This window comes from Bifidobacterium saguini DSM 23967 (assembly GCF_000741715.1).
GTDB lineage: Bacteria > Actinomycetota > Actinomycetes > Actinomycetales > Bifidobacteriaceae > Bifidobacterium > Bifidobacterium saguini.
In genome coordinates this window covers 286,886-340,610 of the sequence record NZ_JGZN01000008.1, presented here as the reverse complement: position 1 = coordinate 340,610, position 53,725 = coordinate 286,886, and the positions used below count along the sequence as shown (strand labels likewise).

The following is a 53,725-nucleotide window of genomic DNA, read 5'->3' as shown; positions in this document are numbered from 1 at the left end:
TGAAGCGTGCTATGGCTTCCACCGGTTATGTTGACGTGAAGAACTTCCAGCGCTGTGGCATGGTAGTTAACCCATACGCTGCTCGCTGATAGCGAAGCATAAACGCGACACTCGCCCGTAAAACAGACAGACATGATAATTCTGTTTGTTTTTACGGGCGTTTTTATACGTTGGGCAAAGCCGTTTTGACTCGGTATGCGTTTAGTGGTGTCGTTGTTCTCAGGTTCAGCCAACGGGGGTTGAATCGAGAAAGAAGGGGATCGAGGGGGATTGCCGATGGAATACTATGCCTTTTTCCACCATCATCGTGAGCCGCTGCCTAGCTTTGATGGGTTCATTACGGTGGAGCTATCAGACAGGCCCATCAGATACCATATGCAACCGCTGTTTCCTTGCAATATGGATGCTCAGGAATGCCACACTATGGCAATGGCGGCATGCAGGATCGCCTGCAACTGTGCGGATGCGATTCGAGGCAAGTTAAGCGTGGACAGACTCCAGCGTGCGCTAACTGCACCTTGCTTGGAACGATTGCAGACCATGCATCAGCTGTTGGATCTCCATATGCTCACCCATCCTGATATCAAAGCGAAATTCTGCTACCTTCCCACGGTCCCCAATCTGATCGATGGCATGATCACCAGTGACAGGACTATGGAATTGGCGGTATTCATGACTATCGGCAAGGAAAATCTTCGAGTCAATATGAAATTCCGTTTCATTGGATCGCGATGGATGTGCGTCTTTGCCGATTTAGGCTGATTTCTGCATGAACGGTTTGTGGCGGTGAGCGTAGTCATAGCACGTTTCGCCTATAGTGGAGCGTATGCGTGAACATGTTGAAGAACCTAGGTACGTCACCACAGACGAAGACACAGTCTTCTCGTTGCTGGCCAAGCGTGCGGCCCGCACCCCGGATGACACCATCGCCGAATGGCAGGATGAAAACACTCACCAATGGCACAGCGTAACCTCCAGCGAGATGCTTGCTAGGGTGCGCGAAGTAGCCAAAGGTCTGATGGGACTCGGGGTGAAGGCCGGCACGATGGTGCTGATTTATTCACCTACCTGCTACGAGTGGGGCGTCACTGATTTCGCTTGTGCGGCAATTGGCGCCGTAGTCGTTCCCGTGTATGAGACCGACTCCGCCAAGCAGACGGCCGGTATCATCGAAGAGGTGGATCCCGCCATCGCTTTTGCCGGAGATTTCCAACGTGCACAGACGCTTGAGCAGATTCGCACGAACCACCCGAGCATGAAATATGTGTTCAATTTCAAGGCTGACGGGCTGGATGCCGTGGCCGACTTCGGGCACGGCATCAGTGATGAGGAGCTTGATGCGGCTATTGCTCGTATCAAAGCGGACGATTTGCTTACCGTGGTCTACACTTCCGGCTCTACAGGCAAGCCAAAGGGCGCTATGCTCTCCAACCGCAATTACACGCATATCGTGCTTAACGGATATGAGATTTTGAATGGCATGCTCTACCGGGACAACCGACTGCTGCTGTTCCTGCCTTTGGCACACTGCTTCGCCCGATATATTCAATACGTTTGCATCGGCGGCTGCGGCGTAGTCGGTTACATTCCTAATGCCAAGCATCTGCTCGCTGATATTCGCAGCTTCAAGCCCACGTATCTGCTGGGTGTGCCTCGTGTGTTCGAGAAGGTGTACAATGCGGCCTCCCAGAAGGCTGGTGCCGGCATCCAGGGCCGCATCTTCGCACAGTCGGTAAAGCATTTTGTCAAGTGGAGCAAAGACGAGCAGGCTGGTCGTGGCCACTCCCTGCTTGAGCGCATGCGCCACTCCTTCTACATGGCCACTGTCGGCAAGTCGATTCGCTCCGCACTTGGCCCGAACCTGAGATGGCTGGCCTGTGGTGGCGCTCCGCTGAATGTTGATCTGGCCCACTTCTTCAACGGCATGGACGATATCACCTTCATTCAGGGATATGGCATGACCGAAACCGCAGCTCCGATGCTCGTCAACTGGGAGGACGATAACGAAGTCGGCTCGGTCGGCAAGCCCGGCCCCGGTATGGGTGTTCGACTTGGTGAGGATGATGAAATCGAACTCACTGGTCCGAACGTGTTCCTTGGCTACTACAAGCAGCCCGAACTCACCGCCGAAGCCATGACCGCGGATGGTTGGATTAGAACCGGCGATTTGGGCCGTATCGATGACAGGGGCTTCACGTTCATCACCGGCCGCAAGAAAGACATCATCATCACTGCCGGCGGCAAGAACATCAGTCCGGCCCCGATGGAAGACATCATCGATACCTGCCCGATAGTGGCGCATGCTGTGGTAGTGGGCGATGGCAAGCCCTTCGTCTCTGCGCTGATTGAGCTCGACCCTGACATGTTGCACTCGTGGCTGGAAGGCCAAGGGCTCAACGCCGAGATGACTCTCGATGAAGCCAAGGATAATGACGCGGTGCGCGCCTTTATCCAGCAATACGTCGATCAGGCCAACGCCAACGTGTCCCGTGCGGAATCCGTGCGCAAGTTCGTGATTCTCAACGAAGAATTCAGTCAGGATCGAGGCACGCTCACGGCAAGCATGAAGGTCGTGCGTCCAAAGGTGCTTCAGCGCTATGCCGACATTATCGAAAATGACCTCTATGCACCTAAGCCTTCAAACAAGCCGCTGCCTGCCACTGCGAAAATCATCGATAGCACTTCGGAAACAGTGAAGAAGGCTTCCGAGCAGGTCAAGCAGGCTTCCGAACAGATGAAGCAGGCTTCCGAACAGATGAAGAGCAGTGTGTCTGATTCGCTTGCTAGCGTGCAGGAGAAAATCAAGAAGTCCAAGGCTGAAGCCGAGGGCGCCGACGATGCCGAAGAGTCTCAAGCAGACGCAGGCGATAACAAGACTGAGGAGTAGAACCAGTGGCTATTCGCGAGATTCGTGTTGTACCGGATCCTGTACTGCGTACGAAATGCGATGAGATTAAGGAAATCACGCCGGCTGTGCGGCGTCTGGTGGATGATTTGCTCGAGACGGTGAACGATCCCGGACGTGCGGGGCTTTCCGCCAACCAGATCGGTGTCAGCCTGCGAGCATTCTCCTACAATATCGACGGCAAGATCGGTTACATCCTCAACCCGGTTATTGAAGAGACCTCCGGTGAGCAGTATGGTGACGAAGGTTGCCTTTCGGTGCCGGGACTTTGGTACAAGACTCGCAGGGCCGATTACGCCCGTGTGCGTGGTATTGATCTAGACGGCAAAGAGGTAGTGCTGGAAGGACATGGTCTTATGGGTCGTATGCTTCAGCATGAATGTGACCATTTGGATGGACACGTCTATCTGGATCGTTTGGAAAAGGAAGAACGACGCGAGGCATTGCGTTATATGCGCAATCGCTCAGCCAAGTAACCTCTGGCCAACTACCTCCAGCCGGTAGTCCATTACACCAAAAGCTCTTCTGCACACAAGCAGAAGAGCTTTTGGTTTAGGTGCTGTGTTATCGTTGAAACTTGTGTGCCACCCCGGCAATGAACGCAGTCGCAGGCGTTCGGCGCCACCCAATATTGTCAACCGGTACGCAACAAATTCGCGTCATGCTCGCGACGGCCTGTGTCGGTCGGCTGCAAACCCGTAATAACGGGGGAGCTGCTGCACGCAGGTGCGCATGACCAGGCAAGAACCGACAAGAAAGGTAGTAATACCAATGGCTCAGATTACTATGAGCGAAATGCTGAAGGCTGGTCTGCACTTCGGCCACCAGACCCGTCGTTGGAACCCGAAGATGAAGCAGTTCATCCTCACCCAGCGCAACGGCATTCACATCATCAACCTGTTCAAGTCGCTCGACATGATCGACAAGGCATACGACTTCATCAAGACCACTGTTGCCCACAATGGCACCGTGCTCTTCGTCGGCACCAAGAAGCAGGCTCAGGAAGCTATTGCCGCTCAGGCCACCCGCGTGAACATGCCGTACGTTTCCGAGCGTTGGCTCGGCGGTATGCTGACCAACTTCCAGACCGTTTCCAAGCGCGTGAACCGCCTCAAGGAACTTGAGGAGATGGACTTCACTGACGTCCACGGCTCCGGTCTGACCAAGAAGGAACTGCTGCTGCTCGAGCGCGAGAAGGACAAGCTGAACAAGCAGCTTGGCGGTATCCGCAACATGAACCGCACCCCGTCCGCTATGTTCGTGGTCGACATCACCAAGGAATCCCTGGCTGTTGAAGAAGCTCACAAGCTCGGCATTCCGGTTGTGGCCATCGTCGACACCAATGCTGATCCGGACATCGTCGACTACCCGATCCCGGCCAACGACGACGCTATCCGCGGCATCGAGCTGCTCACCAGCCTGATGGCTGATGCTGTGGCTGAGGGCCTGCTGGAGCGTTCCGGCCAGGCCACCAAGACCGCCGACTCCGAGCAGCCGATGGCTGCTTGGGAGAAGGAGCTCCTGACCAACGAGGCTCCTGCTGAGGCAGCTGCTCCGGCCGCCGCCGAAGGCGAAACCGCCGAGGCCCCGAAGGCTGAGTGATGCTCTACGATGGGAAGTGCCTGAACAAGCGCTTCCCATCCGTTTTGGGTAAGCAACATCTTCTTAAAGGAGAATAATCAATGGCAGCAATTACCGCCGCACTGATCAAGCAGGTTCGCGAGGACACCGGCGCCGGCATGCTCGACGTCAAGAAGGCCCTGACCGAAGCCGAAGGCGACGTGGCCCGCGCTAAGGAAATCATCCGCGCCAAGGGTATCGCCGCAGCTGGCAAGCGTGAAGGCCGTAAGGCTCAGGAAGGCACCATCGCCTCCAAGGTCGTCGAAGGTGCAGAAGGCGAGACCGGTTACGCCGTCGAGCTGAACTCCGAGACCGACTTCGTGGCCAAGACCCCGAAGTTCGTCGAATTCGCTGACGAGGTGCTCGGCTACGCCGTCGCCGCTGAGGCCAACAACGCTGAAGAGCTGGAAGCCGCCAAGGCTGGCGACTCCACCGTGAAGGTCGCCATCGAAGAAGCCGCCGCTCTGTTCGGTGAGCACGTTAAGGTCGGCCAGTTCGCCAAGATCTCCGGCGAGCACGTCGAGATCTACGCTCACAAGAAGTCCGCTGAGATGCCGCCGAGCATCGTCGCCATGATTGCCACCGACAAGGCTGGCGCTGCCGTGGCTCACGAAGCTGCTCTGCAGATCTCCGCTATGGGTGCCAAGTGGCTGACCCGCGAGGACGTTCCGGCCGATGTGGTCGAGTCCGAGCGTCGCGTGGCCACCGAGAAGTCCCAGGCTGAGGGCAAGCCGGAGAAGATCATCCCGAAGATCGTCGAAGGCCGTCTCAACGCATTCTTCAAGGAAGTCGTGCTGCTCGAGCAGCCGTTCGTCAAGGATCCGTCCAAGACCGTCGGCAAGCTGTTCGAGGAAGTGGGCGGCAAGGCTACTGCCTTCGCCCGCATCGAGGTCGGCAAGGGCGAAGAGGAGTGAGCTTAGCGCTCATCCGATGCGCCTGACGCATTGATATGAAAATGCCATCCAAGACAAGTTCCTTGGATGGCATTTTCATTGTGAGGGTGTCGTTGCACAGGGGTGTCGCTGTAAACCGATACCCTTATCTACGGATATTTTTAGGCACTTTTCGTGGTCAAGGAAAGGCAACATAAATGACTGAAAGCGATAAGCCGCGTAGGGTTCTGCTGAAGCTGTCCGGTGAGGCGTTCGGCGGTGGCAAGGTTGGCATCGATACTCATGTGGTTCGACGCATTGCCGAGGAAATCGTTCCGGCCGTCCAGCAGGGTGTGCAGGTCGCCATTGTGGTTGGCGGCGGCAACTTCTTCCGTGGCGCTGAACTTCAGCAGGCTGGCATCGATCGTTCCCGTGGCGATTACATGGGCATGCTCGGTACCGTGATGAACTGCCTCGCCTTGCAGGACTTCCTGGAGCAGGAAGGCCAGTCCACTCGTGTGCAGACCGCCATTACTATGGGCCAGGTCGCTGAGCCGTATATTCCGCTCAAGGCCATCCGCCATCTGGAAAAGGGCCGTGTGGTTATTTTCGGTGCTGGTGCCGGTATGCCATACTTCTCCACTGATACCGTGTCCATCCAGCGCTCTTTGGAAATTCATTGCGATGAAGTGTTGATGGGCAAGAACGGTGTCGATGGCGTGTACACTGCCGATCCGCGCAAGGATCCAGAAGCTAAGCGTTTCGCCACTTTGAGCTACAAGCGAGCTTTGGTCGACAATCTGGCCGTCATGGATGCAGCTGCCCTGTCTATGGCTCGCGACAATCGCAAGCTCATCCGCGTCTTCGGCCTGGAGGGTGCAGGCAATGTGACTCGTGCCTTGGTGGGTGAGGAAATCGGCACCTTGGTTTCCACCGCCGAGTCGCGCGTAGCCGAGTGAGATCAACGCCTACAATCAAATAACAAGCGTTCATAGAAGAACACCACTGTCCAACAACAAGGAGTGAATATGTCTCTTATCGATCAGGCCAAGGAACAGATGGCCAAGACCGTGGAAAACACCAAGGAGAACTTCTCCGGCATCCGCACCGGTCGTGCTAACCCGGCACTGCTCAACGGCATCATGGTCGACTACTACGGTGCTCCGACCCCGATCAAGGCCGTGGCCTCCATCGGCGTGCCTGAACCGCGCACCCTCGCCGTCACCCCGTTTGATGCATCCCAGGCAGCAGCCGTGGAAAAAGCCATTCGTAACTCTGATCTTGGCATCAGCCCGAACCGTGATGGCAACGTCATTCGTCTGACCATGCCGGAGCTCACCGAAGACCGTCGTAAGGAATACGTCAAGCTTGCCAAGGGCAAGGCTGAAGATGGCAAGGTCGCAGTGCGCAACATTCGCCGTAAGACCAAGGAAACCATCGACAAGTCCGTCAAGGACGGCGATATGGGCGAGGATGAGGGTGATCGTCTGCTCAAGGAGCTTGACAAGGTCACCAAGTCCATCACCGATGAAATCGATGCACTGCTGGAAACCAAGCAGAAGGAGATCATGGAGGTCTGAGAAGACCAGCCGGAATATTGTCATGGAACGTAACGAACAACTGCACGAAGAGGCCGAAGAGGCCCTCGACCAAATCAATAAGAAGACTGGCCGCAATATGCCGCAGGCCATTGGCACGGCTGTGCTGCTTATTGCCTTGATTCTAGGGGCTCTGCTATTCAGCATCGACCTGTTCGTGCTGTTGGTCGTGGTATTTATGATTCTGGCATTGTGGGAGCTCCGAGTGGATTTTGCCACTGTGGGGCTCCACATTCCGGTAATTATGCTGTGGATATGCTCAGCGGGCACGTTATTGGCTACGTATTATGCCCCATATCATTTGATTACGATGTCGCTGAGTATCATTGTGTCCATCATTCTCGTTGCTATTGCCGCCAGTGCGAAAATTAGTTTCGGCAATCGTTTGTCTTTGGCGGTTGCCGGTAAGCTATCGAATACGGACGCCAGCGCTCGATTGGAATCATCCTTCAATCATGATGGTGGCGAACTGCATCATTCCCGTTTGAGCCATGTGGCTGTTTCGGTACTGACGGTACTGTATATTCCACTGTTGGCCAGCTGTATCATTATTCCGCTCACGTTTAATGGTCATCCGGTTGCTCATGCCATTATGCTGGTATTCCTGCCGGCTCTTTCCGACACTGGTGGTTTGTTCGCCGGTGCATGGTTGGGCAAACATAAGCTCAGTCCTCGCATTTCACCGAAGAAATCCGTTGAAGGATTGATTGGCTCCATGCTGTTCGCTATGGCTGGCGCATTTGCTGTGTTCGCTTGCACATATGATTCCTCCGCATGGACCACGCGCTGGTGGGTGCCGATTGCTGCAGGCATACTTATCGGTACGGTGGGCACGTTCGGTGATTTATGTGCCTCCATGCTGAAGCGAGATATCGGCATTAAGGATATGGGCCATTTGCTCAAGGGACATGGCGGCGTCATGGATCGTGTGGATTCGATTTTGATGAGCGCACCCTTCACCTGTGCACTGCTGTGGGTCACTGGCCTGTAAATAACAGTCGTTCGTTGCAACGAATCATGATGATGGCGTCTTACTCAAGAGTGGTGAGGCGCCATCGCTGTTACGATGTGGCAACGCACATCGCCATGAACTTCTATTTGATTGATGAGAGCGAAGCAACATATGACTACGCACGATACTGATACTCCGGAAACCGGCATCACGCCAGGCGGCACTTCCGGCGCTTTCCGCGATGTGCTTTCCAAAGATCACGCTCGTCGAGGCAAGCCGCCGCTGCATTTCGTGGATATGACTCCCGAAGAGCGTATTGCCAAAGCAACCGAGCTGGGTCTGCCGAAGTTCCGAGTCAAGCAGCTGGCCAATCATTACTATGGTCACTTTGATGTGAATGCCGCCGAATTTACGGATTTTCCAGCGGCAAAGCGAGAGGAAGCGGCTGAAACATTCTTCCCGCAACTCATTACCGAAGTAACCCGTCAAGTAGCCGATCAGGGAACCACCATTAAAACATTATGGAAACTCTTTGATGGTTCATTGATTGAATCGGTGCTGATGCGATATCCCACTCGTACCACGCTCTGCATTTCCTCGCAGGTCGGCTGCGGTATGGGATGCCCGTTCTGCGCCACCGGCAAACTTGGCTTGACCCGCAACATGTCTGCCGGAGAAATCGTCGAACAGGTGCGTGTGGCCGCCAAGATGATGCGAGACGGTGAAGTGGCCGGGGGAGAAGGCCGTCTGAGCAATATCGTATTCATGGGCATGGGAGAGCCTATGGGCAACTACAAGTCTGTACTTTCCGCAGTTCGTCAGATTTCCTCCATGCCTCCGGAAGGTTTTGGTATTTCCGCGCGCAATATCACCGTTTCCACTGTGGGCGTGGTCCCTGGCATCAAGAAGCTGACTGCCGAAGGTATTCCGGTACGTCTGGCGGTCTCCTTGCACGCACCTAGCGATGAGTTGCGTGACGAATTGGTGCCAATGAATAAGCGTTTCAACACCACTCAGGTATTGGATGCCGCGCACGATTACTGGTTGGCCTCAAAGCGACGCGTCAGCATCGAATATGCGCTGATGCGAGGTATTAACGATCAGGCCGAACATGCACGTCTGCTAGCTAAACGACTGAATCATTACGGCGATAATTGGGCCCATGTGAATCCGATTCCGCTCAATCCGATTGAGGGCTCCAAGTGGACAGCCTCCAAACCGGAAGATGAACAGCGGTTCTTGGAAATCCTGCATGATGCCGGCATCACTGCCACACTGCGTGATACGCGTGGTCAGGATATCGATGGTGCCTGCGGTCAATTGGCAGCCAAGGAACGATAATTACACATATCTGGCACTTGAAAAGTCGGTTCCCTATCATATTCGCGATGGTAGGAAACCGACTTTTACCATATATGTTCACCTGCTTACTGCCGGTGATGAGCGTTCTCATATTGCAGAAACCTGAAGCACTCATGACATGAGAAGTAGGTAGGCTGATGGACTGTAGTAAGCGAAACCGAACAGGGGAGTGAAGCATGTCGCTGGCGGTACGAGTCATCCCGTGCCTGGATGTCGATAACGGTCGCGTGGTAAAAGGCGTGCATTTTGAGAATCTCAAGGATGCAGGCGATCCGGTGGAATTGGCGGCTGAATATTATCGTCAAGGAGCTGACGAACTCACATTCCTCGATGTCACCGCATCCAGCTCCCATCGCAGCACCATGATTGATGTGGTGTCGCGCACTGCTGAACAGGTTTTCATCCCGATGACGGTAGGCGGTGGCGTTCGTACGCCCGAAGATGTGGACTCACTGCTGCGCTGCGGTGCGGATAAGGTTGGTGTCAACACTGCGGCCATCAACGATCCTTCGCTGATTAGTCGTGTAGCTGAACGATTCGGCAATCAGGTTCTGGTACTTTCCGTGGATGCTCGCCGCGAGAAAGGCGAGCAGCATACGCAATCCGGTTTTGAAGTCACCACGATGGGCGGCCGTAAGTCCACCGGCATTGATGCCATCTGGTGGGTGAAGCGAGCTGAAGAACTCGGTGCTGGTGAGATTTTGCTGAATTCTATGGATGCAGATGGCACCCAGCAGGGCTTTGATCTTGAAATGATTCGAGAGGTCAGGAAAGAAGTCAAGATTCCGATTATCGCATCCGGTGGCGCCGGCAAGGTGGAGGATTTCCCTCCGGCTATTGAAGCTGGTGCTAATGCTGTGCTGGCGGCATCGGTGTTTCACTACGGCATCATGACCATTGCAGATGTCAAGGCTGAATTGAAGAAGCACGGTTACACCGTGCGGTAATCAGTTGTGTTCGTTCAACTGGACCCGTGAATTGACAGACAGTGTCTGCCGACATATTCGTTTATAGGTAGGAAACATGACAGATATTGCATACGACAACTCCACCGAGCTTGATCCGCGTATCGCGTCTCGGTTAAAGCGCGACGCCAGAGGATTGGTTGCTGCGGTAATCCAGCAGTACGACACTCATGAGGTGCTGATGGTTGGATACATGAATGATGAGGCGTTGCGCCGAACGCTGACTGATGGACGTGTGACTTTCTGGTCCCGTTCCCGTCAGGAATACTGGCGTAAAGGGGATACCTCTGGCCATGTGCAATATGTGAAAAGCGTGTCACTTGATTGTGACGGAGATGCACTGCTGGTTGAAGTCGACCAAGTGGGAGCGGCATGCCATACAGGTAAGCGCAGCTGCTTCCTTGAAGGCGGTCCTTTGCCAGTGGTTGAGGGACATCGTCCTGTAGAGCAGCACTAAGGAGCAAATATGAGCGAATGCAGCGTCAAGCACCTGAAGTGGGGTGCGACTTGGCCAAGTCGTGAGCAGTTCCATGAATTAGCGGATCAGGGATACCGTGTGATTCCCATTGTTCGCCGTCTGCTCGCAGATTCGCTGACGCCGGTTGGCTTCTATGAGCGTTTAGCTGGTGGTCGCAGCGGCACCTTCATTCTTGAATCCGCGGAATTCGGCGGCAGCTGGAGTCGCTACAGCTTTATTGGCGTCAATTCGATGGCTCAACTTCGCTCCAATAATGGACAGGCTGATTGGCTTGGCAAAGTGCCGGTTGGCGTGCCTGCTGAGGGTGATGTTATCGAAGTCGCTCATGCAGCGTTGAAAACCCTGAAAGCCCCGCATGTAGAAGGCCTGCCGAATCTGACTTCCGGTCTTGTTGGCACGGTCGGCTGGGATGCCATCCGTCACTGGGAGCCGACCTTGCGCGCCGAGGCACCGAACGAAACCGGCCAGCCGGAAACCGTACTGGCCTTGGCTACCGATATTGCCGTGGTCGATCACGTTTCCGGTTCAGTCTGGCTCATCGCCAACGCCGTCAATGTGGATAACAAGCCCACGCGTGCAGACAACGCCTACAACGAGGCTGTGGCACGCCTTGACCAGATGCAGCGTGATGCAGCCACGCCGACTCCGGGCGAAGCTCGCGTCAACGTGTTGGATGAGTCGGTGCCGCAGCCGGAGCTCCGTTTCCGCACGGAGAAAAGTCATTATGAGCATGCGGTCGAGGAAGCCAAGCGGTACATCGTTGATGGCGATGTGTTCCAGGTGGTTATTTCCCAGCGTCTCGACATCGATTCTCCTGCTGACCCGTTTGACGTCTACCGTGTGCTGCGCACGCTGAACCCAAGCCCGTACATGTATTTCATGGCGTTGACCGACGCCGAAGGCCGTGATTTCAATGTGATTGGCTCCAGCCCGGAAACCTTGATCAAGGTGGATAACGGCCATGCCATGACCTTCCCGATTGCCGGTTCCCGCCCGCGCGGTGCCACGCCGGAGGAAGACGAGAAGCTCGCCAAGGAACTGCTTGCCGATCCGAAGGAACGCAGCGAACACATCATGCTCGTGGATTTGTCTCGCAATGATTTGAGCAAGGTGTGCGTGCCGCAATCCGTGGACGTTGTACAGCTTATGGACATCAAGCGATTCAGTCACATCATGCACATCTGCTCCACGGTTACCGGCAAGGTCGACCCTTCGCTGACAGCCTTCGACGTGTTCAAGTCCGCATTCCCGGCTGGTACGCTTTCCGGCGCACCTAAGCCGCGTGCAGTGGAGATTATCGATGAGCTGGAGCCTGCGGATCGTGGCATCTACGGCGGTACAGTCGGTTATTTCGACTTCTCTGGCAACATGGACATGGCCATCGCCATTCGTACCGCGTTCCTGCGCGATCACGAAGCGAGTGTGCAGGCCGGCGCCGGCATCGTGCTCGACTCCGTGCCCGCAACCGAATGGCAGGAAACCCGCAATAAGGCGGAAGCCAGTGTCGAAGCTGTCCAGATTGCGGCCCAATTGCGCGAACTATAGAGCACATCTGCTGCTGCTGTAGCATGCTGCAGCGTATTTGCGTAATATCAATCGTGCCGATTGCCATATGGTAATCGGCACGATTGATATTAGGTATGATTGAACGGCATTACGCAATGACCAGATAAGGAGTTCAGGTATGGCGACCGCCGGTTCAGGCAAGACAGACATGAGCAGCGGTAATCCCACCGAATCTGTTACCGACAAAACCGGCGTGAATAAGTCCGTTGGTGAGCAAGGGCTCGAGCGGAAGATGGAGTCGCGCCATCTGACGATGATCTCCCTCGGCGGTGTGATTGGTACCGGTCTGTTTGTCTCTTCCGGTTATACGATTCATCAGGCTGGGCCTCTTGGCGCGATTCTTGCATATGCGGTCGGCTCCCTGCTGGTCTACTGCGTAATGGTTTCGCTTGGTGAGTTGTCTGTGGCGATGCCGTATGCCGGCAGTTTCCACATGTATGCGAAACGATTCATCGGCCCGGGTACTGCGTTTGTTATCGCCATCCTGTATTGGCTGAATTGGGCGGTGGCGTTGGCCAGCGAATTCACGGCGGCGGGATTGCTGATGCAACGTTGGTTCCCTGATTCTCCCGCCTGGATATGGTCAGCAGTGTTTATCGCTGTGGTATTCGTACTCAATATTTTGTCTGTACGCCTGTATGGTGAGGCGGAATTCTGGTTTGCGTCAATTAAAGTGTTCGCGATTGTGGCATTCATCGTGATTGGCCTGTTGGCTATTTTTGGTGCGATTCCGATAACTGGTTATGATTCGGCGCCGCTGTTCGGCAATTTTGTTGCCGATGGCTGGTTCCCCAATGGGTTTGCCCCTGTGTTCTCTACGCTGTTGACGGTGGTGTTCGCCTTCTCCGGCACTGAGGTTGTCGGCGTGGCTGCGGGTGAGACGAAGTCTCCGGATAAGGCGATTCCGAAGGCCGTGCACACCACGGTATTCCGTCTTGCTATTTTCTTCATCGGCTCGATTCTGGTGATGTCTGCGTTGATTCCTTGGCATAAGGCGGGAGTCGAGACTAGTCCGTTTGTGCTGGTGTTCCAATCGATTGGTATGCCGTTTGCCGGCGATGTGATGAACTTCGTGGTATTGACCGCAGTGCTGTCCGCAGCGAATTCCGGTCTGTACGTATGTTCTCGCATGGTTTGGTCTCTGGCCAAGGAACGCTTGATTCCAGCTCGGTTCGCCAAGACGAACTTTCATGGTGTACCCGTCTGGGCTGTGCTGTTTTCCATGATTGGTTCGCTTCTGGCGCTGCTTTCCTCGGTAATTGCCGCATCCACCGTGTATCTGGTGCTAGTGGCCGTTTCCGGATTGGCCACTTTGGTGGTGTGGTTCTCCGTATGCGTATGCCATATTCGATTCCGCCGCGAATGGGCGAAGGCAGGGCATAGCGTGTCTCAGCTTGGTTATCGCGCTCCCGGTTTCCCGGTGCTGCCGTGGCTTGCGATTGTGATGTGCATCGGTGCGCTCGTGCTCGTCATTCTGGATGACACTCAGCGTTCCACTTTGTATTGCATGATTCCGTTCGTCGCCTGCTGCTATGCCGGCTACTACATGCTTGAGCGCCGTCGCAAGCGAGAAGGCATAATCGCTGACGAGAATGGGCAGCATGAGTGAGCTTTTGATGGCAGCTCGGTAAACATAGGCCGGCATCGTGCTCTTTAAACATGAGACAGCGATTGTGAATTACTTCAATGGTGATGATTTCGCCAAACCGGATTCATTCACCGATAATTGAGCCAACGGACAAGAAAATCATTCAACTTACGAATCCCGTGTGGATGACATCAGATTGTGGCGATTACTGATGTGTAATGCCGTTGGATCGCTTATTGAGAACACGAGGTCCTAATTCCGGCAGCATTACTATGAACAGCACCACGGCAAGTGCGGCGGTAAGCAAATCAGCGACAGCCTGTGCAGCAATCACGCCCTCGTATCCAAACAATCGCGAACCAACACCCAAAGTGAGCGCCAACATCACGCCTTGCCTGCTGATGGATAGTATGAAGGCGCCTAGGGCTTTACCTGTGGACTGGAACGTGCACGTGGTCACCATCACAATGGCCACGCACACTAGGCTCAGCAGTTGTATGCGAAGCATACCTGCGCCCAGCGTCACGATAGTCTCATTGTTGATAAAGAATCGCATCAATATACGGTCGGCAAGGCTCAACGCCACGGTCATAATGAGCGCGAACAGGCACAGGAACGCGTATGAGAAATGCATGATACCGCGAAGCCGGCTCATATTACGTGCACCGAAATTGTAGCCGATAAGGGGCTGCGCGCCGAAAGCGAATCCAGCGAAAATCAGTACGGCAATCATAACCACTTTCAGTGCAATGCCCATTGCCGCCACGGCATCCGTGCCATAGGGCAAGAGGAACAGATTGACCATGACTATTCCCACGCTTTGCGTGAGATTCGTAATCGCCGCAGGAATGCCAATAGCGAAGATGCTGCGAATCTCATGACCGGTGATATTGATGGTATGAACAGTTCGGCGAACAGTGTTGGTCAAGCGAGTGGCCTTGGCAAACATGAGTTTCGGGTGAATGGACAGGTTCTGACTGCGCGCAACAAGGAACCATATGTAGTAGATATCAGTGCAGATATTGGCGATTACCGTTGCACCGGCAGAACCCAAGGCTCCCCAGCCGAACACGTGGATGAACAACGGGTTGAGCATGATGTTAACGGCGGTACCAGCCATCGAACCGATCATGGATTCAACGGCATGCCCTTCGGTACGCAGCAGGTTCGTAGGCGTCATCGACACAATGATGAACGGCGAACCGATGATGATCAACGTGTAGAATTCACTGGCGTACTGCCAAGTGTCTTCAGTGGCGCCCAGCAAAGTAAGCATCTGTGGTCGGAATACCAGGCCAAAAGCTGCGATGATGATGCCGGTGGCAATGGCAGCGTAGAAGCAGAACACGCTGAGTCGCTTACCGTCCGCGTAACGATGCTGCCCGAACCATCGGGAGATGACCGAAGCGCCGCCGAGGCCGAAGATATCGCCAAGGGCGATCATCACCGTGAACACTGGAGCGGTCAGGGAAACGCCGGCCACCATATTCGTATTGCCCGTATGCGCAACGAAATAGGTATCCACCATGTTGTAAACCAGTGTGACCAGCATGCTGAGCACCACTGGCATGGCCAGCGAGAAATACGCTTTGGGAATCGGCGCTTTTTCGAATAGTGCGTTATCCATGTCTCGTTTTCTTTCTCATGTGCGGCGGCTAACCAAACCGGTGTCAATATCACGGGCATCATAGCCGGCACAGTGCGGACAAGCGACACGCCGATGTCGCGGCGAAGAATAATTGCCGGTTTGCAGACATCATCTCAGGTGACGGATTTGTATTGTCCTTTACCAAAGCGGCAAAGCATGGCGCTACCATAAAACCATGAGTGTAAATTGGTGGCGAGTGGCCCGAATCGCGTGCTATGTGCTATTGCTGATTAGTGCCATAGGCGACAATCTGTTGGTTGCCATTATTGCTGCGATTGCGATTGCACTGGACATAATCGAATACTTCTGGGACCGTTATAAGCGGAATCAGAACAACCAACAATCTGCAGGCGAAAAGTGATACAGCGTAACACTCACCGCCGAACGAAGCTGATTGTTGCTGTTGCGATTATCCTGGCACTGGTGTTCGGCGGTGTGCTCGCCATACGGCATATGACAAGCTTGCCTTGGCAGTCGATAGCAGATGCGGTCACCTCTCGGATAGCAGGCACCGCCTCAGGCATTACTTCACAGGATTCGGATGCTTCGACAATGCCAGCAGATGAAGCCAATCAGAAATATCCGAAAGCAGTAAGCCCGGTCGATTTCAATGGTAATGGAGTCGATGATTATGCGGATATCGTTGCCGGAGCGCGCAAGGACGCCCAGGCCAAACCACAATATGATGATGGCTACTATCAAGGCGGCTATCCACCTGACGACCGTGGCGCATGCACCGACCTGGTATGGCGAGCATTCCGCGAGGCCGGTTATGATCTCAAAGCTATGGTGGACGCGGATATCGCCGCAGACCCAGCTTCCTATGCCGCAGTCGCACCGAATCCCGACCCCAACATCGACTTTCGCCGAACCGGCGTGCTGGACGTATTCTTCGCCAAATACGGGCAAAGCCTCACCACTGATCCTACTGACAAAGCGTCATGGCAAGGTGGGGATATCGTGGTCTTCAACCACACCAAACACATTGGCATCATTTCGGACAAACGCGATAGCAACGGCATCACTTACGTATTGCACAACATGGCACAAAACAATCGCGAAAACGATTATCTGGCATTCGCCCATCACATGAACGTAACCGGCCACTACCGATTCGACGCATCCAAGGTGCCGCAACAGGTACTGAAAGTCTGGCAGCAGTAAATTATGGATTACAGATTCTCGATTTGCGCGCCGAATGGCCAGAGCGCCAGTTTCGCCATTTTGAAGGACTGCAAACCAAACGGAATACCGATGATGGTAATGCAATTGAGCACGCCGGCAGCTACATAACTCAGTGCCATCCAGATGCCAACCAGTACCACCCACACAATGTTGGCCAGTATGGAGCCGAAGCCGCCGCCGTAACGTACAGTTTTACCGAATGGCGTCAATGTAAGACCTGCCATCTTAAAAGCTTGGATGCCGAGCGGAATGCCGACAATCGAAATACATAGCACAAGTCCCACCAAGGCCCAGCCAATGGCGATTTCAATGCCGCCAAGAATAATCCACAAAATATTACCGATGAGTCGCATCTCAATCCCTTCCTCAGTACACGTTTATGCCAATAACATTCCATTATCGCGCGGATTTGTGCACGGGATTATCGGGAATTTCCCCGATATTGCCCTGAAAAAAATGAGATGCCATCGAATTGTCCGAGAATGGTGTGCGCAGTATTGGTGCAGAAGGCAAGAGACGGAAATCAATGACATGTGATGCGGATGATACTGTATGCGAGACGACCGTGATTGCTGCCCATAGGAAAGGATCCTGCATGATGAATACACAAGACAGGCAAGGATACCGATGGGGTGTCGTGATTGCAGGTATTGCGGTGCTGGTTGTCGTCATGCTGTGCGTTGTCGCGAATCGTCCGGCGGATACCTCGCATGTCCAATACACGTACTCGGCATCCAGCAAATTCAGCAAGGCTCAGCTTGATGCAGCTGGCAAAACCGTCACTCGATCTTTCTCTGGATTCACTGGCTGCACGCTGAACAAAGTCTCATATGATGAGTCCACGGCCGATAAGTTCTTGGACTGGGAATACGACGAGAATGATCGAGAGCGTATGTTCGTAGCCACGGTTGACTTTACTTGCGATGGCAGCGACATGTCCCTATCCAAGGGACCCCAATCCATGAGCTGGTATCTGCGATTGAATGATGATGGCAAAACCTGGAAGGAAATTGACCACGGTAACGGGTGAAACCGGGCTGGGCCGGCTACCGTAAAATATCGGTAGCAATGTAGTCAATGATAAGGAGAAGGGAAGCATGGAATTGTTCATCGGGTCGCATCTGTCAACGACTGGCGGATGGAACGCATTGCTCAAGCGCTCCCGTGATGAGGATGGCACGGCATTCGCTTTCTTCCCGCGTTCTCCATACGGCAAGCGTTCGAAAGCGCTGAATCCGGCACAAGCAGGGGAGTTCGGTGCACGGTTGAAAGCAGAAGGCTATGGGCCGTTGGTAGTACATGCGCCTTATGTCTACAATCTCGCAGGTAAGGATGAAGCTAAGCGCCAATTCGCCATCGAAGCATTGATTGAAGATATTGAGCTGTTGACTCCGATTCGCGAAGCCGGGCAGGAGACCTACATCAACATTCATCCGGGCTCCCATGTGGGGCAAGGCGCCGAAACCGGCTGCAGACTCATCAGCGACGGGCTCAATCAAGTTATCGAACGCGCGAACGGCATTCCGGTGCTGCTAGAGACTATGGCAGGCAAAGGTACTGAATGCGGTCGTAGCTTTGAAGAACTCGCCACCATCATGAGTGGTATTGAAAACAAGGCAAACATTGGCATCACCTTCGACACCTGCCATGTGTTCGACGCAGGCTATGACCTGGTGAACGATTACGACGATGTGATGAGCCAATTGGATGAGACCATCGGTCTGAACACAGTCAAAGCCATCCATGTGAACGACTCCCAATTCGGGCTTTCCTCGCACAAAGACCGTCATGCCAACATCGGTAACGGACAACTGGGTATTCCGTTCTTCACTCGTCTTGTGAACGACCCGGTTATGGCGAAGCTGCCAATGATTCTGGAAACCAAGGAACAGACGCAGGACACTCACCGTGAGGAGATCACGCTGCTGCGTTCGCTCGTAAACCAGCAGTAAATAGCCCAGAATGTAGGACGGGCGCGGCCTTTACCCTCGCAGTGACCTAGAGTGACGCATGATCGACTACCAGCAAAGGGAGGATCATGTCGGTTCTGGACGAATTGGTAGCGGGCGCGCTGGAAGACCAGCAGACCCGTGAACGCACCGTGTCACTGGAGGATGTCAAGAAGGCTGCATTTGCGGCTTCGGCTCCGATAGACGCGACGCGATGGCTTAAGCGCGCGGACGGCATCCCGGTGATTGCCGAAATTAAGCGCGCATCTCCGTCCAAGGGCCACCTGTCTGATATTCCGAATCCGGCTGGTCTAGCTCGCGAATACGAGAAGGGCGGTGCAAGCGCGATTTCCGTGCTTACCGAAGGCCGCCGTTTTCTCGGCTCGCTTGACGATTTGGATAAGGTTCGCGCAGCCGTGCATATTCCGGTGTTGCGCAAGGATTTCATCGTTACTGATTACCAGATTTACGAGGCCCGTGCTCACGGTGCCGATTTGGTACTGCTGATTGTGGCGGCACTCGACGATGCCAAGCTCAAGCATCTGCTCGACTTGGCGCACGAGCTCAACATGACCGTGCTTGTGGAAACGCATACGCGTGAGGAAATCGAACGTGCACGCAAGGCCGGTGCCCGTGTGATCGGTATCAACGCCCGCAACTTGAAGAACTTGCGTGTGGATGTCAACAAATACAACGAACTGGCTGCCGATTTGCCGGAAGACGTTATCAAAGTGGCGGAATCCGGCGTATTCGGTGCAGTGGAAGTAGAAGATTACGCCCGCGCGGGAGCGGACGCGGTCTTGGTTGGCGAGGGTGTGGCCACCGCCGACGATCATGAACTTGCAGTGGAACGACTAGTAAAGGCAGGAGCACAAGTGAAAGCATCCGAAACCACCCCGTTAAGCGAACATCAGGGACCGTACTGGGGACAGTTCGGCGGCCGTTACGTGCCGGAAGCCCTCATCACCGCACTTGATGAACTTGAGCGCGTCTACAACGAAGCCAAGGCCGATCCGGAATTCCATAAGGAATTCATGACCCTGCAGCAGCGCTATGTAGGCCGTCCGAGCCCTCTGACCGAAGCTCCTCGCTTCGCTAAACTCGTGAAAGACAAGACCGGTCTTGATGCACGCATCTTCCTGAAGCGAGAAGACCTGAACCACACGGGTGCCCACAAGATCAACAATGCACTCGGTCAGGCATTGCTCGTCAAGCGCATGGGCAAGACCCGTGTGATTGCCGAAACCGGTGCCGGCCAGCATGGTGTGGCCACCGCTACCGTATGCGCCATGCTCGGCCTCAAGTGCCGTATCTACATGGGGCAGATTGACGCCCGCCGTCAGGCCCTGAACGTGGCTCGTATGCGCATGCTTGGTGCTGAAGTGGTCGAAGTGACCCTCGGCGACCGCATTCTGAAGGATGCCATCAACGAAGCTCTGCGCGATTGGGTGACCAACGTCAAAGATACGCATTACCTGCTTGGTACGGTTGCTGGTCCGCACCCGTTCCCGGCTATGGTGCGCGACTTCCAAAAGATCATCGGTGAAGAAGCAAAGCAGCAGCTCAAGGACTGGTACGGCATCGACCATCCGGACGCGATTTGCGCCTGCGTGGGCGGTGGCTCCAACGCCATTGGCGTAATGAATGCTTTCCTCGATGATGAGCGTGTGAACCTGTACGGTTACGAGGCAGGCGGCAACGGACCCGAATCCGGCAAGCATGCCATTCGCTTCGCACCCGGTACCGGCCAGCTTGGCATGTTCCAAGGTGCCAAGAGCTACCTGTTGGAGACCGACGAAGGCCAAACCCTCGACACGTACTCCATTTCCGCGGGCCTTGATTATGCATCCGTTGGCCCTGAGCACGCATGGCTGAAGGATATTGGCCGCGTGAACTATTCCTGGGCTACCGACGAGGAAGCTATGAACGCCTTCCGTGACCTGAGCCAGACCGAGGGCATCATTCCCGCTATCGAAAGCTCCCATGCTGTGGCCGGAGCCTACAAGGCAGCCGCGGATTTGAAGGCCAAGGGATACGACAAGGCCGTGATGATTATCAACATCTCTGGTCGAGGCGACAAGGACATGGCCACCGCGGGCAAGTGGTTCGGCTACCTGACTGATGATCAGGCCAAGGCCTTGGAAGTCACTGGAGCACACGGCAACACCGTGGCATGAGTTACAGCAAATAAGACGTGTAGATACCTCCCCTTTAGTCAGCTTCGCCGGCAGCTCCCCTCCAGAGGGGAGCCAGGGAGGTCAGAAGGAGATTTTTGATATGACCAATACAGCAACCACGCCATCCGGCCAGCCGCTGGGCATCAGCCACAAGCCCAGCCAGACCGAGGCAATGTTCACCAAGTTCAAGGCCCAGAACAAGCCCGCCTTCATCGGCTATCTGCCGTATGGATTCCCCGACCCGGAAGTATCTCTAGACGCGCTCAAAACGATGGTTGAGCATGGCGTTGACGCCGTGGAAATTGGTTTGCCCTACTCTGACCCGGTGATGGACGGTCCGGTGATTCAGGCCGCATCCTCCATCGCCTTGAAGAACGGCGAGACCATCAAGCGTGTGTTCGAAGCCGTGGAGACTGTGGCCAATGCAGGCGGTGTGCCGCTGATTATGAGCTACTGGAACCTCATCTACCACTATGGCGTCGAACGATTCGCCACCGATTTTGAGAACGCCGGTGGTGCCGGTCTCATCACCCCGGATTTGATTCCGGATGAAGCGGGGGAGTGGATTGAAGCCTCTGATCGCCACGGCCTGGATCGTATCTTCCTGGTCTCTCCGGATTCCGCGGACAACCGTCTGCAAACGGTAGCCCGCAACGCTCGTGGCTTTGTCTACGCTGCAGCCCGCATGGGCGTCACCGGCGAACGCTCCACCATCGATGCATCCCCAGAAGTACTCGTGGAGCGTACCCGCAAGGCCGGCGCCAAAAACGTGTGCGTGGGCATCGGTGTGTCCACCGCCGAACAAGGGGCCAAGGTCGGCTCTTACGCTGATGGTGTGATTGTCGGCTCCGCTTTGGTGCACACGCTGCTTGCGGACGATAACAAGACTGCTCGCGATACCGCTGAAGGTTTGAAGCTGCTCGCCGCCAAGAGCGAGGAACTTGCTGAGGGCATTCATAACGCTCGATGAACTTTTTGGCGAGTCACTACCTTGTTTCGTCCATGACGCAGTAGGGTAGTGACTCGGCAGACACGAGCAAATGAATACGGTACAACACGAGGCATCATGAATCTGGCTTATATTCCTTCACCAACCTTCTCACAGTTCAAGATTGGTCCGGTCACCATCCACATGTACGCCATTTGCATTCTGGTGGGTATTTGCGTGGCCGTATGGATTTTGACCAAGCGTTGGAAGCGCTATGGCGGTACTTTCGACCAGATTCTCGATACCACATTGGTCACCGTACCCTGCGCTTTGGTGGGGGCGCGCCTCTACCATTGCATTACCACGCCGTACGATTACTTCCCCCCTACGGGCAATCTCATCAATCTCGTCAAGGTGTGGGAAGGCGGTATGGCCATCTTCGGAGGCATCTCCGTAGGCACGTTGGCCGCATTCCTGTGGTGCCGTCACAAGCATTACCCATTCGCCATTTTTGCGGACGCCATCGCTCCGGCATTGCCCGTGGCGCAAGCTATCGGTCGACTGGGCAACTGGTTCAACCAAGAACTGTACGGTTGGCCCACAAATCTGCCGTGGGGGCTGAAGCTCAATGATGCCGATGCCATCGGCAAATCCGAAATCTGCTACAACGGCTCACAGTGCCCGGATTACAAGACAACGCTGTTCCACCCCACTTTCCTCTATGAAATGATTTGGAACCTCATTGGCGCAGCACTCATCATCTACATCGGCTCCAAGTTGTATGACCGTCTTAAGGCTGGCCAGCAATTCGCCATGTACCTGATGTGGTATGGGCTCGGCCGTACTTGGATTGAGAACGTGCGTATCAACTATTCGACGGTTATTCTGGGTCTGAGAACCAATGTGTGGACGGCAATCATTGTCTTCATCATCGGCTGTGTGCTTTTCGTGGTGCTCTACCAGTATGGGCCTGATTCCAAAGTGCAGGCGCAACGCCTTGCCGCCGTCACCGCCGATGAGCTTGAGCGCCAGCGCATTCAGGAAGAGCGAGACGCTCAGAAGAAGCGCAAGTAACAAGAAAAACGTGGAAAATAGTACAACCAAGTCCCATTACAAAGATAAGGTAAGGAACCATGAGCAAGATCGCAATCGCACCCAGCATTCTGTCCGCCGACTTCTGCAACCTTGAGCGTGACCTCAAGGCCATCTCCAACGCTGACCTGGTTCACGTTGACGTTATGGATCATCATTTCGTGCCGAACCTGACTCTTGGCGAGCCTATCGTTGGCCGCATCTGCCAGGTTACCGATCTGCCGGTTGACGTACACCTGATGATTGAGGATCCCGATCGTTGGGCTCCGGAATATGCCAAGCTCGGCGCCGCATCCGTCTCCTTCCACATGGGTGCCACCCATGCCCCGGTTCGTCTGGCTCGCCAGCTGCGCGACATGGGCTGCAAGGCCTGCTTCGCCGTTCGCCCAGCTGAACCGGTAGAGCCGATTTTCGACATCCTCGATGAGTTTGACATGATTCTTGTCATGACCGTTGAGCCCGGCTTCGGTGGTCAGAAGTTCCTGGACAACCAGATGGCCAAGGTTCGCCGTCTGCGTGACGAAATCACTCGCCGCGGTCTGAAGACCCGTATCCAGGTCGATGGTGGCGTGAGCCCCAAGACCGCTCATATCGTGGCTGAGGCAGGCGCTGATGTGCTCGTGGCCGGTTCCGCCGTGTACGGTGCCGAGAGCCCGGCACAGGCCATCGATGATATCCGCGCCAAGGCCGAAGCCGCTTACAAGGACTGAAATTAACAAGGTCGCCTAGCCATAGGCTTCCATAAAGGACATTGCATTATGAAGACGTTTGAATCCCTGTTCGCTGAACTTTCCGAAAAAGCCAAGACCCGTCCTGAAGGTTCTCTGACTGTCGATGAGCTCGACAAGGGCACCCACTTCATCGGTAAGAAGATTATCGAAGAGGCTGGCGAAACCTGGATGGCCGCCGAATACGAAGGTGCTGACCGTACTGCTGAGGAGATGAGCCAGCTTCTCTACCATGTGCAGGTCATGATGATCAAGCACGGCCTCACCCTTGAGGATGTCTACAAGCACCTGTGACCTTTCAAGGCCCGGCGCGTAATGCCGGGCCTGTTGGTCTTTGGACCGATTAGCGCAACACTTCATCACCAACCAACAACAACTCCCAATAGGGGAGAGGAGTAGTCATGCTGAGAATCGCCGTACCCAACAAGGGAATGCTGTCCGAGCCGGCATGGAATATGCTCGCCGAAGCAGGGTATCGTCTGCGTACCAATCCGCGTCAGCTTGTGGTGCAGGATCTCGACAACGATATTGAACTGTTCTACCTGCGTCCGCTTGACATCGCCGTATACGTCGGCCGTGGTGCCATCGATGTGGGCATCACTGGAGAAGATTTGCTGAAGAACTCCGGTACCGAGGCACTTGAACATATGCCGCTCGGCTTCGGAGCCTCAACTTTCCGTTTTGCAGCTCCGAACGATTCTCCTATTTCCACGTTGGAGGATATTCAGGGCAAGCGTGTGGGCACCACGTTCGACAAGCTGGTTCATGATTATCTGGTGGAGCACGGTGTTGAAGCCGAAACCATTCACTTGGATGGTGCTGTGGAATCTTCCGTTCAGCTGGGCGTGGCTGATTTGATTGCCGATGTGGTCTCCACTGGCACCACGTTGCGCAACGCCGGTCTGCGTGTGTTCTCCGAACCATTGATGCATTCCGAGGCCTGCCTTATTCGTTCTCCGCGTCTGGACGAGAAGGATCCGCGCCTGGCAGTGCTCACCCGCCGACTTCAGGGCGTGCTCACCGCACACCAGTATGTGCTGATGGACTATGACATTCCGGTAAGCAAGGTCGCCGCCGCAGTGGCTGTCACTCCAGGCTTCGAAAGCCCGACCATTTCTCCTCTGCATGATAAGCAGTGGAACGCTGTACGCGTCATGGTGCCCAAGGCCAAGGTCAACCAGCTTATGGATGATTTGTATGAAGTCGGCGCACGAGGCATTATCGTCACTGCATTGCAAGCATCACGCATCTAAACTGTAAAGCCGTTATGACCCAACAGAACACCGATAAGCAGTACAGTCCGGAAGCCCGTGATATCTATTTCACGATTCCGAATCTGATCAGTGCATTACGAATCATTTCGATTCCATTTATCACAGCACTGATTTCACGCCATAGCATGGTAGAAGCATTGGCACTCATCGCCATTTCTTCGGCATCCGATGGTGTGGACGGCATTATCGCTCGTAAATTCAATCAGGTGAGCAAGATTGGCCAGATTCTCGATCCTCTGGCCGATCGCCTGCTGATTATATGCTCGATTCTGGCTTTGGGCATTGCCAACATCATTCCTATGTGGATGCTGATTGTGGTAGGCCTGCGCGATTTATGGATGGCAATTCAGGTTATATGGCTTGCCCAGTATGACTACGGTCCGCTGCCGGTGCATTTCGTCGGCAAAGCCGGTACAGCTCTGCTTATGATTTCCATCGTTGCACTGATTGTGGCTGATTTGGGTTCCAACCCGTTCTTCCATACGCTGTATTTGGCCGCTCTTGCCGCCGGCGTTTGGGGTATCGCCATGTACTGGCTCGCCGGATACATCTACACCCGCCAGGGCATTGAATTGTTGCGTAAGGAACTGGGGGAGAAGTATGGCGCTTGATTCCGTTGCGCCGGTCTCGTTTCCTGTATCAGAGGATAACGCGCCGGTGCATCGTCGCGCCATTTTCTCATCCTCCATATCCGGCATAGATTCCCATCATGCGTTAGCGCACGATGACGCAGCCGCCATTCGTACTCGCCGCCGGCGTAAGACCGATGACGATTCGCTGCGGTTGATTGACGATTTGGTCAATCGTCCAATGGACCCGATGTTCTCGGACTCCCGATTGGTTCATGAGCATCGTTCCGCTTTTTCCATTTGGTTCAATCGCATCATTGTTTTTGTGATTTGTGTTGGCGTGGGTTTCGCGGGCAGTCTTTTCGTGCAGCAGCTGCAATCAGATCCACGTAAACAGGTACGGCAGACTCTGGTGAGTCAGCTTGAAGATCGTAATGATCAAATTCAGCAGCTTACTGGCGATGTGAATGAGCTAAAAACTCAGGTCGACAACCAATCGAAGAAAATATCCGGCAATGTGAAGAGCAGTACATTGCTGCAGGATGAAATGGTTAACGGCACTGTGCGAGTCACCGGCCCAGGCATTACCATGACGCTGGCTGATCCGATCGCAGCCAGCCAATCCGATCAGTCCACCTCAACTCGCGTTGGCACAACCAGCAATATTCGAGTCATCACCGACCTTGATCTCCAACAGTTGGTGTCGCTCATGTTCAGCAATGGTGCCGAAGCAATAGCCATCAACGGTAACCGTATCGGCGCGCAAACCTCCATTCGCAAAGCAGGAGGCCATATTCTGATTGGCATGACCGCCATCGAAAGCCCCTACAGCATTGAAGCCATAGGCGACAAAAACGTATTGGCGGAACAAATGGGGCAGAAGAAACTCAAAAGCCTTTACGATTCATTCAAAAAAGCCGGTATCTACCCACAGGTAAGTACATCGAATTCGATTACACTTGAAGCAGCAGTGTCTGGTGATATCCAGTATGCAGAGAGGAATAAGTGATGGCAGCCGTTCTAGGTCTGATTATCGGTGTTGTCGTCGGCGTGTTCGTTAAGCCGGACATCCCTGTGGTGATGCAGCCCTACTTGCCGATTATGGTGGTCGCCGCATTGGACGCATTGCTCGGCGCCGCTCGTGCTTACTTTGAACGGAGCTTCTCAGACCGCGTGTTTGTTATCTCCTTCCTTGCCAACGTCATCACCGCAACACTGTTGGTGTTCCTGGGCAATCAGTTGGGCGTAGGCTCTCAGCTGCAGACCGCAGTCATCGTGGTACTGGGCATCCGCATCTTCTCCAACGTGTCCGCCATCAGGCGCTTTATCTTTAGAGGCTGACGATGGCACGTAGATCACGCTCGGATAACATGCTGGAGAAGCTGCACGACCAGCATGCCCAAGACAAGGTTAACGACCGGATGGAAACCGGTTCATTCCCCAAAGTGCGCAAAAAGCCTCGCAGGGATTTGAACGCGCATTCCAACCGCTCCCGCCTTATTTCCTCTATTCTGGTCATGCTCATGTGCGCATTATTGGGCTTTGCATACATGAGCCAGATCAATAACAGCAAATCCACGTATGAAACGTTGGATGAAAACGAACTTGTGCGTTTGCTCAACGAATCAAACACTCAGATTTCCAATCTTGAGCAGCGCAAAACGCAATTGTCCAATCAGCTGAATTCTTTGAAATCTGCTGCGAACGAGCAGGAGCAGGCTCGCAAAATCGCCAAGCAGAATGAGGAAACAAGCGGTTTGATTTCCGGCAGATTGCCGGCGCGCGGCAGGGGAGTGACCGTTACCATCAGCAGAGGCACCGAAGCTAAGGTTGATGCATCGATTATGTTCAATCTCATTGAAGAGCTTCGTAACGCCGGTGCTGAGGTTATGGCCATCAACAGTGTTCGCGTAGTGGCATCCACATACATTCAAGATACCGATGACGGACTGATTTGTGACGGTACGACCATCAAACCGCCGTTTGTGGTTAAAGCCATCGGCAACCCACAGGAGCTCTCCAACGCGGTCGATATCGCAGGCGGTGTTGGAGCTCAGCTTCAGGTTAAATATGGTTCCAGCGTCGATGTACAATCCTCGGATAACATCATCATTGACGAAGTACGCGAAGCTACGCAAAATAAGTACGCGAAGACGGTAGAATGAGGAGTTATGACTGATCCGATTCCAAGCGCAGGCGAAACCACCATTATCGGTTTGCCTGCTATTAATGTATTGCCCGTTACCTCCACTGGCGACCGTCCCCTGACCCAGGAGGATCTGGATACGATCACCCGTTTGGCTGAGGGAACGGCACTGCTGATTTCCACCAGGGGAGCGGTTTCCGGTTCCCGTTATCTGCTTGACGAGGATGAGATTACCGTTGGTCGTGATCCTCGTGCGGATATTCTTCTGGATGATTCCACGGTTTCCCGCCAGCACGCAGTATTCCGCCGCGTCAACGGACAGTTCTCCGTTATCGATGCAGGCAGTCTGAACGGTACCTATGTGAATCGTCAGCGTGTCGATCAGGCCGTGCTGAAGAACGGCGACGAAATCATGATCGGCAAATTCCGACTTGTATTCTTCACTAAATCCGCTGTTATTTCTCACTAAGCGGACCCTCCGATGAACTTACACTGGTCTGAGCAATGGTAATCCACAGTTCAGGCCAGTGTAGGTAAGGAGTGTGCGATGGGAGCCACCGGACTGCATCTTCATATTCCGCTCGAGGAGCGTGAGAACTTGAACGATGAAGCGATTCAGGGGGAGTTGTTCTCCACTGCTGATGAGCAAGAGGTGAAACGCGGCTATCGAGGTACTGTTGCGTCTAAAGTAGCCGGTATCACCTATCGTCAGCTTGATTATTGGGCTCGCAAACAGATTGTTGAGCCATCAATAACACCGTCGCATGGTTCAGGATCACGCCGATTATATTCATTCAAAGATGTGGTCATTCTTGCTGTATCCAAAAGGCTTCTTGATGCCGGAGTCAATCTGCAGAATGTCACGGCTGCCATAGGATTCCTTATCCAGCGAAGCAGTGATCAGCTGGCGAATGTGACCATCATGTGCGATGGCCAGCATGTGCACGAGTGCACTACGAGCGAGCAAATGCTCGAGTTGCTGCAAAGCGGCAAAGCTGTGTTCGCAGTGTCTGTAGGCTCGCTGTGGCATCAGATTGAGGCCGCATTAGAGCACGAGGATTATGTCGATTTGGAAGCGCAGTCGGTGAAAATCAGCACTAATCGGCCGATTGATGAGCTGACCGCAATGCGTATGCGCAAAAAACTTGAAGCGCGCAGACTGCAACGCGAAATGGCTTAGCCGTCGAAAATTATTTGGACGATTTGTTGAGCATATCAGCAAATCGTCTTTCTTTATCCGCGCAAAACTGATGTACCAATATGAACTGACTGAACTAGACAACATGGAGACGATATGACGATGTTTGTCGAATTACTGCCGGCATTGCTGTGGATTATCGCAGCCGTACTAGCATTCAACATCATTTGCGTGACCATTATGCGAGGTCATTTATTTATGCCACGTAGCAAACGTCCGCCTGTATATCCGGTCAGCTGGAACATGGTGATGCTGCATGTTGTGTCGTTTGTTATGGCAATTGTGCCGTTTCCCGTATATGCGTTGACCGCTGGTTATATGGATGTTGATGTTCGCGATTTCTATGAAATGAATGCTTTGGCCGCGGCTATCATCATTATTGTTTTGGTGATGCTTGAGATTGTGGTCATGTATGTGCAAGCACATAATGCGATGGAAACCGAAATGGATCGGCAACTTGGCGTTGCCGTCCATAAGAATGACGATATGGCAAAATAGCCGATAATGTACGTTATGTCAGATTGGATTGTACTTTTATCTTCTGAGATGAGAGTCACTCCCGTATCGGACTTACTTCACAAGTAGCTGGAGGGTATTGTATCTGCAGATACAATACCCTCCAGCGTCAAATTCCAATAAGGTCAATCAGTGTGAAGCGAAGTAACGGTTCACTGCATCTTCGAGCTGATCAGTCGTCTCAATGATTTCGTAGACGCCGTGTTCTTCCATTTCACCTTCCGGCGCATAACCCCAACGGCATCCAATAGTGTCCAACCCACAAGCACGGGCACCATCGATATCGGTATAACGGTCGCCGATCATCACGGCTTTATCCCCCTGTGCCGGGTCAAAGCCAATCTTGTCGAAGCAATAACGGATAACCTGATCCTTGTCGAGACGAGTGTTGTCTTTGGACGCGCCGTAAATGCCATCGAGCAATTCGGTCAGGTGGAAATGCTCGCAAATCGGAATGCACTGGTATTCAGGCTTGCAGCTGGCCAATGCTAGATAATAGCCGTCCTCGCGAAGCTTCAGAAGCTGCTCGCGGATACCTGGGAATACCACATTCACCAAGCGGCCGGGCACCTTGTTGCCAGGCTCATTCGGATCGTCGAATACGGCTTTATCCGCGTAATAGCTGCGGTAGATGTCGACTGCATGGTCGAGCTCGTCGGCCGGCACATGGTTACGTGCCAGGGATTCGATAATGGCAGGTCCGATGAATCGCTTCAGCTCAGCGTCGTCCGGTACAGGGCGACCCAGCGCTTCAAACGTCTTAACAACGGATGCGATGATACCGCCATCAGACTTAGTCAGCGTGCCATCGAGATCAAGCAGAACCACATTCCTCGGATGCTGTGCCATGAAGGTACTCCCCTGTTTTCTTTCTTGAGATGTGCGTTGCCGATGCTGTATCCAGCAGTATGAGCAACATGTCCAGCAATGATTATGCCCAGTCGCTTTGACTGGGCATAAGTTTACGTGTTGTTCAACTTGCTCCGTGAAATTAGGAGCAAATCATCACTCGTAATCAGGAATCCAACCGTCACGGTGCATTTGCAGACGCTTCTCGAGCAGCTTGGCAAGTTCTTCCTCACTGCGGCGTTCCAGCAGCATATCCCAATGCGTACGGCTCGGCTTGCTGATCTCGTCAGCTTCACGGTCATCATCGCCTTCGCGATGTGCCACGGAACCACAACGGCATTCCCACTCATCCGGCACTTCAGCGCCTTCAGCGAACGGCAAGATGGTACGGTGACCCTTCGGGCACACGTATGCCACATCGTTCCTTGCGGCGAAATCCACATTATCGTCGGATTCCAGCGACTTCGCTCCGATGCTCATACCCCTAAGGCTACGTTCTGCCATATTGGCATCCTCCTTGCAATTTCAGTAACCGTACTACTGTACGCAACAGTTCGGACTTGGTACCTATTCCCGTACCGATGATTCAGCTGATTATTCAACTCCGGAATAGGAGACAATTCCTCGATTGACACGGTCCGCTGCCTCATGGGCGATGTCTTGCAGTGCATCTCCCCCATCCATAGGCAACGATCCTGCAACGGCAACCTGTTGAAGTACATCAGCCAGACGTTTTGCGGTACGCACAAAATCACCGCCGGTCATGTCGGTGCCGTACAAGCAGGATGCCAGTGATCCACCATCTGCCCACTCGTACATGATATCGACGATGCCGCAGTCAGGTTGCTGCATTTCATCAAGACCGTGATCCTCGCACAACATATCGATGTCAGCGCATATGCCTTTAAGTTGTGACGAGGCGATCGCAATCCTACCGGAAATGCCACCTGGATAATGGCGGGGTTCCCCTTGTGAACCTCGGCGTGATTCATAGACAAGACTGGACAGTACGGCGGCGAATCCTCGAGCGTCGAGTTTGTTGAACGTTCCCGCCAACAACGCTTCGCATAATTCGAGGTCATGCTCACTGTAGATTCGACGCAGCAGTCGGCCTTTATCCGTAAGCGTCATATCGATATGGCCTGAATCATGCTCATGCTTATCCAAATAACCAAGCTGGCACAGGATATCGCATATATGATCGAATTGTCTTGCCACGGAACCGGTGCGTGAATCATAACGATTCTGTACTCGTGCGAGTTCTCGTGTCTCTCGCGCCCACCGATGACCCCACTTGAGATGCTGCTGAAGGTCCGGGCAATTACGGCAAGGATGCTCACGTTCGGCTTTGCGCAGCGTACTGATTTTCTCATCGAGTTGTTGGAACGCATGGGTACGATCCTGCTCGGTGAGGAATATTTCATGCTTGAGTTTGCGGCGTCCTTCTTTTTCAACCTCGCTTAACTGCATGCGAATGGTCATGAATTCCTTGAAATCACCATGATTGCATTGGAACGCCTGTTCATAGCCTTCCAAAGCGTTCTTCAATGTGGTGATTTGCGATTCGAGCTGCCATGCCGATTCGTTGGCTTCCCATTGCGCGAATGATTGATCCAACGTGACGCGTGCGGTCTCATAATCGCTGGTGTTCAGCAGATTCACAGCCATATTGAATGTTGGCCGGAAACTGGAGTGCAACGGGTAAACACGCTTGGATGACAGTGCTGCTGCAGTAGCAGGTACGAAGTCCTGATGATCAACCACAATGGCATGGCCAATCGTATCGATGCCACGTCTGCCAGCACGGCCAGTGAGCTGAGTGAACTCTCCTGGCGTAAGTGCCACATGGCCGGTTCCATTGAACTTCTCGAGCTTTTCCACCACCACGCAACGCGCTGGCATATTGATACCCAAAGCCAGTGTCTCAGTGGCGAACACCATTTTGACGAGCCCCTCTTCAAAGAGCCGTTCGACAATCTGGCGGAATAAAGCAATCATACCGGCATGATGTGAGGCAAAACCTTCTTCCAGAGCAAAACGGAACCTCGAGAAATGAAGGGCCTTCAAATCCTCTTGACTCAGTTGCCCAGACACCATTTCATCTACGATGCGGCGAATCTTAACCGCTTCCTCATCGGTGGTGAGCTCCAGACCAGCATTGATGCACTGTTCCACAGCTTGATCGCAGCCATTACGAGAGAAGATGAAGTAAATACCTGGAAGCATGCCGAGGAAATTCAACTCATCGACTACCGCCCAGCGGCGAGGCGTATGACGCTGCGGTTTGGGCATATGGCCTTTCGGGCCTTTCCCCTTGAACCCTTTACGCTTGTCTGGACGCTGTTCACCGCGGCGTCGTGCCGCCTTGCGGTCAAATCTATCCAGCGTATTGATGAGTTCCGGATTGAGCTTGGTGGTCTGCTGACCGTTGCCATCCCTGCGGTATAAATCAAGGACCTCAGGTTCGGTATGATCATCAGCCTGCACAATAACATGCTGTTCAAGCGGCACCGGACGATGCTCGCTGATAACCAGTTTGGTGTCTCCGCGAACCGAGGAAATCCAGTTCGAGAAATCTTCCACATTGGATACGGTGGCCGATAGGCCAACGATTCTCACCGTTTGCGGCAAATGGATGATAACCTCTTCCCAAACCGGCCCACGGAAGCGGTCGGCGAGATAATGCACCTCATCCAAAATCACATAGCGCAATGCCGTCAAGGTTGTTGAACGCTCATAAATCATGTTGCGGAGCACTTCAGTGGTCATCACCACGATATCCGCTTCGGAATTGATAGAGGTATCTCCAGTGAGCAGGCCTACCTTATCCTGGCCATAAATCTCCACCAAATCATGGTATTTCTGGTTGCTTAGCGCCTTAATGGGAGTGGTGTAGAACGCTTTGACATTACGTTCCTGAGCAAGATATATGGCAAAGTCAGCTACCACTGTTTTACCGGCACCGGTAGGCGCTGCAACCAGTACATTGCTGCCTTGTTCCAATGCCTCATTGGCTTCGGTTTGGAAATCGTCTAAATCAAAGGGCAGCGTTGCGGCAAACCGTGCTGCAATCGATGCTCTGCGCTGCTTGACCTTTTGGAATGATGCGTACCGTTGCGAAGGACTCAGCGTTGTTGATGCTTCATTCTTCTGATGATGGTGACGTGCCATAATGTCTTCCGCCTAGTAGTTGACTAGTTGTTGAACCGCTTCCACCTATTCCACGCCTGGATATGGCGTTCCCGCTTGGCTGCCTTACGCTTGATGACCTCCGCATGAGCGTCCGCATATCGATCCTGCGCCGCGCTCAAAGGTTGTGTGAACGATACGGGCGCCATAACACAATCATCACCGTCCGTATCGTTCATTTCGGCGAACTTCTCTCCGAGTTGTCCGCCGATTTCACTCACATCTCGTAATGCATGCATGCCATGCACTCCGGCATACACTAGTCCGGCGATGATCATGGCCAGCATGAACAACGCCAGCACCAGCCATATCCACCAAGGCATGGAAGCTCCTTACTTATCTGCGCTCAAGCTGAGTTCTCGCTCCGCTCGAGCGATAATCATCGTACGAAGCGTATCTGGTGCGACCGCCGTGATATGGCGCGCATGAGCGATGCAGAATGCCACGAACCAGGAATCAGAAGATACAGTCAGATGCACCTTCTCCCCTGCTCCGCACTGCTCTACAGTGGCTCCCGGCAGAGTCTTAATAAATGGCAAATCCGTTTGATCGGTAATGAATACCGCTTCGGTACCATTATCGAAACTCCATTTGCGCAATTCACTGACAGGCATGTTCGGCACATCGATGGTCTTTGTGGGTTTCACCACTTCGGCCTTTTCGATGCGTGCCAGACGCAAGACCTGCCATGTGCGAGGCTTGCCATTCGCCTTATCGATGGTCTTGTCCTTAGAGACGTAAGCCTTCTTCTCCTTAGGAGCTGCCGCGCCAACGTCAGTATAGACGGCCGCGTAGTAGACGCCTTCATCGATAAAAATCTTGGCAGGAGCAACGAGCTTGCGGCGTGTACGACCAGTACCATCGGTGTATTCCATATCAAGCAGCGAATCAGTGTTGATTGCACGCTTGACTACGGAGAAGCTACGCGGTTCCAATTCATAACCGGTCAAGCTCAGCCACGGGGTCTGACCGGGGCTGACATGGCGGCGGAGGCGCGTGCACAATGATTCGGCCTGTGCACGCTGCTTATCAGGCAGCAATGGTGAGTGAGCCAAGTAGCTGACTGAAGCGGTCAGCATACTGAGATACTGCGGCGAGATGCCAGCCAGACGTTCCAATCCCAGCGAATTCGTGGCGGAAACAATGCCTTCGGCATCCAGCAGTGGCCAATCGATATCAAAGAACTGGCTACCGGCCATTTCGCCGTCGTCAGACACCGTGGTGAGAGTGTTGATGTCCTTATGAATGATGTTGACGAATTTCTTCAGCTCATCATCATTCTTCGGCTTGCCGATAAATCGTACAGCCAGTTCGCTCATCGAGAATTCTTCCCCGAGGTGAGCGGAAAGGAACAGCATCAACCTCAGACGGCGGTCCACTTCACTGCCGGTCTGGAATGCAGAGCCGTTCTTCTTGTTCTGAGCCTTAATCGATTCAGGATCACCGGGTTCGCTGACATCACGGCTAATGGAAGGCGATACCACGGAAGCGCTGACAGGGCCAGCGGATTCATCCGCAAGCGTGAACTGGCTGGCGGCATGCAGACGACGATGGTAGGCATCCACAGCTTCCTGCGGGCTGACGATAGTGGCGCCCGGATGTTCAAGCACATACATGGCCAAATCATCGGAATCCGTGTATGCCACATTCAGATGTTCGCCATCCACGTCTACAGTGGCCGCGAAACGACGCGAATCAATGACCTTGACCAAAGAGTCAGGAATATGCTGCGTTCCTAAGCCGGGTGCAATGGAATCCAAGCCCAGTCCTGGGATCGGCGTTTGCGGCACACGAGGTGTAGTACGTGATGCGCGCTGTGCGACCTGCGACTGGTCAGGTTCAGAAGAGATGGCCATAGAGCGAGCCAAATAATTGGCTGCAGCAAGCACGGGCATGTCTTCTGGTTCAAACATGAGCCGGATACGAGGTTCATCACCTAGTTGAAGGCGATAGGATGCGAAATCCTGACCTTCAGACTTGGAAGAATATTCAGGTTGCCTTGATTCAATGGCGATTCCCATAGCCGCAAGCTTGGCGCGATCACGCTGGAATTGCTTGGCAAATGCAGCCTTGGCTGCCTGATCGGCAAGCTCCCCATAGGAGTCCGCATATGCCTTGACTCGCTGCGCAATTTGGCGAGAAGTCAGCCATTGCGGGAATGCGGATGACAACACAGCCAGTACGTCTAGCTCGTGCTTGCCCCACTTGTCGGAAAAACGCCGACGCCCGCTTGTACCTTCTGCCATTAGTCCTCACGTATAGTTATTGTTTCTTTATAAGTGTGCGATTGTTATTCGCACTTCCTCTATCTTAGAGGCTTTTTTCCATGATATGCGTCATTTCGCAAAATTTAACGGCCCTTTTTTGTCGGGGCCGTTAAATTTCTTGAAATTTTGCGGTGAAATCACACCCAATCATCCGGTTCGATGCCTTGCGGGCCAACATATTCACCGTTCGGCACGTAGCTCGGCTCTTCCTTATCTTCAAGTTTGGCATCAGCGAACATGATCACATCACGGCCGAATGTCCAGTCGCCCTTGATTGTTACCGAATTTGCAGCAGCCAATGATGGTACTGCATAGGGGAAACGCTCGTCGAAATCATGGATGTTCTTGTAGAAGCGCGGGTCCAGCTCGACATTCGGGAAGATGTAATTACCGTCCTCCATCTCATAGCTATCGGTCAGATGGAAGCGATCGGAACGCATAATGAACAAATCATTAGTGGTCTTTACAGGCAGGAAGCGCATACGATCAACCTGTACGCAAATGGCACCGTTGAACAGTCCAATTGCCGCTCCCATAGCAGTTTCCAACTGGATAACCTGTTCCGAATCCGAGTTGGTGGGATCGACGGTCTTCTTGTTGCGAATAACTGGCAACGGCAACACGCCATTGTATTCAGCGAGCTTGGCTTTCAGCGCATCGATACGAATCCAAATCGAATTCGTATTGAAATACGGATGCTTGGTGATGTCCTGTGCCGCAGCCTTATCGTCCGGGTGCACCTGGCTCATTTCACGCAACATTAAGCGGCCGGTCTTCTTATCGCGTACGATATGGCCGCCCTTACGGTCTGCTGGAGTGCGTATGGCCACCTCGGCCATGAATGGTGCTCCAGTGTTTTCGAAGTGCTGCGCCAACGTGCGTGAAGGACGAGCACCAAGGTTATCCGAGTTGGAGATGAACAGGTACTCGAAGCCATGCTCTTCCAACACATCCAGAAGGCCTGATTCCCAAATGGTGGAGAACAGGTCACCGTGTCCGGGTGGGCACCATTCCAAATCGGGATTCTCAGGGAAGCTCACCGGCTCACCGGTCGCGGCCACAAGCTTTGGCTCCTGATGCTGGATGATTTCCATCGGAATTTCGGTCTGCTCGAACTTGCGATTATGCTTCAGCACCTTCATGGTATCCGCTGAGGTGCGGAAGGAATTCATGAAGGTCAATGGAAGTTCGACATTCAAACGGGTGCGTGCGGTAAGCACCTGGCCGATGATGATGTCGATAAATCGCATCTGCTTGGCCTTATGACGACGTACGGGGAGCAACGACTTGGCACATTCGAGACCCATCGAGGTGCCAAGGCCACCGTTGAGCTTCAGGAACGCTGTCTTTGCGAAAGCATCCACGGCCTTATCATGGTTGATGGTCTCATAAACATCGTGGAAGCTGGGTACCCGTTCCAGCGGTTCGACATCATCCTCGCGAATCCAACTGGAGGCTTCTTCCCGACGCCAAACATCGAATAGATGGTGGAATTGGTTGATGGCTGTTTCGGTCATGCCCTGTTCACGCATCTTGGCTGCCGAATGCTCGAAAATTGCTTCATCGGTATTCTTGACAGCTGAGGGATTGACGGAAGTAGCGGCAGTGATGTCAGTGTTGGAGTCCACTCCCCCGTTACTGAGCTGAGTGCCATCGTTCTGTTCGGTCATTCAGGTCCCTTTCATCAAAACTACAAGGCACAAGTCTATCGCTTGAATCGATGGAATGTGGCGCAACAAGCCTAATAAAGAGGTGGTTTTATGGTGAACATAGGGTGATTGATGCGTTTATCGGGGTGATAGTTCCTCATATATAGGGGGGTACGGAACCCTAGAACGCACATTACCTGTGGCCTAAGGCCATTGAAATCATGCCTGGCAGGACAAAAAGAAAAAGCTCGGAATCGTTGATATTCCGAGCTAAATCGTCGGACCAGCGGGATTTGAACCCGCGACGGTAAAACCCGAGAGTCCTACTGCCGCTTGAATTACGCAGCTTCGGAAACATCGTTTGGGCACATTTTGGGCACACCTTCACGTAGCAGCAGCTCCCCCATGCGCTCCGACAGTTCGTCCAGGTCATCGGCGAACAGGTCGGCGTACACGTCCAACGTCATGGCCGCGCTCTTATGGCCGAGCTGATGCTGCACGGCCTTCACGTTCGCGCCGGACTTGACCATGAGGCTCGCCGCCGTATGCCTTAGATCATGCACGGTGAGACGCGGCACCTCGGCTCTGATGCACGCCTTCGCGTACCAGCTGCGGTCGTCCGATTTCGGCGAATGCGGCTGATGCGTGTAACCGTCCTTGGTGGTTGGATCCGGGAACAGCAGATTCTCCGGACGTTTCCCCTCGCAGAGTTGGCGCAGCAGCGGTTCCAACGCGTCGGGGTACATGATCCTGCGCATCTCCCAGGTCTTCGGGGTTCCGATTATCATGCGGCGTCGTACTTGGGTGGCGCTCTTGTTCACGTCGATGCGATGCGCGGTGAAATCGATGTCCGCGACCGTGAGCCCTACGCATTCACCCCATCTGAGACCTGTGAGCCCCAACGTCAATACGAGGATGCTGCGTTGGAGCGTGGTGCATGCGGCGGCCAGCGCATACAATTGCTCGACGGTCAGATACGTGTGTTTGGATCTGGCCTTGCGTGGCAGTTCGATGCCTCGCACCGGGTTGTCGGGGATACGCCGGTCGGCTTTCGCATCATCGAGTATCCCGGCTAGTATGCCGTGCGCCCGGAGCACGACGCTCGCGCTTTTCGGCTTCTCCACCCATATCTCATGGCCGTTCTCGCCCACGCCCTTGGTGCCTTGGCTTATCTTCGCCGCCCATTGCTGTGCCTTCTCGCGGGTGACCGCCGCGACTGGGATGCTTCCCCATTCTGGTTTCACCCACTTGTTCCATGAGTCTTCAAGATCGTCGTAGTAGCTGGGTTTGGTGCCGAGCTTCTTTTTGGCCAGCCACGCGTCGGCCAGTTCGCCGACCGTGATTTTGCCGGCCTGCGGGTCGATGTATATGCCTTTGGCCTTGGCGGTGGTCACGTGTTCGGCCGCCCAGTTGGTGGCGTCGATTTTCCTTTTGAAACCACGCTGTTTGGTCTGCGAGCCGTCCGGCTTCCGGTAGCGCACCATGTATCTGGTTTCGCCATTGCTGGTCTGGTATTTGACTATGGTGGCCATGATTTTCACCTGCTTATTATGAAAGATTCACGTTTTAACCGGTTTTAATGTGATTTAATGGGACTGTTGCTGAATTGACCCAACCGAAAGGCAATCGCGCATGCCGATCGTCTACCCATCGATGAAGGCCTCGGACCTGTTCCGTATCCTTCGCGGTCTGGGATACGGGATCGACCGCGCGAGTGGTTCGCATAAAAGAATGAAGGCGGAGGGTCGTCCACCGTTGACCTTTGCCTTCCATGACGGGCAGACCGTTCCGCCAGGATTGGTGAAGAAGACACTGGTGAAGGACGTCGGATTATCCGAAGAGGAGATTCGTAGTATCCTCGGGCAGAAATGAAGAGGCGTAACATGGATACACGACAGGTGAACATCACCTATCACAGGGAAGACGGCGTATGGTGGGCCGAATCTGATGACATGCCCGGATTCTCCGCCGCCGGCGACACGTTCGCCGAAACCCGCAAAAACGTTTGGGAAGGCGTGGATTTCTATTTCAACGATAATCAGCCGACCAGTATCATCGAATACACCGACGATGGGGCCAAGATTCTTTCCGACAATATCGTGCTGTTCAATCCAGGGCCTAAAGCTGATGTGACTATTCCGACGCAGCGGCCTCTTTCCACGCGTGTTGCGTCCGTCGAAACGAAGACCCGGAAGGTCGTGGCTGCGTAAATTATGAGCGATGTATCCGAACAGGCTGTAATCAATCTGACCATCGCCGATTATGCGAATGTGGACAATGGAGGCAAGGCCAACCTTGTCGGCGTAGGCGGTGGAATTATACCTCTGACTCCGAACGGCCTCACCACCCGGTTCTCCGTATTCGCTGAAATTCGTATACCCGGCGGTCTGTGCCCGTGCGAGATGACCGTGGAATATTCGCTGCGTGACGCTTCTGGCGCTGTTGTTGAACTGGCGGGGCCTGTTCCGCAACCGGTCCGCGTCGCTAATATCATTACCGTCGAAAGTGTGACCGGGCTGAATCTCGAACAGAAGAACCATGTCGGCGGACGTTCTATGAATACGCTCGACTTCGCCAACGGTATGCCGCTTTCCCCCGGCGACTACCAATTCAGAGTCACCATCGACGGCGACGATGCTCATGCCTCGTCCGTCAATTTCTGCGTACCAGAACAGGCACCGAATCCTGTAGTCGGTTAAAACGGTGGCCATTTTCGGGTGTGCTTCGCCCGCACCGCCGCGATTCCCACGGTATGATGAGACGCGAAGCATCCTCCTTTCTTTGAACTTTGCGGATTCTTCAACTGCCGGAGCTGAGTGTTGGCGCACTTCCCGGCTCGTCCTGTGCTCCGTTGGCGCGGAGTACAGGACGTTTTTCGTTTTCAGGCGTCCTGGAGTGCGCTGACCCGTTGGGGGCTGACTCCGGTGACCATGGCCACGTCGCGGACGGTGAGGCCTTCGGAGCGGAGCGTGGCGACGGTGCTGCGTGCGAGCTTCGACGCATCGTCCTGCGCCTTGCGGGCTTCGTCGCGTTTGGTGTAGAGGAGTTCGACCATGCGTCGGGTGGTCTCGTCCAGTTGGGGGTCGATGGTCACGGTGCCGATTGTGACGTCGAGCATTTCGGCTGCGTCGCGTACCTGTTCCTCGACCTGGTCGAGGCGGCGGGCCTGGGTGAACAGGCCGGGGATTTCCGGTACTTCGACGGCCCACCAGCCGCCGCTGCGGGTGCAGACGGCGGTGGCGTTGACGGGTTGGCTGCTCATTTCATGTTCCTTTCGATGTGTCGCAGGATGCCTTTGGCGGTGAGCTCGTTGATCTCGCCGTGGCGTGGCACGGTGGCCTGGGCGTTGCCGACGGTGACCTTGCTGTGGTTGCCGCCTTCCTCCCAGATGTCGGTGAGTCCGTTGTCCTTGGCGAGTCGGTGGATTCGCTTTTCGAGGTCTTTTCTCTTCATAGTTATAGTCTATACCTATTTACTAATTCAAGTCAAGAGGTGTTTACTAAAGTGAGTCGTGCAGTAGTTTCTTGTAATCGTTGACGACCTGGACGGTGAGGCCGAGTTCGCAGGCGATGAGATAGGAGTCGCCGTCGTAAAGCCGTTCGGCCAACGCGTATTCGACCGGGTTGACGAGCATCAGCGCGGTCTCCCTCCTCGCCCGCGATTCGGCCTTCCGGTAGCCTGCCCCGCAACCGGGGTCGTGATGCCTGGCGTGCACGAGCTCATGGGCGAGCGTGCACGTCTTCCCGTAGTCGGGCAGCTCCTCATCTATGAGGATGAGCCGCGCAGCCTCGTAATAGCGGCCGCACACGTTGGGTTGGAGCTGGCGTTCCCTTACGTGGATGCCGAGGGAACGCGCCTCATGCTCGAGTGTCCAATAATCCATGGCCTACTCCCTTGGCGTGTTCATCTCGTCCTCCTTATGGGGGTCGATGTTCGACGCGAGATCAAACTGTTCGGGGTGCGCCGCGATACGGTCGGAAAGATCATCGATATCAACGGAGGGGCGCTCGCCGGAATCCGTATCTAATGAGACCGGGCCGCGTTCGGAACGTTCGATAAATCTTTCGGCGGATTCAATTAATTCATGCGGGTAGACTCCAAAGACTTCCGCAAGCTGGGCAAGCTGAATGACATTAATATTGCGTTCATTTTGAAGCAGACGAATCAATGTGCGTTCATTCAGGTTTGCTTTTTTGGCAAGCTCTTTGATGGTCAAATGCGCGGCAGACCGTTCTGCGGCAATGGCTTTAGATGTTGCTTCATTCATGTCCATATGGGCAGTTTATACCACTTTTGGAAATGCAGCACTGACCATATGGTCGGCGTGTTGTTCTTGACAGTGACTATATGGTCAGTACTATGAACCATATGAACACTTTGGAATACAGCAAGAGCGTTGCCGAGAATGTCGCGAAGGCGCTTGATGGGGCAAATCTGAGCATTTCGACTGTGGCTGAAAGAACAGGTATCCCTCGAACCACGCTCTCTCGCCATCTCAATCACCCCGAGACGGCACCTTTTGACGTCATCGAACTCAGCCGAATTGCAAAGCTGACTAGAAAAACCGTGAGCAGCCTCGTTCGAGTGAAATCTCCGGCGCTCGCCGGTGAGGGGGTGGAGTGATGTTAAGAGAGGATTTTCGTTCGCTTCGTATAGCCGAAGCCCTGCTCGCTTTCCAGGCTGCGGTGCACCCCGAACTCACTGACCCATGTGACACTGATGGACACCTTGACCCTCGGAGTGCCGTAAAACCCATCGCCGTACCCACGGGCGTCCTTACGCAACTCGTCGAGCATGAGCGGCGCATCGAGCTCGAGTACGCCGACTGCGGATATCAGGGCGGCATGCCCTTCCGCTACGACCTCGCCCTCATGATGGACTATGACATGAACGTCACGTGCGTCGAGTCCGCAATCATTGACGACACGGAGAACGGAACCTTCGGCATCGTATTGAGCCGTCCAATGGTAGACGGTCTGATCCAAGCCAGCCGTGAGCGCCCGTTGGGCGATAAGGTTCGCTTGTTCTCCTATCTGGTTCGCATGACCTGCCAACTGGTTGGCGGTCTGCGCGGTCTTGAGGGATTCGGCGGCGACGCGGTTTGCTTCTTCCGCAGTGTCGTTCGCATCCTTCATGAGCTGGTTGGCTTCGCGCGTCTGGAACAGGGCGACGATGCCGGTTACCCCGCCGATGGCACCGACCGCACCGCCGATGGCACCGAAAGCGGTCCAGAAGATACTCCAATCCATAACACGGATTCTAGCCGCGCAGGCAATACGGCGCTCGCCAAGGAGACGGAATGATGAGTGGTCGAAATATTAATGCCGCGACGCCGATTGGTGGTTCGGGCGTCGCGGGGGTCGTCAACGAATTAAAGGACTTCAATCGCGAGGTCGGCCGTGTGGCGAGAAGGTTTCAAAACCCCTCACAACGAGACCGGACAGGGAGTACAGACCCAGGGGCGACCTACGCGGAGAAAGCGACTTATGAACACGTTTGATTACGGGCGTCACGCCAGTGGATTCAGAAGGCCCGGGCCGGACGAGCTGCCGCACGGCTTCATGCCCCGGCTGGTGCTGTGGCTGATCGTGCTGGCGGTGTGCGTCATCTGGCTGCTGTCGCATGACGGTTGCGCTCACCCGCTCGGCAACGGTCTGGCTGCATTGGTGGGTTTGGGTTTCGTCCCATTGCGCCTGGTCTGCCTGTTCACGGCCGACGCGCTGGACGATGACGAATAAACAGTCTTGCCCGCCATGTCTTTTCCTTACTTTCCTCATGGCGGGCGGCGGAAGGGAAACCGTATAAACCCTCGTGATAACTGAACAGTCCATATCAATGGCGGGAACGCATTTCGGGTCGGTTGTGTTCCGTTCCCGCCGCTAAGGGCGGTAGCAAGTTGCCCCCGGTACGCAGATCACGCGGGTCATGACGCGTGGCAAACGTCGGGAGAGGGTGCGATTCCCTCGCCGTCCACGAATCGCAAGGTTCAACAAACAGAAAAGCCCCGCTGGCACGGGGCTGAAACAAAACAGGTTTCAACAAGGAGGATACCATGACGCCAAGCACGATAACGACCTATTCCCGCAATTGGGAGCCGATGGGCTTCGATGACATCTTCGAGGCGGCTTCATCCGCCCGCCCTGAATGCCCGGCCTACATGGTCGTTGCCAAACGGAACGATTTTTCGCTGCTGGCGACTGACCTCGTGAACGTATGCCACATGAGGATGCTGGCCAACGGCACCGTGCGCATATGCACCGAGGTCGGCTGCATCGATCTTGAACCTTTTCGCGAAGACTTCAGCATCGTTTATCGACTCAGAGACGATGTGCTGGTCGTCGGCTTCATCCGAAACGTGTTCTGCGAGAGCGACGAAGACCCGGACCTCATTGAAGACAGGGAACATATTCCAGCCGATGAAAGCGAAGTGGCGTGATGGCAAGCGGAAGCACCGCCACGACGCCGCTACCCCCATTGATGTCGATCAGTGAATTGGCGGAACACTGCCATAGGTCGTATTCGACGGTGAGCAAATGGTCCTCCGGGCATATGAAGAGCCCGTATCCGGAGCCGGTGCGCCAGTTCGGCAGGATCGTGGGCTGGCGGCGCGAGGACATCGAGGAGACGGACAAACGCAACCGGTGCAGCCGTCTCGAATACCTGAACGGGGAGGCGGGGAAATGAGCGATATCGAACTGGTTCAACGGTTGGCTACTCGTCTGCAGCCGAAGCTGGAGCTGCTGCGGGTCACGCCGAGCGTGCTCGCGTTGGAGAGCCTGCTCATGCAGGCGTTGGAGGAGAGTCTCACGGAACTGGCGGAAGCCGGTGGGGAGGACGTGGAATGAACAAGGTGACCATCGACATGGCGGCGAAGGCCACCGGCCGCTTCGACATACACCGGTTCAAACAGCGTACCAGGAAGGAACGCGAAAGGGCGTGGCATGCGTTCCGCGCGCTCGGGGTCGGCGGCAGCGATATGAGCACGATTCTCGGCCTCAACCCGTATGCGACGCCGTTCCGGCTGTGGCTGGAGAAGACGAACCGTCAAACGCCCGAGGATATTTCGGACAAGTGGGCGATCGTCAAGGGCAACGCGTTGGAGGGCGAGCTGCGCAAGAGGTTCCGCCGACTCCACCCGGAATGGGTGGTGAGGGACGGCACCGACATCAGCCTGGTGTCGAGGGAGCATCCGCTGATGCACGCATCGCTTGACGGTTTCATCTACGACGAGGCGACCGACTCGTGGGGAATTCTCGAGATCAAGACCGCGAACGCGAACCGTGGCCGCACCGACTGGCATGACGAGGCGACCGGCGAATTGAAGGCACCCGACTATTACATGGCGCAGGTCACGCACTACATGGCCGTCACCGGCTTCCAGTGGGGATACTTCTACGCGGATATAGGCGAAACGGAGCCGGTCGAGATCAGGTTCGAACGTGACGAGGACGATATCGGGGCCGTGGTCAGGGCCGCCGAGGAGTTCTGGGGGTTCGTGACCCGCGACGAGATGCCCCGGTTGAAGGCCGTGGATGTCGTGAAGGCGTATCCGGAGCCCACGGAAGGCGTGGAGGTCGCCGACGATGACGATGATCTCGCCGGCCTGATGCGTGAATACGAGCATGCGAGGCAGGCCGCCGATGCGGCAGCCGATGACGTGAAACTCCTGCAGGAGGCATTGATAGTCCGCATCGGCGACCATGCGGGCGTCAGATGCCGGGGATTCGAGGCCACGTACAAGCCGTTCCACCGTAAGGGCTATGTGCGCGAGGTCAAGCCCAGTTCGGGCAGGACGTTCAGATTCAAACAGTTGAAGGAAAGGAACTAGAGATTATGGGACAGTTGGCAGCACAGGCGCAGAACCGTCAATTGCAGACGATGAACCCGCAGCAGAACATGAGGCACCTGCTGGAGAAAAGCTGGCCGCGCATCATGGCGGTCATCGGCAACAACCTCAGCCCGCAGCGCCTCTACCAGATGTACGTGAGCACCATCAACCGGGAGCCTCAGCTCGCCAGCTGCTCGGTCGAAAGCGTGCTCTCCTGCTTCATGAAGTGCGCCGCATTGGGTCTGGAACCGTCGAACGTGGACGGTTTGGGCCGCGCGTACATCCTGCTACGGGAACAAGAACATGCGCACCGGCAGAAGGAGGCCACGCTCATCATCGGATACAAGGGCATGATCGATCTCGCACGCCGTTCCGGCCAGATCAGGGACATCAGCGCGCGTGCCGTGCACGAGGGCGATGATTTCTCCTACAACTACGGGTTGAACGAGGATCTGCGCCATGTGCCGTGCGCCAAGCCCGGCAGGCTCACCCACGTGTACATGATCGCGAACTTCAAGGACGGAGGCCATTACTTCCAGGTGATGAACGCCGACGAGATCGAGGCCGCCGCGAAGCGCAGCCCGAGCTACGGCAAGTCGGTCAGCCCGTGGAAGTCCGACTACGAGGCGATGGCGAAGAAGACCGTGATCCGTCGCGCGTTCCCGTTCCTTCCGGTGAGCGTGGAGGCCCGTGACGCCGCATCCTCGGACGAACGCACCCCCGACTATTCCGACGTGTTCAACCCGCTGCCCGACGCCACGGTCGATGAAGCGCCGGTTGAGGTGGGCGTGGACGAGGAAGTCGAGGAGTCGGAGCGGCAGCCGGAAGCGCAGCCTGAAACCTCCCCGGTCGAAACGAAGCGCGCGGAGATGATCCGTCGCTTCCAGGCGTTGGGCGTGGCATCGGACGGGGAGGCGTGCGAGACGATCTCGAAGATCCTCGAACGCACGGTGGTCAAGACCTCCGACCTCTCCGAAGCGGAATTGGACAAGGTGCTCGGCCAGTTGAAGGCCAGCGTGAAGGAAGGCGAGTGACCGATGGCGGGCAGGACCATGATCATCATCCAGGGCACCGCGTGGGGCGTGCAGGAGACCAGCAACGGCAAACGGTATCTGCGCGTCTCCGTCACGCCGGGCTACCGTGACCGCAACGGCCAGTGGGTGAGCCAGCCGGAGCAGAGCTACAGCGTGTGGCCTGCCGGCTACGCGAACCTCAACCCCGTGTTCGACCAGATCAGCCAATTGCGCGCCGACCAGAGCAACATCGTGGAGGTCACCGTCGTCGGCGAGGTCAACGCGTTTCACGGCTACCAGAACAAGCAGGGCCAGCTGGCCGCGAGCTGCAACGTCAACGCCAGCGCCATAGCCGTCACGAACGTCAGGCAGAAGGGCGGCCAGCAGCAGCGTGGAGGATTCAACGCCAACCCACCGCAGGGATACGCGCAGCAATCGCAGCAGCCGGCGTCCGACCCGTGGGCCAGCCCGACTCAGGAGCCTGAATTCTGATGCCGGGCCTGCACTTGTACCACGATGAGACGCCACCGGACGTGGAGGATATCTGCCCGATACACGGGTGCGGCCTCTACCCGTTGAGGCCCATCCCATGCCCGGAATGCGAAGAGGAAACCTTGGAGGAATACAACATTGAACGCTGAAACCAGTATCGTCACGCTCGCCCGTTCGATGGAGGTGGCCTATTCCGCGTTGGACGCGGAGGCCGGCCTCTTCTACGACACCACGGTAAGGGTCAAGGTGCACGCGGACCGCTACTACCCGGACTATGTGGCCGTCACGCTCCTGTGGCTCGCCAGCGACCACATCTTCCACGGCATCGAGGAGTTCACCCGGTTCCGCGATGATTTCGAGGACCGTCCGGAGGAACGCTACCAGCAGATCATGGACTCGTGGCCGCAGGTGTTCGGAGCCACCGAGAAGGCCATGAAGAAGCTGTTCGCACCGGTGAAACCCGTGGTGAAGCGTCCGCCGTGGTCGCTGTGCCCCCGCTGTCATAAGCCCGTATGGGCCGAGGAGGGCACCGTTGACCTGCGCGAGACCCGCCTCCTGCTGAAGGCGAGGCCGCACCCCCTGTGGTGCCGCGTGTGCGGGCAACGCTTCGAATACGCGAACAGTGACAGCCTCGCATGCAGTTCGGAGTTCAGCATCAAGGAGACGATGGCAACGCTCGAATCCATGTTCCCCACCGAACAGCCGAGCTTCGAAACCCTCCAGATCGAATCGGGCCACGACGCCGGGGAGGCGGACAATGGCTAACCCGGCCAAGGCGAAAGGCACCGCGTTGGAGACGTGGACCGTGCGCTACCTCGCATGGGCGTTGCAGGACACGCGCATCGACCGCATGCCGTTGAAGGGCAACCACGATCAGGGCGACCTGACCGGAGTCATGTTCGACGGCATGCCGGTGTGCGTGGAATGCAAGGACACGAAGCAACCCCAATACAGGAAGCATTGGCGTGAACTGAAGGTGGAGATGGCGAACATGGACACCACCTATGGGGTGCTCGTGCAGCATCGCAAGGGCGTCGGCGTCAAAAGCCTCAAGGGCATGGCACGCCAGATGGCCGTCATGGACGTGAACGCCTGCGAACGGCTCCTCGCCGGCTGCAAGGCCGACGACCGGTTCAAGGAGCTGGTGCGGGCCAGCTCGAAACCCGTGCCGCAGAACCCGACGCTCGTATGGATGCCGCTCGAACTGTTCGCGCGGATCCTTAACCACGGGCTCCCCCTGGGCCCCGAATGACACCCGCTCTCATATTGATTCTGCTCACGATACCCATAGCATGGATAGGAGGCCGCTGATGGCCCGGCAAGGATACGCGAAACTGTCGAACGGATTATGGCTCAACGACAAGGTCAACGATCTGATCGACGCGAACCCGCACGCGTTCGCCATCTGGACGCTCGCCATCAGCTACTGCTCGGACGAGCTCAACGACGGCGTGCTCACCATGCGCGCCCTCAGGCGTCTCGGCGCCGAGAAGGCCGACCTGCTGGACCTCGTGGAGTTCGGATTGCTGGACGAGCTCGAGAACGGCCGTTACGCCATCCATGACTACCTCGAGCATCAGAACAGCCGTGACGAGGTGGAGAGCGCGCGTGACAATGCGCGTGACCGCAAGCGCCGGCAGCGTGCGAAGGAAAACGTGACTCACGATGATGTCACACCGAATGTCACGCGTGACAATGACGTGACTCACGATGATGTCACACCGAATGTCACGCGTGACAATGACGTGACTCACGATGATGTCACACCGAATGTCACGCGTGACAATGACGTGACTCACGATGATGTCACACCGGGAGTCACGCCGAAGTTCCTTGGTTTAAACCAAAACCAAAACCAAAACCAAGAAGATTTTTCTAACGAAAAATCTCTCCCCCAAACCCCCTCACGGGGGCCGGGCGAGACTCCGGACGAGGATTACCCGCTCGAATTCGAACAGTTCTGGGCCACGTATCCACGCCACGAGGGCAAACGCGACGCCTACCGCGCATGGCGGAAGGCCCGCAGGAAAACCAACAACACGCTCCTCATCGCCAAAGCGTCGCTGTATGCCGCCGACCCGAACCGCGAGCCCGGCTACACGAAAACGCCCGCGAACTGGCTGAACGGCGAATGCTGGCTCGATGACCGGCTCCCCGCCAAACCCAAGCCAGGCCAGCCCGACCCCGAAGCGGAACGGGCGAAACGACTGCGTGACGTGGACTGGCTATGCACGCACGTCGATGACGTCGAGGCGCAGGACGCGGCCCTCGAACTCGGCGAACAGCAGCAGGCCATGGCCAGGGCACGCTATCCGGACGCCTGGTACCGGCTGTACCGTCGCGGCCAGAAACGCCGCGAACGGCGTGAACGCGAGAAGGCCACGACATGAGCGCTTCGGAGGACTGGCAGTGCCGGGAGGGCCTGTTCACCGACTTCCTCATCGCGAACCCCTGCCTCGACGGCGACCCGGACCTGCAATGGCGATTGCACCACACGTACTGGGAGCATCGCGGCCAAGGGCATCGCAACGCGTTGAACGAGGTCATGCAGGAGGCCCGCAACCAGGGCGTCACCCAGCCCCTGTACACGGATCCGGAAACCAAACGAAAAATCATCGCATCGCATCGAGGAGCATCAGCATGAGCGAGACCGAGGCATGGAGCCGCCTGTACACGCTGTTCTGCCGGAGCCTGGCTTCCGCCAGGCGCTCTACCGGTACGACCCTCAACTGTTCGAATCGTTCGCGAAGGAGAAAACCAATGGCCCGCAAACCCAATGACACGCATTCCACGCGCATCACCAGCAGCGACCGCAAACGGCACGGCCAGCCCATCGGAGGCTATCAGCCGAAACCACCCGACCCGCAGCTCGTGGAGATCATGCTCCAGCTGGCGCGAGAAGACCGGGAGAAGGAGGAGAAACGATGAGCACCGTGTTCCCCACACCGCGAGAACGCTCCATACGCGCGCTCACCGAACTGGACGCGGACCTCAACACGTTGAGCAGACCCGAGGCGTTCATCCTCGGCTACGAAACCGCATGGCAGGCATCGAGACGTCTCACCGAGGACATCGTGACCGCCATCAACGACCTCGAACCCGCCGAAACGGAGGAAACCGAATGAACAGCCTTGACGAGTTCATCGCACAGGCCCGAGCCGGCCACGCGCCATTGACCGCCGCCGACCGGGAATCCATCGCCAACCACCGCAAATACTTGGAACGCAAAGCCAAGGATCCTGACTACTGGACGCGGAAGCGCCGGAAGGAACGCAAAGCGAGAAAGGAACAAAAATCATGAACAGGAAAGATGTGGTCTGCTGGCTTGAAACATACATGCGCGAAGCACACGGAACGGCTCCGTTCTCCGAAATCGCCAAGGCCGCTGCCGAACATGGCATCAGCAAGGACCAGCTGAAGAGAGCCAAGAAGGAATTACGTCTAACCAGTGTTAATCATGAATTCCAAGGCGCATGGTACTGGCAGCTCCCCCAAGAGACCCACGAACCAGCACGGTCCCAGAACACCCCTGAAAGGAAAAAACGATTCGTAATGGATCCGGCTTTCGCTCCCATCGCCGAACTGCTTGACCCGTTAAACAGTCCGGAGGTCATTTCGCAGAAATTGAATATTTCAATCAATACCTTGAATGACTGGCGCGTCAAGGGCATCGGCCCGAAATACGTCAAGATAGGCAGAAACATTTACTATCTCCGCGACCACGTTCTCGAATACCTGCAGAATCACGTGTACTCCTGCGTGAAGGATTCAAAGGAACAAAAATCATGAGCGACCACGAGGCCAAGATCTACGAGAGACAGGACCTGTTCGACGCGCTCGCCGACGCCCTCGACGTGTGCAGCCTGGCGATCATCCCGGCCAACGGCATCGAAACCGACACCGAGGACATTCAGGCGCTCGCCGACAGGATGTACGAGCATCACGGCCTGGAAACCGACATCAGCCTATTGGGGGAATCATGAGGAAACCATTCAAGGATTGGACCATGGAGAATTTCGCTGGACTGTGGGGACTCATAGTCTGCACGGGGGTGGCGCTCGTGCTGCTGCTCATCATCGGCCTCCCGCTATGGAGCCTCACCTGGGATACGCAACCGCAGCAGACCATCATGAGCGAAACCGTGAGCCAAGGTGACGTGCATTACCTGTGCGTCGAATGGCGTACCGGCGACCGTGTGGATACTGCGAGCTGCACGATGCTCGACCCTCAAACCGGAAAGGCACTGCAATGACGAGCGAGATCAAGAAGGAACGTGTCCGTCATTGGCATGAACGCAACATTCCGGACAGCGAGATCGTCAGGCTGCTCGGCATACCCGAAGCCGAGGTGAAAGCCATCATCAGCAACCCACCACAGCCAAGGAAACCCGTGAAGAAGAACTTCGGGCCCGAATTCATCGAACCACCCGCGTTCTTCGACTGAACAAAAGAAAACCCTCCACTCCGGAGAGCAAAGGGCTTAACAGGAACCAATAGCCATCATAGCCTGCGGAGCGGAGGAACCTTGGATAAAACCAGCATCAACATCAACCGATTCGAACAGGACCTGCGCTCGCTGAAAGACGGCTGGCCCGTATTGGATCTGATAGCGAACAGGCAGGCCATGATAGGCGTTCGCATGGGAGGCTCCCATGGAGTCAAAAGCGTCGCGCCTACACCGTTGAACATGGGCGCATGGCAGCTTGAGCAGGACATCGACGTGTTCGCCCGCAAGCTCGTCCGATTCATGGGACTGCACGCACACCACGGCATGAACACACCCGCGCTATTGCAGGGTGGCATCCTGAACCTTCCACGAATCGGCCAGCTCGTCGGTGACGAATGGACCAGACAGGAGCTTTCCATCTACGCGCACACGCTGGCGGAACGTTTGGATTACCTGTTGGATCCTCCGGAGGATACGCGCATGGTCGGCTGGTGCCCGGCCTGCTCGCACGAGCTCCGCGCCGACGAGCAGGAATTGGCCGGAGGCTACATCGAATGCCCACACTGCCATGCCGCGCACAAAATTAAAACCATCCACGAGCTCGACATGCTGCGCCTGAGACTGAGCGGGGTCAAAGGCACTCCCACCCAATTGCATCGGCTGCTCGAACCATGGGGAATCGACATCAAGGCGGCGACCATACGGCAATGGGCCAAACGCGGCATCATTCAACCCGTCGAACATGACGGCAACGCGCCCGTCTACCTGATCTGGGACGTATGGCAGGCGCACACCCGGTTCGACGGATACGACCGTGCACGCCGGCGTCATCAATCGGCGAAAAAGCGATAGGACGCGATAGGACGCGATAGATTCCGATAGCGCACGAGCCGGCACCGGCGTTCGCCGGCTTGCCTTATTGTATTCCATAAGATACAATAAGGGGCATGGAAGTCAAAACCACCGACGAATTCGACGACTGGCTCAAGGCCCTGAAGAACGGCAAGGACCGAAACCGGATCATCGCGCGCATCAGACAATGCGCGCTCGCCGGCAAGCCGGTAGGCGACATCAACACGGTCGGTGAAGGCGTCGCCGAACTCCGCTACCACTTCGGCCCCGGATACCGCGTCTACTTCGCGCAGAAGGCGGACATCATCATGCTCCTGCTCGCGGGAGGAACCAAACGAGGCCAGCAATCCGACATCGACCACGCCCACGATCTGCTCAGAAAACTCAAGGAGGAGCACCAATGGTAAACGTCAAGGACTGGGACGCCAGCGAATACCTCTCTACCGAACAGGACATCATCGACTACCTCGACGCCGCGGCGGAGACCGGAGACCCCAGACTCATGCAGGCGGCCATAGGCGACGTGGCCAAGGCCCGCGGCATGGGCCAAATCGCCAAGGAGGCCGGCGTGGGGCGCGAAAGCCTCTACAAGAGCCTCAGCAAGGACGGCAACCCAAGCTTCCAGACCATCCTCAAGGTCATCAACGCGCTCGGCGGACGAATCAGCATCCAAGCCGCATAAAACCATCGACGGTACTTGACAAACCGCAACTGTCACGCACATACTGTGTACAGTGGTCATTTCCATACCTACGGTACGGGGATGACGAAGCGCCTACATCACCGAGGTTCGGCTCCACGCCGGCCGATGACATGATGCGGGCGCTTTCGCATATCCACTACACGGCTTCGGTAGCTCAGCTGGCTAGAGCAATACGATACGTTCCTATCGGTCGGTGGTTCGAGTCCACCCCGAGGCCCTTGGCTTGCGTGCCTGAGAGGACGAAAGGATGACGTCGAGATGACGTCATATGGAGGCAACACCGCCACTCCATCGCGGATTCGAATCCCGCCCAAGCCACCCTATCTTTCAAAGCCCCACCACCGTGTGGGGCTTACTCATATCCCGGGAAGGCGGTGCACCCATGAACCAGCACCGTAGCAACCCACGCAAAACCAACGGCCACCGGCGCAGGCAGATACAGGCCCGCGTGCTTGCGGCCTATGACACCTGCCACCTGTGCGGCAGGCCCGTGGATAAGTCATTGCCGGCCGGACTGCCCGGATCACCTGAAGTCGATGAGATCATACCCGTGTCAAAAGGCGGCAGCCCATACAGTTTCAGCAACTGCTACCTCGCACACCGCTGGTGCAATCGTATCCGCTCGAACCACAGCGTCGAGTGGGCAAGACAACACATCGAACACGGTCACGCCACCGACATCAAACCCACATCGATGCCATTGACCACGAGCGGCGACTGGTGACCCACGGGGAGGCTCTCCACCCACCCCGCTCACGGCCCCCTCGGGCGCAGGGCCGATATCTCCCCGGAGTTTAGGAAAGCGTGACGCATGGAAGCGTGACGGCATAAGGAGGCTGCGATGAGGTGCGAGGAGTGCGGCAGGGAGTTCGAGCCGTCACACCGCGGCAGCCCTAGCAAATACTGCTCCGGCGCTTGCCGCGCTAAGGCGTACCGGAAACGCCGCAAGGCCAATGCGGCCGGCGGTGGAAAGCGTGACGCCGGCAAGCCGTCGGCACCGACCGAACCATCGGAGTCCCAGCCTCTCAGCAGCCGCGAGTTCGAACGGATGATGGACGGCAGCATCGAGGATGAGCTGCGCTACGTGCGCGACCGGCTGAAGAAATACATGGACAATCCGG

The 53,725-nt window shown here is 55.4% G+C and carries 72 protein-coding genes and 2 tRNA genes (2 of these 74 cut by a window edge); 60 read left to right on the top strand and 14 right to left on the bottom strand.

The features are described from left to right. The 14 genes from BISA_RS07690 to BISA_RS07625 form a co-directional block, all read left to right on the top strand. A protein-coding gene (locus BISA_RS07690) for a GuaB3 family IMP dehydrogenase-related protein (RefSeq protein ID WP_033891160.1) crosses the window boundary here: on the top strand, positions 1–89 show its 3' portion. The gene continues 1,036 nt to the left of window position 1, outside the view; the window shows 89 of its 1,125 coding nt (coding positions 1,037–1,125); its start codon lies beyond the left edge, outside the window; its stop codon occupies positions 87–89. A gap of 187 nt (positions 90–276) precedes the next feature. After that, positions 277–762, top strand: a complete 486-nt coding sequence (locus tag BISA_RS07685; protein ID WP_033891159.1) for a hypothetical protein — start codon at positions 277–279, stop codon at positions 760–762. Between the two features lie 64 nt (positions 763–826). Then, the gene (locus BISA_RS07680) at positions 827–2,887 is read left to right on the top strand and encodes an AMP-dependent synthetase/ligase (protein WP_033891157.1); all 2,061 of its coding nucleotides are present in this window, start codon (positions 827–829) and stop codon (positions 2,885–2,887) included. A 5-nt stretch (positions 2,888–2,892) separates the two neighbouring features. Further along, positions 2,893–3,381 (top strand): peptide deformylase, encoded by a 489-nt coding sequence (def, locus tag BISA_RS07675; RefSeq protein ID WP_033891156.1) that lies wholly within the window; start codon positions 2,893–2,895, stop codon positions 3,379–3,381. A 295-nt stretch (positions 3,382–3,676) separates the two neighbouring features. Then, on the top strand, positions 3,677–4,507 hold the full coding sequence (rpsB, locus tag BISA_RS07670; protein ID WP_033891155.1) for a 30S ribosomal protein S2: 831 nt from the start codon (positions 3,677–3,679) through the stop codon (positions 4,505–4,507). Positions 4,508–4,587: 80 nt separating this feature from the next. Next, a complete protein-coding gene (gene tsf, locus BISA_RS07665; RefSeq protein ID WP_033891153.1) occupies positions 4,588–5,439 on the top strand; it encodes a translation elongation factor Ts in 852 nt (283 codons plus the stop codon). 176 nt (positions 5,440–5,615) lie between these two features. After that, complete coding sequence (gene pyrH, locus BISA_RS07660; protein WP_033891152.1) at positions 5,616–6,356, top strand: UMP kinase; 741 nt, start codon at positions 5,616–5,618, stop codon at positions 6,354–6,356. Positions 6,357–6,425: 69 nt separating this feature from the next. After that, positions 6,426–6,977, top strand: coding sequence for a ribosome recycling factor (frr, locus tag BISA_RS07655; RefSeq protein WP_033891151.1), 552 nt, complete (start codon positions 6,426–6,428; stop codon positions 6,975–6,977). Positions 6,978–6,999: 22 nt separating this feature from the next. Beyond that, positions 7,000–7,986 carry a phosphatidate cytidylyltransferase gene (locus BISA_RS07650; RefSeq protein ID WP_033891149.1) on the top strand — a complete coding sequence of 329 codons (987 nt, stop codon included), beginning with the start codon at positions 7,000–7,002 and terminating at the stop codon, positions 7,984–7,986. A 132-nt stretch (positions 7,987–8,118) separates the two neighbouring features. After that, positions 8,119–9,288 carry a dual-specificity RNA methyltransferase RlmN gene (gene rlmN / locus BISA_RS07645; protein ID WP_033891148.1) on the top strand — a complete coding sequence of 390 codons (1,170 nt, stop codon included), beginning with the start codon at positions 8,119–8,121 and terminating at the stop codon, positions 9,286–9,288. A 197-nt stretch (positions 9,289–9,485) separates the two neighbouring features. Further along, complete coding sequence (hisF, locus tag BISA_RS07640; RefSeq protein WP_033891147.1) at positions 9,486–10,256, top strand: imidazole glycerol phosphate synthase subunit HisF; 771 nt, start codon at positions 9,486–9,488, stop codon at positions 10,254–10,256. A gap of 76 nt (positions 10,257–10,332) precedes the next feature. After that, complete coding sequence (gene hisI / locus BISA_RS07635; protein WP_033891146.1) at positions 10,333–10,731, top strand: phosphoribosyl-AMP cyclohydrolase; 399 nt, start codon at positions 10,333–10,335, stop codon at positions 10,729–10,731. Between the two features lie 9 nt (positions 10,732–10,740). Further along, complete coding sequence (gene trpE / locus BISA_RS07630) at positions 10,741–12,297, top strand: anthranilate synthase component I (RefSeq protein ID WP_033891145.1); 1,557 nt, start codon at positions 10,741–10,743, stop codon at positions 12,295–12,297. A gap of 253 nt (positions 12,298–12,550) precedes the next feature. Beyond that, on the top strand, positions 12,551–13,927 hold the full coding sequence (locus tag BISA_RS07625) for an amino acid permease (RefSeq protein WP_152597263.1): 1,377 nt from the start codon (positions 12,551–12,553) through the stop codon (positions 13,925–13,927). 184 nt (positions 13,928–14,111) lie between these two features. Here BISA_RS07625 and BISA_RS07620 read toward each other — a convergent pair whose 3' ends face one another. Beyond that, positions 14,112–15,533, bottom strand: coding sequence for an MATE family efflux transporter (locus tag BISA_RS07620; RefSeq protein WP_051917403.1), 1,422 nt, complete (start codon positions 15,531–15,533; stop codon positions 14,112–14,114). A gap of 196 nt (positions 15,534–15,729) precedes the next feature. On the opposite strand from BISA_RS07620, the gene BISA_RS07615 reads away from it, so the two are divergent. Both BISA_RS07615 and BISA_RS07610 read left to right on the top strand, forming a co-directional pair. Further along, a complete protein-coding gene (locus BISA_RS07615) occupies positions 15,730–15,915 on the top strand; it encodes a hypothetical protein (protein WP_033891143.1) in 186 nt (61 codons plus the stop codon). A 92-nt stretch (positions 15,916–16,007) separates the two neighbouring features. Further along, complete coding sequence (locus BISA_RS07610; RefSeq protein WP_051917412.1) at positions 16,008–16,718, top strand: DUF1287 domain-containing protein; 711 nt, start codon at positions 16,008–16,010, stop codon at positions 16,716–16,718. A gap of 8 nt (positions 16,719–16,726) precedes the next feature. Here BISA_RS07610 and BISA_RS07605 read toward each other — a convergent pair whose 3' ends face one another. Further along, positions 16,727–17,092 carry a YccF domain-containing protein gene (locus BISA_RS07605; RefSeq protein WP_033891142.1) on the bottom strand — a complete coding sequence of 122 codons (366 nt, stop codon included), beginning with the start codon at positions 17,090–17,092 and terminating at the stop codon, positions 16,727–16,729. Positions 17,093–17,334: 242 nt separating this feature from the next. Here BISA_RS07605 and BISA_RS07600 point away from each other — a divergent pair, with 242 nt between their 5' ends. From BISA_RS07600 to BISA_RS07530, 15 genes are all read left to right on the top strand, one after another. Continuing rightward, a complete protein-coding gene (locus BISA_RS07600; RefSeq protein ID WP_033891141.1) occupies positions 17,335–17,769 on the top strand; it encodes a hypothetical protein in 435 nt (144 codons plus the stop codon). A 67-nt stretch (positions 17,770–17,836) separates the two neighbouring features. Next, positions 17,837–18,691: a deoxyribonuclease IV gene (locus BISA_RS07595; RefSeq protein ID WP_033891140.1), complete on the top strand. Its 855-nt coding sequence runs from the start codon at positions 17,837–17,839 to the stop codon at positions 18,689–18,691. A gap of 86 nt (positions 18,692–18,777) precedes the next feature. Beyond that, positions 18,778–20,865 carry a bifunctional indole-3-glycerol phosphate synthase/tryptophan synthase subunit beta gene (locus BISA_RS07590; RefSeq protein ID WP_033891139.1) on the top strand — a complete coding sequence of 696 codons (2,088 nt, stop codon included), beginning with the start codon at positions 18,778–18,780 and terminating at the stop codon, positions 20,863–20,865. A 100-nt stretch (positions 20,866–20,965) separates the two neighbouring features. Beyond that, positions 20,966–21,835 (top strand): tryptophan synthase subunit alpha, encoded by an 870-nt coding sequence (gene trpA, locus BISA_RS07585; RefSeq protein WP_033891138.1) that lies wholly within the window; start codon positions 20,966–20,968, stop codon positions 21,833–21,835. Positions 21,836–21,931: 96 nt separating this feature from the next. Continuing rightward, positions 21,932–22,867, top strand: coding sequence for a prolipoprotein diacylglyceryl transferase (gene lgt / locus BISA_RS07580; RefSeq protein WP_033891137.1), 936 nt, complete (start codon positions 21,932–21,934; stop codon positions 22,865–22,867). 59 nt (positions 22,868–22,926) lie between these two features. Beyond that, positions 22,927–23,595: a ribulose-phosphate 3-epimerase gene (gene rpe, locus BISA_RS07575; protein WP_033891136.1), complete on the top strand. Its 669-nt coding sequence runs from the start codon at positions 22,927–22,929 to the stop codon at positions 23,593–23,595. Between the two features lie 48 nt (positions 23,596–23,643). Then, positions 23,644–23,907, top strand: a complete 264-nt coding sequence (locus BISA_RS07570) for a phosphoribosyl-ATP diphosphatase (protein ID WP_033891135.1) — start codon at positions 23,644–23,646, stop codon at positions 23,905–23,907. A 107-nt stretch (positions 23,908–24,014) separates the two neighbouring features. After that, entirely contained in the window at positions 24,015–24,866 is an 852-nt protein-coding gene (gene hisG / locus BISA_RS07565) for an ATP phosphoribosyltransferase (RefSeq protein ID WP_033891134.1), read from the top strand. Between the two features lie 14 nt (positions 24,867–24,880). Continuing rightward, a complete protein-coding gene (locus BISA_RS07560) occupies positions 24,881–25,498 on the top strand; it encodes a CDP-alcohol phosphatidyltransferase family protein (RefSeq protein ID WP_033891133.1) in 618 nt (205 codons plus the stop codon). Further along, complete coding sequence (locus BISA_RS07555) at positions 25,488–26,465, top strand: DUF881 domain-containing protein (protein WP_033891132.1); 978 nt, start codon at positions 25,488–25,490, stop codon at positions 26,463–26,465. The genes BISA_RS07560 and BISA_RS07555 overlap by 11 nt, the downstream gene beginning before the upstream one ends. Next, positions 26,465–26,797: a small basic family protein gene (locus tag BISA_RS07550; RefSeq protein ID WP_033891131.1), complete on the top strand. Its 333-nt coding sequence runs from the start codon at positions 26,465–26,467 to the stop codon at positions 26,795–26,797. Before BISA_RS07555 ends, BISA_RS07550 begins: the two co-directional genes overlap by 1 nt. A gap of 2 nt (positions 26,798–26,799) precedes the next feature. Then, positions 26,800–27,621, top strand: coding sequence for a DUF881 domain-containing protein (locus BISA_RS07545; RefSeq protein WP_033891130.1), 822 nt, complete (start codon positions 26,800–26,802; stop codon positions 27,619–27,621). Positions 27,622–27,627: 6 nt separating this feature from the next. Next, a complete protein-coding gene (locus tag BISA_RS07540) occupies positions 27,628–28,071 on the top strand; it encodes an FHA domain-containing protein (RefSeq protein WP_033891128.1) in 444 nt (147 codons plus the stop codon). A gap of 78 nt (positions 28,072–28,149) precedes the next feature. Next, complete coding sequence (locus BISA_RS07535) at positions 28,150–28,782, top strand: MerR family transcriptional regulator (RefSeq protein WP_033891127.1); 633 nt, start codon at positions 28,150–28,152, stop codon at positions 28,780–28,782. A gap of 114 nt (positions 28,783–28,896) precedes the next feature. After that, positions 28,897–29,298 (top strand): hypothetical protein, encoded by a 402-nt coding sequence (locus BISA_RS07530; RefSeq protein ID WP_033891125.1) that lies wholly within the window; start codon positions 28,897–28,899, stop codon positions 29,296–29,298. A 147-nt stretch (positions 29,299–29,445) separates the two neighbouring features. Here BISA_RS07530 and BISA_RS07525 read toward each other — a convergent pair whose 3' ends face one another. The 7 genes from BISA_RS07525 to BISA_RS07495 all read right to left on the bottom strand — a co-directional run bounded on the left by BISA_RS07525 (position 29,446) and on the right by BISA_RS07495 (position 38,802). Continuing rightward, the gene (locus BISA_RS07525; RefSeq protein ID WP_033891123.1) at positions 29,446–30,165 is read right to left on the bottom strand and encodes an HAD hydrolase-like protein; all 720 of its coding nucleotides are present in this window, start codon (positions 30,163–30,165) and stop codon (positions 29,446–29,448) included. Between the two features lie 156 nt (positions 30,166–30,321). Continuing rightward, entirely contained in the window at positions 30,322–30,669 is a 348-nt protein-coding gene (locus BISA_RS07520) for an RNA polymerase-binding protein RbpA (protein ID WP_033891122.1), read from the bottom strand. Between the two features lie 90 nt (positions 30,670–30,759). Continuing rightward, the gene (locus tag BISA_RS07515; RefSeq protein WP_033891121.1) at positions 30,760–33,336 is read right to left on the bottom strand and encodes a DEAD/DEAH box helicase; all 2,577 of its coding nucleotides are present in this window, start codon (positions 33,334–33,336) and stop codon (positions 30,760–30,762) included. A gap of 23 nt (positions 33,337–33,359) precedes the next feature. Further along, positions 33,360–33,677: a hypothetical protein gene (locus BISA_RS07510; RefSeq protein WP_033891120.1), complete on the bottom strand. Its 318-nt coding sequence runs from the start codon at positions 33,675–33,677 to the stop codon at positions 33,360–33,362. A 9-nt stretch (positions 33,678–33,686) separates the two neighbouring features. After that, positions 33,687–35,600, bottom strand: a complete 1,914-nt coding sequence (locus BISA_RS07505) for a helix-turn-helix transcriptional regulator (RefSeq protein ID WP_033891119.1) — start codon at positions 35,598–35,600, stop codon at positions 33,687–33,689. 158 nt (positions 35,601–35,758) lie between these two features. Further along, positions 35,759–37,291 (bottom strand): UTP--glucose-1-phosphate uridylyltransferase, encoded by a 1,533-nt coding sequence (locus BISA_RS07500; protein WP_193349262.1) that lies wholly within the window; start codon positions 37,289–37,291, stop codon positions 35,759–35,761. A 317-nt stretch (positions 37,292–37,608) separates the two neighbouring features. Further along, positions 37,609–38,802, bottom strand: coding sequence for a tyrosine-type recombinase/integrase (locus BISA_RS07495; protein WP_033891118.1), 1,194 nt, complete (start codon positions 38,800–38,802; stop codon positions 37,609–37,611). Between the two features lie 100 nt (positions 38,803–38,902). Between BISA_RS07495 and BISA_RS07490 the strand changes: the two genes are divergently transcribed. From BISA_RS07490 to BISA_RS07480, 3 genes are read left to right on the top strand one after another with little or no spacing between them, the layout of a single operon-like run. Continuing rightward, a complete protein-coding gene (locus tag BISA_RS07490; RefSeq protein WP_033891117.1) occupies positions 38,903–39,142 on the top strand; it encodes a type II toxin-antitoxin system HicA family toxin in 240 nt (79 codons plus the stop codon). A gap of 11 nt (positions 39,143–39,153) precedes the next feature. Beyond that, a complete protein-coding gene (locus BISA_RS07485; RefSeq protein WP_033891116.1) occupies positions 39,154–39,480 on the top strand; it encodes a type II toxin-antitoxin system HicB family antitoxin in 327 nt (108 codons plus the stop codon). A gap of 3 nt (positions 39,481–39,483) precedes the next feature. Next, on the top strand, positions 39,484–39,969 hold the full coding sequence (locus BISA_RS07480) for a hypothetical protein (RefSeq protein ID WP_033891114.1): 486 nt from the start codon (positions 39,484–39,486) through the stop codon (positions 39,967–39,969). Positions 39,970–40,151: 182 nt separating this feature from the next. Here BISA_RS07480 and BISA_RS07475 read toward each other — a convergent pair whose 3' ends face one another. The 4 genes from BISA_RS07475 to BISA_RS07460 are packed head-to-tail and all read right to left on the bottom strand — an operon-like array spanning position 40,152 to position 41,543. Then, a complete protein-coding gene (locus BISA_RS07475; RefSeq protein WP_033891113.1) occupies positions 40,152–40,532 on the bottom strand; it encodes a type II toxin-antitoxin system HicB family antitoxin in 381 nt (126 codons plus the stop codon). Then, a complete protein-coding gene (locus BISA_RS07470) occupies positions 40,529–40,723 on the bottom strand; it encodes a hypothetical protein (RefSeq protein ID WP_033891111.1) in 195 nt (64 codons plus the stop codon). Before BISA_RS07470 ends, BISA_RS07475 begins: the two co-directional genes overlap by 4 nt. Positions 40,724–40,769: 46 nt before the next feature. Next, the gene (locus BISA_RS07465; RefSeq protein WP_033891110.1) at positions 40,770–41,153 is read right to left on the bottom strand and encodes an ImmA/IrrE family metallo-endopeptidase; all 384 of its coding nucleotides are present in this window, start codon (positions 41,151–41,153) and stop codon (positions 40,770–40,772) included. 3 nt (positions 41,154–41,156) lie between these two features. Further along, entirely contained in the window at positions 41,157–41,543 is a 387-nt protein-coding gene (locus tag BISA_RS07460) for a helix-turn-helix transcriptional regulator (protein WP_033891109.1), read from the bottom strand. 95 nt (positions 41,544–41,638) lie between these two features. Between BISA_RS07460 and BISA_RS07455 the strand changes: the two genes are divergently transcribed. Further along, on the top strand, positions 41,639–41,893 hold the full coding sequence (locus tag BISA_RS07455) for a helix-turn-helix domain-containing protein (protein ID WP_033891108.1): 255 nt from the start codon (positions 41,639–41,641) through the stop codon (positions 41,891–41,893). Positions 41,894–41,895: 2 nt separating this feature from the next. Here the strand turns inward: BISA_RS07455 and BISA_RS07450 are convergent, their stop codons facing one another. Beyond that, the gene (locus tag BISA_RS07450) at positions 41,896–42,519 is read right to left on the bottom strand and encodes a hypothetical protein (RefSeq protein WP_033891107.1); all 624 of its coding nucleotides are present in this window, start codon (positions 42,517–42,519) and stop codon (positions 41,896–41,898) included. Between the two features lie 237 nt (positions 42,520–42,756). Between BISA_RS07450 and BISA_RS07440 the strand changes: the two genes are divergently transcribed. From BISA_RS07440 to BISA_RS07335, 25 genes are all read left to right on the top strand, one after another. Beyond that, positions 42,757–43,008 (top strand): hypothetical protein, encoded by a 252-nt coding sequence (locus BISA_RS07440; RefSeq protein WP_033891104.1) that lies wholly within the window; start codon positions 42,757–42,759, stop codon positions 43,006–43,008. A 314-nt stretch (positions 43,009–43,322) separates the two neighbouring features. Continuing rightward, complete coding sequence (locus BISA_RS07435) at positions 43,323–43,706, top strand: hypothetical protein (protein ID WP_033891102.1); 384 nt, start codon at positions 43,323–43,325, stop codon at positions 43,704–43,706. Beyond that, entirely contained in the window at positions 43,706–43,954 is a 249-nt protein-coding gene (locus BISA_RS07430; protein ID WP_033891100.1) for a helix-turn-helix transcriptional regulator, read from the top strand. The genes BISA_RS07435 and BISA_RS07430 overlap by 1 nt, the downstream gene beginning before the upstream one ends. Further along, the gene (locus BISA_RS12880) at positions 43,951–44,115 is read left to right on the top strand and encodes a hypothetical protein (protein WP_156099592.1); all 165 of its coding nucleotides are present in this window, start codon (positions 43,951–43,953) and stop codon (positions 44,113–44,115) included. The genes BISA_RS07430 and BISA_RS12880 overlap by 4 nt, the downstream gene beginning before the upstream one ends. Then, the gene (locus BISA_RS07425) at positions 44,112–45,098 is read left to right on the top strand and encodes a YqaJ viral recombinase family nuclease (RefSeq protein ID WP_033891099.1); all 987 of its coding nucleotides are present in this window, start codon (positions 44,112–44,114) and stop codon (positions 45,096–45,098) included. Before BISA_RS12880 ends, BISA_RS07425 begins: the two co-directional genes overlap by 4 nt. A 5-nt stretch (positions 45,099–45,103) precedes the next feature. Continuing rightward, entirely contained in the window at positions 45,104–46,132 is a 1,029-nt protein-coding gene (locus BISA_RS07420; RefSeq protein ID WP_081890058.1) for a recombinase RecT, read from the top strand. 3 nt (positions 46,133–46,135) lie between these two features. Next, a complete protein-coding gene (locus tag BISA_RS07415; RefSeq protein WP_033891097.1) occupies positions 46,136–46,603 on the top strand; it encodes a hypothetical protein in 468 nt (155 codons plus the stop codon). Between the two features lie 138 nt (positions 46,604–46,741). Beyond that, entirely contained in the window at positions 46,742–47,368 is a 627-nt protein-coding gene (locus BISA_RS07410; protein WP_033891096.1) for a hypothetical protein, read from the top strand. Further along, entirely contained in the window at positions 47,361–47,855 is a 495-nt protein-coding gene (locus BISA_RS07405) for a hypothetical protein (RefSeq protein ID WP_033891095.1), read from the top strand. The genes BISA_RS07410 and BISA_RS07405 overlap by 8 nt, the downstream gene beginning before the upstream one ends. A 58-nt stretch (positions 47,856–47,913) precedes the next feature. After that, entirely contained in the window at positions 47,914–48,993 is a 1,080-nt protein-coding gene (locus BISA_RS07400) for a hypothetical protein (protein ID WP_033891094.1), read from the top strand. Next, positions 48,990–49,247, top strand: coding sequence for a hypothetical protein (locus BISA_RS07395; RefSeq protein WP_033891092.1), 258 nt, complete (start codon positions 48,990–48,992; stop codon positions 49,245–49,247). The genes BISA_RS07400 and BISA_RS07395 overlap by 4 nt, the downstream gene beginning before the upstream one ends. Further along, positions 49,244–49,531, top strand: coding sequence for a hypothetical protein (locus BISA_RS12875; protein ID WP_156099591.1), 288 nt, complete (start codon positions 49,244–49,246; stop codon positions 49,529–49,531). The genes BISA_RS07395 and BISA_RS12875 overlap by 4 nt, the downstream gene beginning before the upstream one ends. After that, positions 49,528–49,728, top strand: a complete 201-nt coding sequence (locus BISA_RS07390) for a hypothetical protein (RefSeq protein ID WP_033891091.1) — start codon at positions 49,528–49,530, stop codon at positions 49,726–49,728. The genes BISA_RS12875 and BISA_RS07390 overlap by 4 nt, the downstream gene beginning before the upstream one ends. Beyond that, positions 49,725–49,904 carry a hypothetical protein gene (locus BISA_RS07385; protein WP_033891089.1) on the top strand — a complete coding sequence of 60 codons (180 nt, stop codon included), beginning with the start codon at positions 49,725–49,727 and terminating at the stop codon, positions 49,902–49,904. Before BISA_RS07390 ends, BISA_RS07385 begins: the two co-directional genes overlap by 4 nt. Continuing rightward, positions 49,901–50,392, top strand: a complete 492-nt coding sequence (locus BISA_RS13265; protein WP_033891088.1) for a helix-turn-helix transcriptional regulator — start codon at positions 49,901–49,903, stop codon at positions 50,390–50,392. The genes BISA_RS07385 and BISA_RS13265 overlap by 4 nt, the downstream gene beginning before the upstream one ends. Beyond that, complete coding sequence (locus BISA_RS07375; protein WP_033891087.1) at positions 50,389–50,586, top strand: hypothetical protein; 198 nt, start codon at positions 50,389–50,391, stop codon at positions 50,584–50,586. The genes BISA_RS13265 and BISA_RS07375 overlap by 4 nt, the downstream gene beginning before the upstream one ends. Before the next feature lie 23 nt (positions 50,587–50,609). Next, positions 50,610–50,855 (top strand): hypothetical protein, encoded by a 246-nt coding sequence (locus BISA_RS07370; protein WP_051917402.1) that lies wholly within the window; start codon positions 50,610–50,612, stop codon positions 50,853–50,855. Next, complete coding sequence (locus tag BISA_RS07365) at positions 50,852–51,046, top strand: hypothetical protein (protein ID WP_033891085.1); 195 nt, start codon at positions 50,852–50,854, stop codon at positions 51,044–51,046. Before BISA_RS07370 ends, BISA_RS07365 begins: the two co-directional genes overlap by 4 nt. An 81-nt stretch (positions 51,047–51,127) precedes the next feature. After that, on the top strand, positions 51,128–51,901 hold the full coding sequence (locus BISA_RS07360) for a hypothetical protein (protein ID WP_033891084.1): 774 nt from the start codon (positions 51,128–51,130) through the stop codon (positions 51,899–51,901). A 95-nt stretch (positions 51,902–51,996) separates the two neighbouring features. After that, positions 51,997–52,308, top strand: a complete 312-nt coding sequence (locus tag BISA_RS07355; RefSeq protein WP_033891083.1) for a type II toxin-antitoxin system RelE/ParE family toxin — start codon at positions 51,997–51,999, stop codon at positions 52,306–52,308. Further along, positions 52,302–52,583, top strand: coding sequence for an addiction module antidote protein (locus BISA_RS07350; RefSeq protein ID WP_033891082.1), 282 nt, complete (start codon positions 52,302–52,304; stop codon positions 52,581–52,583). The genes BISA_RS07355 and BISA_RS07350 overlap by 7 nt, the downstream gene beginning before the upstream one ends. Before the next feature lie 164 nt (positions 52,584–52,747). Then, positions 52,748–52,821 (top strand) — tRNA-Arg (locus tag BISA_RS07345). A gap of 3 nt (positions 52,822–52,824) precedes the next feature. Next, a tRNA-Leu gene (locus BISA_RS12865) sits at positions 52,825–52,922 on the top strand. Between the two features lie 64 nt (positions 52,923–52,986). Then, a complete protein-coding gene (locus BISA_RS12580; protein ID WP_033891081.1) occupies positions 52,987–53,328 on the top strand; it encodes an HNH endonuclease in 342 nt (113 codons plus the stop codon). A 117-nt stretch (positions 53,329–53,445) separates the two neighbouring features. Next, positions 53,446–53,725, top strand: partial view of a hypothetical protein gene (locus BISA_RS07335; protein ID WP_033891080.1) — the 5' portion only. It continues 149 nt past the right edge of the window; 280 of the gene's 429 nt are visible here — the first part of the coding sequence; its start codon is at positions 53,446–53,448; the stop codon falls past the right edge of the window.

Excerpts from the sequence above, each read along its gene's own strand:
- BISA_RS07540 (WP_033891128.1), top strand. The coding sequence starts at position 27,628 with ATGACTGATCCGATTCCAAGCGCAGGCGAAACCACCATTATCGGTTTG.
- BISA_RS07375 (WP_033891087.1), top strand. The coding sequence starts at position 50,389 with ATGAGCGACCACGAGGCCAAGATCTACGAGAGACAGGACCTGTTCGAC.
- BISA_RS07560 (WP_033891133.1), top strand. The coding sequence starts at position 24,881 with ATGACCCAACAGAACACCGATAAGCAGTACAGTCCGGAAGCCCGTGAT.
- tsf (WP_033891153.1), top strand. The coding sequence starts at position 4,588 with ATGGCAGCAATTACCGCCGCACTGATCAAGCAGGTTCGCGAGGACACC.
- BISA_RS07370 (WP_051917402.1), top strand. The coding sequence starts at position 50,610 with ATGGAGAATTTCGCTGGACTGTGGGGACTCATAGTCTGCACGGGGGTG.
- BISA_RS07625 (WP_152597263.1), top strand. The coding sequence starts at position 12,551 with ATGGAGTCGCGCCATCTGACGATGATCTCCCTCGGCGGTGTGATTGGT.
- BISA_RS07525 (WP_033891123.1), bottom strand. The coding sequence starts at position 30,165 with ATGGCACAGCATCCGAGGAATGTGGTTCTGCTTGATCTCGATGGCACG.
- BISA_RS07510 (WP_033891120.1), bottom strand. The coding sequence starts at position 33,677 with ATGCCTTGGTGGATATGGCTGGTGCTGGCGTTGTTCATGCTGGCCATG.
- BISA_RS13265 (WP_033891088.1), top strand. The coding sequence starts at position 49,901 with ATGAACAGGAAAGATGTGGTCTGCTGGCTTGAAACATACATGCGCGAA.
- BISA_RS07545 (WP_033891130.1), top strand. The coding sequence starts at position 26,800 with ATGGCACGTAGATCACGCTCGGATAACATGCTGGAGAAGCTGCACGAC.
- BISA_RS07520 (WP_033891122.1), bottom strand. The coding sequence starts at position 30,669 with ATGGCAGAACGTAGCCTTAGGGGTATGAGCATCGGAGCGAAGTCGCTG.
- BISA_RS07455 (WP_033891108.1), top strand. The coding sequence starts at position 41,639 with ATGAACACTTTGGAATACAGCAAGAGCGTTGCCGAGAATGTCGCGAAG.
- BISA_RS12580 (WP_033891081.1), top strand. The coding sequence starts at position 52,987 with ATGAACCAGCACCGTAGCAACCCACGCAAAACCAACGGCCACCGGCGC.
- BISA_RS07425 (WP_033891099.1), top strand. The coding sequence starts at position 44,112 with ATGAACAAGGTGACCATCGACATGGCGGCGAAGGCCACCGGCCGCTTC.
- BISA_RS07390 (WP_033891091.1), top strand. The coding sequence starts at position 49,528 with ATGAGCACCGTGTTCCCCACACCGCGAGAACGCTCCATACGCGCGCTC.
- BISA_RS07435 (WP_033891102.1), top strand. The coding sequence starts at position 43,323 with ATGACGCCAAGCACGATAACGACCTATTCCCGCAATTGGGAGCCGATG.
- BISA_RS07505 (WP_033891119.1), bottom strand. The coding sequence starts at position 35,600 with ATGGCAGAAGGTACAAGCGGGCGTCGGCGTTTTTCCGACAAGTGGGGC.
- BISA_RS07395 (WP_033891092.1), top strand. The coding sequence starts at position 48,990 with ATGAGCGCTTCGGAGGACTGGCAGTGCCGGGAGGGCCTGTTCACCGAC.
- BISA_RS07685 (WP_033891159.1), top strand. The coding sequence starts at position 277 with ATGGAATACTATGCCTTTTTCCACCATCATCGTGAGCCGCTGCCTAGC.
- BISA_RS07570 (WP_033891135.1), top strand. The coding sequence starts at position 23,644 with ATGAAGACGTTTGAATCCCTGTTCGCTGAACTTTCCGAAAAAGCCAAG.
- BISA_RS07450 (WP_033891107.1), bottom strand. The coding sequence starts at position 42,519 with ATGGATTGGAGTATCTTCTGGACCGCTTTCGGTGCCATCGGCGGTGCG.
- pyrH (WP_033891152.1), top strand. The coding sequence starts at position 5,616 with ATGACTGAAAGCGATAAGCCGCGTAGGGTTCTGCTGAAGCTGTCCGGT.
- trpA (WP_033891138.1), top strand. The coding sequence starts at position 20,966 with ATGACCAATACAGCAACCACGCCATCCGGCCAGCCGCTGGGCATCAGC.
- BISA_RS07590 (WP_033891139.1), top strand. The coding sequence starts at position 18,778 with ATGTCGGTTCTGGACGAATTGGTAGCGGGCGCGCTGGAAGACCAGCAG.
- BISA_RS07595 (WP_033891140.1), top strand. The coding sequence starts at position 17,837 with ATGGAATTGTTCATCGGGTCGCATCTGTCAACGACTGGCGGATGGAAC.
- BISA_RS07475 (WP_033891113.1), bottom strand. The coding sequence starts at position 40,532 with ATGAGCAGCCAACCCGTCAACGCCACCGCCGTCTGCACCCGCAGCGGC.
- BISA_RS07420 (WP_081890058.1), top strand. The coding sequence starts at position 45,104 with ATGGGACAGTTGGCAGCACAGGCGCAGAACCGTCAATTGCAGACGATG.
- BISA_RS07400 (WP_033891094.1), top strand. The coding sequence starts at position 47,914 with ATGGCCCGGCAAGGATACGCGAAACTGTCGAACGGATTATGGCTCAAC.
- BISA_RS07460 (WP_033891109.1), bottom strand. The coding sequence starts at position 41,543 with ATGGACATGAATGAAGCAACATCTAAAGCCATTGCCGCAGAACGGTCT.
- BISA_RS07440 (WP_033891104.1), top strand. The coding sequence starts at position 42,757 with ATGAACACGTTTGATTACGGGCGTCACGCCAGTGGATTCAGAAGGCCC.
- BISA_RS12875 (WP_156099591.1), top strand. The coding sequence starts at position 49,244 with ATGAGCGAGACCGAGGCATGGAGCCGCCTGTACACGCTGTTCTGCCGG.
- hisI (WP_033891146.1), top strand. The coding sequence starts at position 10,333 with ATGACAGATATTGCATACGACAACTCCACCGAGCTTGATCCGCGTATC.
- BISA_RS07355 (WP_033891083.1), top strand. The coding sequence starts at position 51,997 with ATGGAAGTCAAAACCACCGACGAATTCGACGACTGGCTCAAGGCCCTG.
- BISA_RS07490 (WP_033891117.1), top strand. The coding sequence starts at position 38,903 with ATGCCGATCGTCTACCCATCGATGAAGGCCTCGGACCTGTTCCGTATC.
- lgt (WP_033891137.1), top strand. The coding sequence starts at position 21,932 with ATGAATCTGGCTTATATTCCTTCACCAACCTTCTCACAGTTCAAGATT.
- BISA_RS07620 (WP_051917403.1), bottom strand. The coding sequence starts at position 15,533 with ATGGATAACGCACTATTCGAAAAAGCGCCGATTCCCAAAGCGTATTTC.
- BISA_RS07405 (WP_033891095.1), top strand. The coding sequence starts at position 47,361 with ATGGCTAACCCGGCCAAGGCGAAAGGCACCGCGTTGGAGACGTGGACC.
- BISA_RS07680 (WP_033891157.1), top strand. The coding sequence starts at position 827 with ATGCGTGAACATGTTGAAGAACCTAGGTACGTCACCACAGACGAAGAC.
- frr (WP_033891151.1), top strand. The coding sequence starts at position 6,426 with ATGTCTCTTATCGATCAGGCCAAGGAACAGATGGCCAAGACCGTGGAA.
- BISA_RS07465 (WP_033891110.1), bottom strand. The coding sequence starts at position 41,153 with ATGGATTATTGGACACTCGAGCATGAGGCGCGTTCCCTCGGCATCCAC.
- BISA_RS12880 (WP_156099592.1), top strand. The coding sequence starts at position 43,951 with ATGAGCGATATCGAACTGGTTCAACGGTTGGCTACTCGTCTGCAGCCG.
- BISA_RS07535 (WP_033891127.1), top strand. The coding sequence starts at position 28,150 with ATGGGAGCCACCGGACTGCATCTTCATATTCCGCTCGAGGAGCGTGAG.
- BISA_RS07530 (WP_033891125.1), top strand. The coding sequence starts at position 28,897 with ATGACGATGTTTGTCGAATTACTGCCGGCATTGCTGTGGATTATCGCA.
- BISA_RS07615 (WP_033891143.1), top strand. The coding sequence starts at position 15,730 with ATGAGTGTAAATTGGTGGCGAGTGGCCCGAATCGCGTGCTATGTGCTA.
- BISA_RS07470 (WP_033891111.1), bottom strand. The coding sequence starts at position 40,723 with ATGAAGAGAAAAGACCTCGAAAAGCGAATCCACCGACTCGCCAAGGAC.
- BISA_RS07385 (WP_033891089.1), top strand. The coding sequence starts at position 49,725 with ATGAACAGCCTTGACGAGTTCATCGCACAGGCCCGAGCCGGCCACGCG.
- rpsB (WP_033891155.1), top strand. The coding sequence starts at position 3,677 with ATGGCTCAGATTACTATGAGCGAAATGCTGAAGGCTGGTCTGCACTTC.
- BISA_RS07415 (WP_033891097.1), top strand. The coding sequence starts at position 46,136 with ATGGCGGGCAGGACCATGATCATCATCCAGGGCACCGCGTGGGGCGTG.
- rlmN (WP_033891148.1), top strand. The coding sequence starts at position 8,119 with ATGACTACGCACGATACTGATACTCCGGAAACCGGCATCACGCCAGGC.
- BISA_RS07480 (WP_033891114.1), top strand. The coding sequence starts at position 39,484 with ATGAGCGATGTATCCGAACAGGCTGTAATCAATCTGACCATCGCCGAT.
- BISA_RS07365 (WP_033891085.1), top strand. The coding sequence starts at position 50,852 with ATGACGAGCGAGATCAAGAAGGAACGTGTCCGTCATTGGCATGAACGC.
- hisF (WP_033891147.1), top strand. The coding sequence starts at position 9,486 with ATGTCGCTGGCGGTACGAGTCATCCCGTGCCTGGATGTCGATAACGGT.
- BISA_RS07485 (WP_033891116.1), top strand. The coding sequence starts at position 39,154 with ATGGATACACGACAGGTGAACATCACCTATCACAGGGAAGACGGCGTA.
- BISA_RS07350 (WP_033891082.1), top strand. The coding sequence starts at position 52,302 with ATGGTAAACGTCAAGGACTGGGACGCCAGCGAATACCTCTCTACCGAA.
- BISA_RS07600 (WP_033891141.1), top strand. The coding sequence starts at position 17,335 with ATGATGAATACACAAGACAGGCAAGGATACCGATGGGGTGTCGTGATT.
- BISA_RS07495 (WP_033891118.1), bottom strand. The coding sequence starts at position 38,802 with ATGGCCACCATAGTCAAATACCAGACCAGCAATGGCGAAACCAGATAC.
- BISA_RS07610 (WP_051917412.1), top strand. The coding sequence starts at position 16,008 with ATGACAAGCTTGCCTTGGCAGTCGATAGCAGATGCGGTCACCTCTCGG.
- trpE (WP_033891145.1), top strand. The coding sequence starts at position 10,741 with ATGAGCGAATGCAGCGTCAAGCACCTGAAGTGGGGTGCGACTTGGCCA.
- BISA_RS07605 (WP_033891142.1), bottom strand. The coding sequence starts at position 17,092 with ATGCGACTCATCGGTAATATTTTGTGGATTATTCTTGGCGGCATTGAA.
- BISA_RS07550 (WP_033891131.1), top strand. The coding sequence starts at position 26,465 with ATGGCAGCCGTTCTAGGTCTGATTATCGGTGTTGTCGTCGGCGTGTTC.
- BISA_RS07515 (WP_033891121.1), bottom strand. The coding sequence starts at position 33,336 with ATGGCACGTCACCATCATCAGAAGAATGAAGCATCAACAACGCTGAGT.
- BISA_RS07555 (WP_033891132.1), top strand. The coding sequence starts at position 25,488 with ATGGCGCTTGATTCCGTTGCGCCGGTCTCGTTTCCTGTATCAGAGGAT.
- BISA_RS07650 (WP_033891149.1), top strand. The coding sequence starts at position 7,000 with ATGGAACGTAACGAACAACTGCACGAAGAGGCCGAAGAGGCCCTCGAC.
- BISA_RS07500 (WP_193349262.1), bottom strand. The coding sequence starts at position 37,291 with ATGACCGAACAGAACGATGGCACTCAGCTCAGTAACGGGGGAGTGGAC.
- BISA_RS07430 (WP_033891100.1), top strand. The coding sequence starts at position 43,706 with ATGGCAAGCGGAAGCACCGCCACGACGCCGCTACCCCCATTGATGTCG.
- rpe (WP_033891136.1), top strand. The coding sequence starts at position 22,927 with ATGAGCAAGATCGCAATCGCACCCAGCATTCTGTCCGCCGACTTCTGC.
- hisG (WP_033891134.1), top strand. The coding sequence starts at position 24,015 with ATGCTGAGAATCGCCGTACCCAACAAGGGAATGCTGTCCGAGCCGGCA.